The organism is Fundidesulfovibrio sp. YSD1 (genome assembly GCF_055397115.1).
In genome coordinates this window covers 2399657-2454463 of record NZ_AP043666.1, presented here as the reverse complement: position 1 = coordinate 2454463, position 54807 = coordinate 2399657, and the positions used below count along the sequence as shown (strand labels likewise).

The 54807-nt window shown below is 66.7% G+C and carries 58 protein-coding genes and 1 tRNA gene (2 of these 59 only partly in view); 16 read left to right on the top strand and 43 right to left on the bottom strand.

Annotated elements, in window-relative coordinates; genetic code table 11:
- The 4 genes in view from ACZ5V4_RS11470 to ACZ5V4_RS11455 are tightly spaced (at most 41 nt apart) and all read right to left on the bottom strand, a layout consistent with a single transcriptional unit that may run on beyond the window.
- Positions 1-1220 carry the 5' portion of a molybdopterin molybdotransferase MoeA gene (locus tag ACZ5V4_RS11470; protein ID WP_464314991.1) on the bottom strand. Its footprint begins 19 nt before the window's first position, so the window shows 1220 of its 1239 coding nt (coding positions 1-1220); the start codon lies at positions 1218-1220; the stop codon falls past the left edge of the window.
- Positions 1221-1223: 3 nt separating this feature from the next.
- Positions 1224-2246 (bottom strand): GTP 3',8-cyclase MoaA, encoded by a 1023-nt coding sequence (moaA, locus tag ACZ5V4_RS11465; RefSeq protein ID WP_464314990.1) that lies wholly within the window; start codon positions 2244-2246, stop codon positions 1224-1226.
- Positions 2247-2287: 41 nt separating this feature from the next.
- Positions 2288-2512, bottom strand: a complete 225-nt coding sequence (locus ACZ5V4_RS11460; RefSeq protein ID WP_464314989.1) for a MoaD/ThiS family protein — start codon at positions 2510-2512, stop codon at positions 2288-2290.
- A 6-nt stretch (positions 2513-2518) separates the two neighbouring features.
- Entirely contained in the window at positions 2519-2749 is a 231-nt protein-coding gene (locus tag ACZ5V4_RS11455) for a hypothetical protein (RefSeq protein ID WP_464314988.1), read from the bottom strand.
- 246 nt (positions 2750-2995) lie between these two features.
- Here ACZ5V4_RS11455 and ACZ5V4_RS11450 point away from each other — a divergent pair, with 246 nt between their 5' ends.
- Positions 2996-3793 (top strand): 2-amino-3,7-dideoxy-D-threo-hept-6-ulosonate synthase, encoded by a 798-nt coding sequence (locus ACZ5V4_RS11450; RefSeq protein ID WP_464314987.1) that lies wholly within the window; start codon positions 2996-2998, stop codon positions 3791-3793.
- Positions 3794-3870: 77 nt separating this feature from the next.
- On the opposite strand, the gene ACZ5V4_RS11445 is transcribed toward ACZ5V4_RS11450, so the two are convergent.
- Entirely contained in the window at positions 3871-4365 is a 495-nt protein-coding gene (locus ACZ5V4_RS11445) for a Spy/CpxP family protein refolding chaperone (protein WP_464314986.1), read from the bottom strand.
- 192 nt (positions 4366-4557) lie between these two features.
- On the opposite strand from ACZ5V4_RS11445, the gene ACZ5V4_RS11440 reads away from it, so the two are divergent.
- Both ACZ5V4_RS11440 and ACZ5V4_RS11435 read left to right on the top strand, forming a co-directional pair.
- On the top strand, positions 4558-4890 hold the full coding sequence (locus ACZ5V4_RS11440; protein WP_464314985.1) for a hypothetical protein: 333 nt from the start codon (positions 4558-4560) through the stop codon (positions 4888-4890).
- A gap of 45 nt (positions 4891-4935) precedes the next feature.
- Complete coding sequence (locus tag ACZ5V4_RS11435; RefSeq protein WP_464314984.1) at positions 4936-5181, top strand: hypothetical protein; 246 nt, start codon at positions 4936-4938, stop codon at positions 5179-5181.
- Between the two features lie 197 nt (positions 5182-5378).
- Here the strand turns inward: ACZ5V4_RS11435 and ACZ5V4_RS11430 are convergent, their stop codons facing one another.
- Positions 5379-7448, bottom strand: coding sequence for a methyl-accepting chemotaxis protein (locus tag ACZ5V4_RS11430; RefSeq protein WP_464314983.1), 2070 nt, complete (start codon positions 7446-7448; stop codon positions 5379-5381).
- A gap of 378 nt (positions 7449-7826) precedes the next feature.
- On the opposite strand from ACZ5V4_RS11430, the gene ACZ5V4_RS11425 reads away from it, so the two are divergent.
- Complete coding sequence (locus ACZ5V4_RS11425) at positions 7827-8705, top strand: hypothetical protein (protein ID WP_464314982.1); 879 nt, start codon at positions 7827-7829, stop codon at positions 8703-8705.
- Between the two features lie 48 nt (positions 8706-8753).
- Here ACZ5V4_RS11425 and ACZ5V4_RS11420 read toward each other — a convergent pair whose 3' ends face one another.
- The 3 genes from ACZ5V4_RS11420 to lepA all read right to left on the bottom strand — a co-directional run bounded on the left by ACZ5V4_RS11420 (position 8754) and on the right by lepA (position 12978).
- Positions 8754-10295: a YifB family Mg chelatase-like AAA ATPase gene (locus tag ACZ5V4_RS11420; protein ID WP_464314981.1), complete on the bottom strand. Its 1542-nt coding sequence runs from the start codon at positions 10293-10295 to the stop codon at positions 8754-8756.
- A 177-nt stretch (positions 10296-10472) separates the two neighbouring features.
- Positions 10473-11075, bottom strand: coding sequence for a signal peptidase I (gene lepB, locus ACZ5V4_RS11415; protein WP_464314980.1), 603 nt, complete (start codon positions 11073-11075; stop codon positions 10473-10475).
- A gap of 100 nt (positions 11076-11175) precedes the next feature.
- Positions 11176-12978, bottom strand: coding sequence for a translation elongation factor 4 (lepA, locus tag ACZ5V4_RS11410; RefSeq protein ID WP_464314979.1), 1803 nt, complete (start codon positions 12976-12978; stop codon positions 11176-11178).
- Positions 12979-13158: 180 nt separating this feature from the next.
- Here lepA and ACZ5V4_RS11405 point away from each other — a divergent pair, with 180 nt between their 5' ends.
- From ACZ5V4_RS11405 to ybgF, 5 genes are read left to right on the top strand one after another with little or no spacing between them, the layout of a single operon-like run.
- Entirely contained in the window at positions 13159-13731 is a 573-nt protein-coding gene (locus tag ACZ5V4_RS11405) for a rhodanese-like domain-containing protein (RefSeq protein ID WP_464314978.1), read from the top strand.
- Positions 13732-13734: 3 nt separating this feature from the next.
- Positions 13735-14388, top strand: a complete 654-nt coding sequence (locus ACZ5V4_RS11400; RefSeq protein ID WP_464314977.1) for a YeeE/YedE family protein — start codon at positions 13735-13737, stop codon at positions 14386-14388.
- On the top strand, positions 14385-16436 hold the full coding sequence (locus ACZ5V4_RS11395) for a rhodanese-like domain-containing protein (RefSeq protein WP_464314976.1): 2052 nt from the start codon (positions 14385-14387) through the stop codon (positions 16434-16436). The genes ACZ5V4_RS11400 and ACZ5V4_RS11395 overlap by 4 nt, the downstream gene beginning before the upstream one ends.
- Positions 16433-16738 (top strand): MTH1187 family thiamine-binding protein, encoded by a 306-nt coding sequence (locus tag ACZ5V4_RS11390; protein WP_464314975.1) that lies wholly within the window; start codon positions 16433-16435, stop codon positions 16736-16738. Before ACZ5V4_RS11395 ends, ACZ5V4_RS11390 begins: the two co-directional genes overlap by 4 nt.
- Entirely contained in the window at positions 16735-17571 is an 837-nt protein-coding gene (gene ybgF, locus ACZ5V4_RS11385) for a tol-pal system protein YbgF (protein WP_464314974.1), read from the top strand. Before ACZ5V4_RS11390 ends, ybgF begins: the two co-directional genes overlap by 4 nt.
- Before the next feature lie 397 nt (positions 17572-17968).
- Here the strand turns inward: ybgF and leuA are convergent, their stop codons facing one another.
- From leuA to flgB, 8 genes are all read right to left on the bottom strand, one after another.
- A complete protein-coding gene (leuA, locus tag ACZ5V4_RS11380) occupies positions 17969-19669 on the bottom strand; it encodes a 2-isopropylmalate synthase (RefSeq protein ID WP_464314973.1) in 1701 nt (566 codons plus the stop codon).
- Positions 19670-19888: 219 nt separating this feature from the next.
- Positions 19889-21205, bottom strand: coding sequence for a FliI/YscN family ATPase (locus tag ACZ5V4_RS11375; RefSeq protein WP_464314972.1), 1317 nt, complete (start codon positions 21203-21205; stop codon positions 19889-19891).
- 2 nt (positions 21206-21207) lie between these two features.
- Entirely contained in the window at positions 21208-21960 is a 753-nt protein-coding gene (locus ACZ5V4_RS11370) for a FliH/SctL family protein (protein WP_464314971.1), read from the bottom strand.
- Positions 21947-22942 (bottom strand): flagellar motor switch protein FliG, encoded by a 996-nt coding sequence (fliG, locus tag ACZ5V4_RS11365; protein ID WP_464314970.1) that lies wholly within the window; start codon positions 22940-22942, stop codon positions 21947-21949. Before fliG ends, ACZ5V4_RS11370 begins: the two co-directional genes overlap by 14 nt.
- Positions 22943-22945: 3 nt before the next feature.
- Positions 22946-24544: a flagellar basal-body MS-ring/collar protein FliF gene (gene fliF, locus ACZ5V4_RS11360; RefSeq protein WP_464314969.1), complete on the bottom strand. Its 1599-nt coding sequence runs from the start codon at positions 24542-24544 to the stop codon at positions 22946-22948.
- Positions 24545-24573: 29 nt separating this feature from the next.
- Positions 24574-24909 carry a flagellar hook-basal body complex protein FliE gene (fliE, locus tag ACZ5V4_RS11355; RefSeq protein WP_464314968.1) on the bottom strand — a complete coding sequence of 112 codons (336 nt, stop codon included), beginning with the start codon at positions 24907-24909 and terminating at the stop codon, positions 24574-24576.
- Positions 24910-24928: 19 nt separating this feature from the next.
- A complete protein-coding gene (gene flgC, locus ACZ5V4_RS11350; protein WP_464314967.1) occupies positions 24929-25366 on the bottom strand; it encodes a flagellar basal body rod protein FlgC in 438 nt (145 codons plus the stop codon).
- A gap of 3 nt (positions 25367-25369) precedes the next feature.
- Positions 25370-25783: a flagellar basal body rod protein FlgB gene (flgB, locus tag ACZ5V4_RS11345; RefSeq protein ID WP_464314966.1), complete on the bottom strand. Its 414-nt coding sequence runs from the start codon at positions 25781-25783 to the stop codon at positions 25370-25372.
- A 392-nt stretch (positions 25784-26175) separates the two neighbouring features.
- Here flgB and ACZ5V4_RS11340 point away from each other — a divergent pair, with 392 nt between their 5' ends.
- From ACZ5V4_RS11340 to ACZ5V4_RS11325, 4 genes are all read left to right on the top strand, one after another.
- Complete coding sequence (locus tag ACZ5V4_RS11340) at positions 26176-26748, top strand: tetratricopeptide repeat protein (protein WP_464314965.1); 573 nt, start codon at positions 26176-26178, stop codon at positions 26746-26748.
- A 173-nt stretch (positions 26749-26921) separates the two neighbouring features.
- Positions 26922-27515 carry an IMP cyclohydrolase gene (locus ACZ5V4_RS11335; protein WP_464314964.1) on the top strand — a complete coding sequence of 198 codons (594 nt, stop codon included), beginning with the start codon at positions 26922-26924 and terminating at the stop codon, positions 27513-27515.
- Positions 27516-27625: 110 nt separating this feature from the next.
- Entirely contained in the window at positions 27626-29269 is a 1644-nt protein-coding gene (gene hflX, locus ACZ5V4_RS11330) for a GTPase HflX (RefSeq protein ID WP_464314963.1), read from the top strand.
- Between the two features lie 16 nt (positions 29270-29285).
- Positions 29286-29361: transfer RNA gene (locus tag ACZ5V4_RS11325), tRNA-Phe, on the top strand.
- Positions 29362-29738: 377 nt separating this feature from the next.
- On the opposite strand, the gene ACZ5V4_RS11320 is transcribed toward ACZ5V4_RS11325, so the two are convergent.
- The 7 genes from ACZ5V4_RS11320 to ACZ5V4_RS11290 all read right to left on the bottom strand — a co-directional run bounded on the left by ACZ5V4_RS11320 (position 29739) and on the right by ACZ5V4_RS11290 (position 37572).
- Positions 29739-32888 (bottom strand): molybdopterin-dependent oxidoreductase, encoded by a 3150-nt coding sequence (locus ACZ5V4_RS11320; RefSeq protein ID WP_464314962.1) that lies wholly within the window; start codon positions 32886-32888, stop codon positions 29739-29741.
- 12 nt (positions 32889-32900) lie between these two features.
- Positions 32901-34031 carry an NrfD/PsrC family molybdoenzyme membrane anchor subunit gene (nrfD, locus tag ACZ5V4_RS11315; protein ID WP_464314961.1) on the bottom strand — a complete coding sequence of 377 codons (1131 nt, stop codon included), beginning with the start codon at positions 34029-34031 and terminating at the stop codon, positions 32901-32903.
- Between the two features lie 10 nt (positions 34032-34041).
- Positions 34042-34791: a 4Fe-4S dicluster domain-containing protein gene (locus tag ACZ5V4_RS11310; RefSeq protein WP_464314960.1), complete on the bottom strand. Its 750-nt coding sequence runs from the start codon at positions 34789-34791 to the stop codon at positions 34042-34044.
- Positions 34788-35159, bottom strand: a complete 372-nt coding sequence (locus ACZ5V4_RS11305) for an ArsR/SmtB family transcription factor (RefSeq protein WP_464314959.1) — start codon at positions 35157-35159, stop codon at positions 34788-34790. Before ACZ5V4_RS11305 ends, ACZ5V4_RS11310 begins: the two co-directional genes overlap by 4 nt.
- Positions 35160-35364: 205 nt before the next feature.
- Positions 35365-36699 carry a radical SAM/SPASM family putative metalloenzyme maturase gene (locus ACZ5V4_RS11300; RefSeq protein ID WP_464314958.1) on the bottom strand — a complete coding sequence of 445 codons (1335 nt, stop codon included), beginning with the start codon at positions 36697-36699 and terminating at the stop codon, positions 35365-35367.
- A 212-nt stretch (positions 36700-36911) separates the two neighbouring features.
- Positions 36912-37112, bottom strand: coding sequence for a hypothetical protein (locus ACZ5V4_RS11295; protein WP_464314957.1), 201 nt, complete (start codon positions 37110-37112; stop codon positions 36912-36914).
- A gap of 49 nt (positions 37113-37161) precedes the next feature.
- A complete protein-coding gene (locus ACZ5V4_RS11290) occupies positions 37162-37572 on the bottom strand; it encodes a putative zinc-binding protein (RefSeq protein ID WP_464317829.1) in 411 nt (136 codons plus the stop codon).
- 291 nt (positions 37573-37863) lie between these two features.
- On the opposite strand from ACZ5V4_RS11290, the gene ACZ5V4_RS11285 reads away from it, so the two are divergent.
- Entirely contained in the window at positions 37864-38442 is a 579-nt protein-coding gene (locus ACZ5V4_RS11285; protein ID WP_464314956.1) for an RNA polymerase sigma factor, read from the top strand.
- Between the two features lie 78 nt (positions 38443-38520).
- Positions 38521-38805: a carboxymuconolactone decarboxylase family protein gene (locus tag ACZ5V4_RS11280; protein ID WP_464314955.1), complete on the top strand. Its 285-nt coding sequence runs from the start codon at positions 38521-38523 to the stop codon at positions 38803-38805.
- Between the two features lie 57 nt (positions 38806-38862).
- Here the strand turns inward: ACZ5V4_RS11280 and ACZ5V4_RS11275 are convergent, their stop codons facing one another.
- The 19 genes from ACZ5V4_RS11275 to ACZ5V4_RS11185 form a co-directional block, all read right to left on the bottom strand.
- Positions 38863-39291 carry an arsenate reductase ArsC gene (locus ACZ5V4_RS11275; protein ID WP_464314954.1) on the bottom strand — a complete coding sequence of 143 codons (429 nt, stop codon included), beginning with the start codon at positions 39289-39291 and terminating at the stop codon, positions 38863-38865.
- Positions 39292-39303: 12 nt separating this feature from the next.
- Positions 39304-40395 carry an ACR3 family arsenite efflux transporter gene (arsB, locus tag ACZ5V4_RS11270; RefSeq protein WP_464314953.1) on the bottom strand — a complete coding sequence of 364 codons (1092 nt, stop codon included), beginning with the start codon at positions 40393-40395 and terminating at the stop codon, positions 39304-39306.
- A 68-nt stretch (positions 40396-40463) separates the two neighbouring features.
- Positions 40464-41171, bottom strand: coding sequence for a cytochrome c biogenesis CcdA family protein (locus ACZ5V4_RS11265; protein ID WP_464314952.1), 708 nt, complete (start codon positions 41169-41171; stop codon positions 40464-40466).
- Between the two features lie 11 nt (positions 41172-41182).
- Positions 41183-41536: a thioredoxin family protein gene (locus tag ACZ5V4_RS11260; RefSeq protein ID WP_464317828.1), complete on the bottom strand. Its 354-nt coding sequence runs from the start codon at positions 41534-41536 to the stop codon at positions 41183-41185.
- 31 nt (positions 41537-41567) lie between these two features.
- A complete protein-coding gene (locus tag ACZ5V4_RS11255; protein ID WP_464314951.1) occupies positions 41568-41801 on the bottom strand; it encodes a thioredoxin family protein in 234 nt (77 codons plus the stop codon).
- Between the two features lie 15 nt (positions 41802-41816).
- Positions 41817-42941, bottom strand: a complete 1125-nt coding sequence (locus ACZ5V4_RS11250) for a permease (RefSeq protein WP_464314950.1) — start codon at positions 42939-42941, stop codon at positions 41817-41819.
- A 2-nt stretch (positions 42942-42943) separates the two neighbouring features.
- Positions 42944-43402, bottom strand: coding sequence for an arsenate reductase ArsC (locus tag ACZ5V4_RS11245; protein WP_464314949.1), 459 nt, complete (start codon positions 43400-43402; stop codon positions 42944-42946).
- A gap of 20 nt (positions 43403-43422) precedes the next feature.
- Positions 43423-43776 carry an ArsR/SmtB family transcription factor gene (locus tag ACZ5V4_RS11240; protein WP_464314948.1) on the bottom strand — a complete coding sequence of 118 codons (354 nt, stop codon included), beginning with the start codon at positions 43774-43776 and terminating at the stop codon, positions 43423-43425.
- A 724-nt stretch (positions 43777-44500) separates the two neighbouring features.
- Complete coding sequence (locus tag ACZ5V4_RS11235; protein ID WP_464314947.1) at positions 44501-46192, bottom strand: FAD-dependent oxidoreductase; 1692 nt, start codon at positions 46190-46192, stop codon at positions 44501-44503.
- A 64-nt stretch (positions 46193-46256) separates the two neighbouring features.
- Positions 46257-46703 carry a PaaI family thioesterase gene (locus tag ACZ5V4_RS11230; protein WP_464314946.1) on the bottom strand — a complete coding sequence of 149 codons (447 nt, stop codon included), beginning with the start codon at positions 46701-46703 and terminating at the stop codon, positions 46257-46259.
- 118 nt (positions 46704-46821) lie between these two features.
- Complete coding sequence (locus tag ACZ5V4_RS11225; RefSeq protein ID WP_464314945.1) at positions 46822-47682, bottom strand: P-loop NTPase; 861 nt, start codon at positions 47680-47682, stop codon at positions 46822-46824.
- 65 nt (positions 47683-47747) lie between these two features.
- Complete coding sequence (locus tag ACZ5V4_RS11220; protein ID WP_464314944.1) at positions 47748-48122, bottom strand: ANTAR domain-containing protein; 375 nt, start codon at positions 48120-48122, stop codon at positions 47748-47750.
- 60 nt (positions 48123-48182) lie between these two features.
- Entirely contained in the window at positions 48183-48437 is a 255-nt protein-coding gene (locus ACZ5V4_RS11215) for an FmdB family zinc ribbon protein (RefSeq protein ID WP_464314943.1), read from the bottom strand.
- A gap of 96 nt (positions 48438-48533) precedes the next feature.
- The gene (locus ACZ5V4_RS11210) at positions 48534-48917 is read right to left on the bottom strand and encodes a NifB/NifX family molybdenum-iron cluster-binding protein (protein WP_464314942.1); all 384 of its coding nucleotides are present in this window, start codon (positions 48915-48917) and stop codon (positions 48534-48536) included.
- Between the two features lie 12 nt (positions 48918-48929).
- A complete protein-coding gene (locus ACZ5V4_RS11205) occupies positions 48930-49844 on the bottom strand; it encodes an ATP-binding protein (RefSeq protein WP_464314941.1) in 915 nt (304 codons plus the stop codon).
- On the bottom strand, positions 49837-50715 hold the full coding sequence (locus ACZ5V4_RS11200) for a nucleotide-binding protein (protein ID WP_464314940.1): 879 nt from the start codon (positions 50713-50715) through the stop codon (positions 49837-49839). Before ACZ5V4_RS11200 ends, ACZ5V4_RS11205 begins: the two co-directional genes overlap by 8 nt.
- 8 nt (positions 50716-50723) lie before the next feature.
- A complete protein-coding gene (locus ACZ5V4_RS11195) occupies positions 50724-51413 on the bottom strand; it encodes a DUF134 domain-containing protein (RefSeq protein WP_464314939.1) in 690 nt (229 codons plus the stop codon).
- Positions 51414-51988: 575 nt separating this feature from the next.
- Positions 51989-52411: a DUF134 domain-containing protein gene (locus ACZ5V4_RS11190; protein WP_464314938.1), complete on the bottom strand. Its 423-nt coding sequence runs from the start codon at positions 52409-52411 to the stop codon at positions 51989-51991.
- 294 nt (positions 52412-52705) lie between these two features.
- Positions 52706-54031 (bottom strand): sigma-54 interaction domain-containing protein, encoded by a 1326-nt coding sequence (locus ACZ5V4_RS11185; RefSeq protein WP_464314937.1) that lies wholly within the window; start codon positions 54029-54031, stop codon positions 52706-52708.
- 446 nt (positions 54032-54477) lie between these two features.
- Between ACZ5V4_RS11185 and ACZ5V4_RS11180 the strand changes: the two genes are divergently transcribed.
- On the top strand, positions 54478-54807 hold the 5' portion of the coding sequence (locus ACZ5V4_RS11180; RefSeq protein WP_464314936.1) for a beta-lactamase hydrolase domain-containing protein. The gene runs 147 nt beyond the window's last position; the window shows 330 of its 477 coding nt (coding positions 1-330); the start codon lies at positions 54478-54480; its stop codon lies beyond the right edge, outside the window.

The window sequence follows — 54807 nt, the reverse complement described above, 5'->3', positions numbered from 1 at the left end:
ACTGTTGTCCCGGCTTCCAGGCCCTCCAGGCCCGCCGCGATGGCGGCGACCCCGTCGGCCTGCACCAGGGTTTTGAGCAGTCCCGACTTGCCAAGCACCGGATGCGCATCGGGGAGGCCTTTGCCGGTTTGCGCCAGGCGCACGCGCACATAGTCCTCCCGCCCCTGGCGCGAGGCCACGTTGCGGGCGAGCCTGGCCTGGATCATGGGGCGCGGGCGCGTGAAGGCCTGGACGTCACCCGCCAGGCGGCTCACGAAAGGGCAGCCGAAAACGAACATCACCACCTGCGCCGAGGCCACCTGGCCGGGCAGGCCCCACACGGCCTTGCCGCGCGAGCGCGCCAGGATGGTCGGCTTGCCCGGGCTCACGGCCAGGCCGTGCACCAGCACCTCGGTGCCGGGCAGCATGGCCAGCGCCTCGATGGTCAAATCGCGAACGCCAACCGAGCTGCCGCCGGAGAGGAACACCGCGTCCGCCTGCTCCAGGGCATCGGCCAGGGCCTGGGCGATGGCGCCGGCGTCGTCCTTGACGATGCCCATGTACCTGGGCACGGCCCCGCAGCGCGCGCACATGGCGGCCAGGGCCGGGGCGTTGGCGTCGCGGATCTGGCCCGGGCGCACCATGGAGGACACGGGCACCAGCTCGTCGCCGGTGGAGAGGATCGCCACGCGCGGCCGCAGCCCGACGCTCACCTCGACGATCCCGAGCGCGGCCAGGAGCCCGGCCTCGGCCGGGCGCACCAGCGTGCCCGCCGCCAGGACCGGCTCGCCCGCCACGGCGTCCTCGCCCCGGAGCATCACGTTCTCGCCCGGGGCCACGGCCTTGCGGATCTCGATGGCGCCCGCGCCCAGGTCCTGGGTGTGCTCCACCATGACCACGGCGTCCGCGCCCGGGGGCAGGCTCGAACCCGTGACCACGCGCACGCAGTACCCGGGCTTCATGGGCTCGTCCGTGACGGCCGAGATGTCCAGCTCGCCCGCGAGGTCCAGGTAGGAGGGGTTGGTCTCGGTGGCCCCGAAGCAGTCGGCCGCGCGCACGGCGAAGCCGTCCATGCCCGAGCGCGAAAGAAGGGGCAGGTCCTCGGGCGAGTTCACCGTGGCGGCCAGAAAGCGGCCTTGGGCCTCGTCCAGGGCCACGGTCTCGGCCCCGAGGGGGGGAAACGACGCCAGGACCTCCCGGAACTCCCGGGAGGACTTGAGTTCAAGATAGGCTTTTTCCATCGTTCATCCGCCGATGGCGGTCATCGGTTTGGCGCAGACCGCCCGCTTGGCGCGCTCCGCCAGGAGCTTGTGGCCCATGGGCTTGCGCGCCAGGGCGCGCCTGAGCACCTCGAGGACGCGGGCGTCGCCGGTCTTGGGGCTCCTGAGCAGCGGGCGCAGGCGGTACTCCACGTCGGAATAGAGGCACGGGCGCAGCCTGCCGTCACAGGTCAGGCGCAGGCGGTTGCAACTCAGGCAATAGTGGCCGGTAAGCCCGGAGATCACGCCCAGGCGGCCCCGGCCTCCGGCGATGGCCCACATGCGCGCCGGGCCGTGGCCCTCGTCGCCGTAGGTCACGGGGGAGATGTCGGCCAACCGCGAGGCCTGCTCCAGGATGTCCGAGGCGGGCCAGAGCAGCTTCTCGTCCCAGGCGGTGTCGCCGCCGATGGGCATGAACTCGATGAAGCGCATATCCAGGGGGTGGGTGCGGGCGAGCTCCAGGAAGGCGGGCAGCTCGCGGTCGTTGACGCCCTTGAGCGCCACGGCGTTGACCTTCACCTTGAGCCCGGCCTCCAGGCACTCGTCGATGGCCGCGCGCGTCTGGCGGAAGAGGTCCGCGCCGGTTACGCGCCGGAAGGTCTCGGGGTCGAGAGAATCGAGCGAGATGTTCACGGCCTTGAGCCCCAGGCCTTTAAGCCTCGCGGCCTGCCCGGCCAGCAGCGTGCCGTTGGTGGTCAGGCGCACGTCCATGTGCGGGACGGCCGTCATCACGCGCTCCAGGAAGCTCTCGAACCCGCGCCTGGTCAGCGGCTCGCCGCCGGTCAGGCGCAGCTTGGAGAGCCCCAGCGGCGCGGCCAGGAGGATGACGCGCAGGTATTCCTCGTAGGAGAGGATGTCCGAGTGGGGGATGGCCTGGAAATCCTGAACGGGACGACAGTACATGCAACGCAGGTTGCAGCGGTCCGTGACGCTCACCCTCAGGTAGTTGACCACCCTGCCGAACGAATCCGCGAGACGACCGCGGGCATCTGGATCATCGCTGGACATGGGTCCAGGTTATGCCAAAACGCCCATGATGGTAAAGAGGATCAACCTCCCTCGACAATTGGCATTAATTCCAGGAGGGAGCCGTGTCGAAGCGGCGTGCCCGGCCCGGAAGGCCCGCCGTCGAGCAGGGTGACCATGGAGGAAGGGTCCTTCACTCCGAGAAGCGCCAGGGCGTCCGCCACCGTGGCGCCCTCCGGCAGTTCGATCTCCGGGGGGGCCTGGGCAAGCCCGCCCGGGGCTCCGATGACACCCAGGCGCACGCGCACGGGCCTCTACCTCACCTGGTAGCCCTTTTCCTTCATGCACTCGTCCAGGGCCTTCTCGTGCACGGCCTCGTAGTCCCTGGTCATGGGCGTGAACGCCGCGACCATGGACGCGTGCGTCCTGCAGGCGTCGTAGTCCGCGCGGGCCTCGGCGTCCGATTTGCCCGCGTGGCTGACCCCGGGGCGGCCGGAACACCCGCACAGCATGGCCAGCGCGAGGCAGGCGGCGAAAATCCTCATGCAACCCTCCGTCTTGACAGATGAAAGGCACCATGACTAAAGACGCTTCCATGCGCAAGACCCACGCCCCCATGTTTTTCGTCTATTATTATTCCTACGCCAGCCGCCCTCGCGGGGCGTGGCCGGGCGCGCTGCCGTAGGAACAAACACCAGGCGCTCTCACCACGGGGCCGCGAACCAGGCGTTCGCGGCCCTTTTTCGTGCCGGGAGCGCGCACGGCCCCGGCGCGAGCTAAGGAGGCAGATCATGCACATCGGCAAGACCATCCGCATGGAGCGCATCATCAACCGCGACACCGGCAGGACCGTCATCGTCCCGCTGGACCACGGCGTGACCGTGGGGCCCATCGAGGGCATCATCGACATGCGCGACACCGTGACGCGCATCGTGGAGGGCGGGGCCAGCGCCGTGCTCATGCACAAGGGCGTGGTGCCCTGCGGCCACCGGGCCAGGGGCCGGGACATCGGCCTGATCGTGCACCTCTCGGCTTCGACCAACCTCTCGCCCTACCCCGGGGCCAAGACCCTGGTCTGCGACGTGGAGGAGGCCATCCAACTGGGCGCGGACGCGGTGAGCCTGCACCTGAACCTGGGCGACGAGTCCGAGCGCGACATGCTGGCCGACGCCGGGCGCATCACGCGCGAGGCCTCGCGCTGGGGCATCCCGGCCCTGGCCATGGTCTACGGGCGCGGCCCCAAGATCTCAAACGAATTCGACCCGGCCGTGGTGGCGCACTGCGCGCGCGTGGGCATGGAGATCGGCGCGGACATCGTCAAGGTGCCCTACACGGGCGACCCGGAGAGCTTCTCGGCCGTGGTGGCCGGGGCCAGGGTGCCCGTGGTCATCGCGGGCGGGCCCAAGACTCCCACCACCAGGGATTTTCTTCGCATGGTCTTCGATTCGGTCCAGGCCGGAGGCTCCGGCCTTTCGGTCGGGCGCAACATCTTCCAGCACAGGGACCCCACCAGGCTCCTGCAGGCCCTGGGCAAGGTCGTCCACGACGGCTGGGGCGTGGAGGAAGCCATGGAGGGGCTCGGGGAGTAATTTCCCGGGAAACGCGAAGGCCCCGGCGCGAGCGTCGCTCGCGCCGGGGCCTCGTCATGCGCGGCTGGCGGCGGCCGTCAGCCCTTGAGGTTCTCCTCGATCCACTTGTCCAGGGCCTTCTCGCGTTTCTCGAAACGGTCCTTGAAACGCCCCTTGAAGTGGTCCTTCTTCTCGGCGAGCTTGGTCCGCTGCTCGGGGGTCAGCACGCCGTCCACGGCGGCCTTGACCTTCCCGGCGTTCACGGCCATTTCCTCGCCGGCCTTGGCCAGATCCCGCGCGGCGGCGCGCACCGCTGCCTCGTCGCCCGGGGACTTGGCCATCACCTCGCCCATGCGTTCGTGCGCGGCGCGCATGGCCGAGCGCAGCGATTCGGACTGGGCGCGGTTGTCCTTGAGTATCCTGGCCACCTGGCTCTTCTGCCCGGGGCTCAGGTCCAGGTCCTCGATCATTTTGACGATGCCCGCCCCGTGGTCCGGCGGAGGGGGAGGCCCGTCGTGCCTGCCGGCCTCGGCCGCCAAGGCCTGGCAGGCCAGCAGGGTCACCAGGGCGATGGCCGCTGTCATGCGTTTCATGTTCGTTCTCCTTGCGTGCTGTGAGTGAGCATGCTCACCGTGTAGGTACCTTTGGGGAGCGAAAATGTTACGCCCCTGCGCGAAGAAAACCCGCCGCGCGCCCCCGTATTGATTTCCGGCCGCTAGAGTGTATTCATCTTCTGGTCCGGCCCCGCGCCAGCCTGGCGCAGACACGGCCGGGAGGAGGCGACCATGAAGCCAGTCATCGCCCTGCTGGGCGCGGCGGCCCTGGCCCTGGCCCTGGCCGGTTGCGGCCCGGCCAGGCCCATGACCGAATCGGAGTTCAAGGGGTTCTGCTACCAGTACCCGGGCAGCCGCCACCAGGGCTGCGAGACCATCGGGCCGTGCGACGAGTACACCCCGGTGATGTCCAGGCAGCACGCCTCGCTGCAAGCCTGCGTCGAGGACTGCAATTCCGTGTACGAGGACCAGTACAAGAGGCGCGGCTTCACCGCCTGTCAGGGAGCCTCGGAGAACGCCAGGGACTGGTGCATGCGCTACTGCCGCTCGGCCTACGCGAAGTGAGGCGCCCGGCCAGCCCGGACGCCTTCAAGACAAAGGAGATCCGCCATGGAATGGGTTGAGAAAGTCAAGAGCTTCTTCGCCGGAGAGAAAAAGGACCTGAACGATCCCGAGGTGCGCAAGCAGGCCTTCTTCCTGCTCTCGGAGATCTACGGCACGGCCCGCTGGGACGAGTTCGCCATGACCGTGCGCCAGACCATCATCACCCGCCACCCCGTGCAGAAGCCCTCCTTCGCCGAGATGGAGGCCGAGATGCGCGAGGTGCACAAACTTTTCGAGCCCTGGCTGGCCTAGCGGGGAGCTGCCCCGCGAGGGCGCTGCCCTCGACCCATCACCAGGCTCCGCCCTGGACCCTGGGGGCGGATGCCTGCCCCCAGGCCCCGGCGAGAGCTTCGCGGGCTTCACCGCCCGTATGATCCCGCGCGACAATAAGCGAAGCCCCCCTGATCCGCGCCTGCGCGGACCAGGGGGGCTTCGCCTTGTTTCGATATTTACCCCCGCCCGGCGGGCAGCGCCGCCTGCCCGGCCCCGCCGGACTTCAGGTCTTCGATCAGGTTGGCGAGCACGCGGTTCTGCTCGGCCAGTTCCTCCACCGAGGCGCTGGCGTGGCGCATGCTGGCCGCCACGTCCATGGAGAGGCGGTTCACGTCCTCGACGGTGCGCGTGATCTCCTCGCTGGCCGAGGACTGCTCCTCGGCGGCCGTGGCGATGGAGCGCACCTGGTCGGCCGCCAACTCCACCAGCGACACGATGTCCTTGAGGGCCTCGCCGGACCTGGCGGCCAGGGCCGTGGCTTCCTCGATGGTCTTGGCGGAGCGCTCCACGTTGCGCACGTTCTTCTGCGTGCCGTCCTGGACGGCGCTTATGGCGTCGCCCACCTCCTTGGTGGCGGTCACGGTCTTCTCGGCGAGCTTCCTCACCTCGTCGGCCACCACGGCGAAGCCGCGCCCGGCCTCGCCCGCGCGGGCCGCCTCGATGGCCGCGTTCAAGGCCAGGAGGTTGGTCTGGTCAGCGATGTCCGAGATCACGTTCAGGATGCGCCCGATGCCCTCGGCCTGACGGCCCAGGCCGTCCATGTCGTTCTTCATCTCGGCGGACTGGGCCTGCACCTCTGCGATGCCCGTGACCACGCGGCCCACGATCTGGGCCCCCTCCTCGGCCTTCTGCCTGGCCCTCCCGGCCGTGTCGGCGGCCTCGGAAGAGTTGCGGGCCACCTCGAGGATGGTCGCGTTCATCTCCTCCATGGCCGTGGCGGTCTCGCTCACGCGCTGGGTCTGGACCTCCGAGTTGCGCGCGCAGGTCTGGATTTCCGAGGCCAGTTCGCCCGAGGCCGACGTGGCCACCTCCACCACGCCTTCGAGCTTCACGGCCGCGTCCATCATGCCCTCGACCCTCGCGGACTCGGCCCTGCTGCAGGCTTCCTGGGCCTCGCCCACGGCCCTTTGCGCGATGGCCGTCTGCTCCTCGGCCTCGGCGGTCTTGCGGTTGGCGGTGCCGATCATCTCCTTGAGCTTGTCGACCATGACATCGAGCGAATGCCCGAGTTTGCCCAGTTCGTCGGTGCGGTTGAGCGCGAGCTTCTGGCCCAGGTCGCCCTCGGCCACGGCCCCGGCGAAGCCCACGCACCTGTTAAGCGCGGAGAGCATCTGCCCCACCACGATGATCACGGCCAGACACACCAGCACGATGCCCGCCCCGCCGATGAAGAGGCTCGTGTTGCGCACCGCGCTCGTGGCCCCGGCGATGTCGGCCGCGTTCACCGTGACCACCACGATCCAGCCCGTGGTCTTGGACTTGGCGAACACGGCGGTCTTCTCGGTGTCGTTGAACGTGTACTCGAGCCGCCCGGTGCCCATGGAGAGCAGCCGCTTGCCCCAGTCGAACTCGCTCAGGTTGAGCTTCAGCAGCAGGGACTTGTCCGGATGGCAGACCACGGTCCCGCCCTTGTCCACGATGAAGGCGTAGCCGCCATGGCCCACCTTCACGGGGTCGATCATGTCCAGGGAGAACTTGCCCAGGTCCACGCGGAAGTAGATCACGCCCGCCACCTTGCCCGAGTGGCGCACCGGGGCGGCCACGAGGATCACCGGGCGGTTCGTGACGCGGCTCATGACCGGCTCGGACACGTTGGTCTCGCCCGCCATGGCCTTCTTGAAGTAGTCGCGGTCAGAAAAGTTGCCGGTGCTCTGCTGGTCCGAACTGGCGATGACGTCGCCCTTGGCGTTGAGCAGGTTCACGGACTGGATGGACGAATCGAACTTGGCGAGGTCCGTCAGGGCCTCGACGGCCTCGCGGCGCACCTTGTCGTCGGGCCCCTCCGGGGCGAGCATCCTGACGACCTTCTCGTTCTTGGCCTCCAGCACGGCCATGCCGAGCAGGCCGTCCACGAAACTCGTGAGCCCGGCCTCGGTTCCGCGCGCGATGTTCTCCGAGGCCGAAAGCAGCTCCTTCCACAACTCCTCGGACGCCTTGCTCGAGGAAAAGTAGCTCGCGAGCCCCATGCAGAGAATGACCGCCCCCACCGTCGGAACCAGCAGTTTCACCCTGAGTCCCACGTTCATGACGCCAGCCCCTTTTTAAAGTCACGTTAGGTTGAGAAATGGGAATCCTTCCCATGAAATCACATAGATCGTGTTTCAGGTCAATGGAGAGCGGCGGAGAATATACTTAGACGGCTCAGGATCGGATTTGCAGGGGAAGGGGTGGCCGGCAAGAGAATCGGCCGTGCGGTGTGTTTTTTCGAAAAGACGGCCTGCCGGAACGATCCATCAACCCCGAAGCGGCAACGATGCATGCGCCCCACATAGAGCACAAGCGACAGAGGCATCAAAACGCCTCTGTTTTTCATGCAATCCTACCTTGCAAGGGCGGCTCGCTTTTCCGATACCATCGTCAGACCGAAACGCCCCATAATGACCGCAAAAGGAGACAAGGCCCGCATGAACCCATCCACCGTGATCACCAGATCTCTCGCGACGCTCCTGTCATGCTTATTGTTCATGAGCATTACATGCCAACAACTTCATGCGGCGCAACCAGGAAGCGATGATAAATCCTCTGCCGGCGGCAATATCAAGCTCGGCAAGAAATCGATCAAATTCTTTGATGCAATGCTCTATCAGTCTGAATCTAAAGAAAATGATCGCACTCCATATATCACTCAAATAACAATGAACAAGAAAACTGTTTACACCATAAAAGACAACGCCATCGCCATGGAATCCGCGTCTGTCATCAACAACTTCCCGGCGAACGGCATGACGACCCTGGCGATGAGCCACTTCAGCGGCGGCGCGCACTGTTGCTTCACGGAGTACTGGTTGACGCGCGACACCAACGGCAGGATGACGATCACGCGGCTCTCCCAGGGAAACGCCGGAGAGCCCATGAGCATCGACGAAAAAACCACATGGCCCATCCAGATTGTTGACGACGGTTTGGCCTACTACAACGTCAAGAGCGGGAAGAAGGAGTTCTCCCTGAGCTTCGCGGAATCGCCCCAGTTCCTGCGTCACCTCGTGTACGGCGCGACCGGCTGGCGCGTGGACAAGCCCGGGGAATTCGCCGCCGAATACAAAAAGCGCATCGAACGCCTGAAAAAGGACAAAGCCGCGGGAAGGGGGCCCGGAGGACAGACGGCCTCGGCCATGACCGTCGCGTATTATGAACTCATGTCCGGCGAGAACGAAAAGGCCGTGTTCGAGAAATTCAAGAAGATGCTGCCCAGGGATACCGCCCCCCTCGCGGAGGCCATCTTCGCCGACGTCGCGAAGCAGGTGAACAAGTTCAACCCGCTCGAGACAACCGTCCTGCGCTAGGCGGATCGGACAATCAGGCAGGCAGGGACGCGGCGGGGGGAGCGAGAGCTACCCCCCGTTCTCCTGGCGGTCCAGGTTGCGATAGTTGATCGCTTCGGCCAGGTGCTCCACGCGGATGGACTCCATGCCGTCCAGGTCCGCGATGGTGCGCGAGAGCCTCAAAATCCTCGTGTGCGCCCGGGCCGAGAGCCCGAGCCTGGAATTGGCCATCTCCAGGAAGCGGTGGCAGTCGTCCCCCACGGGGCAGAACGCGCCCAGCGCCTTGCCCGAAAGCTCGCTGTTGGTGCGGATGCCCGTGCCCTTGAAGCGCTCCTCCTGAAGGCTCCGCGCCTTTTGCACCCTCCCGCGCATGGTGGCCGAATCAACGCGCCCGGCCTGGGCCTTCAGGTCCTTGTAGGGCACGGCCGGGACCTCCACCTGCAAATCTATCCTGTCCAGGAGCGGCCCCGAGAGCTTCGAAAGATACCCCCGCACCCGGGACCCTGTGCAGGTGCAGGCGTGGCGGTCGTCGCCACGAAAGCCGCAGGGGCAGGGGTTCATGGCCGCCACGAGCATGAACTCCGCCGGATACGTCAGGCTCATGCTGGCCCGGGCGATGGTCACGCGGCCGTCCTCGATGGGCTGGCGCAGCACCTCGAGCACGCTTTTCTTGAATTCGGGCAGCTCGTCCAGAAAGAGGACGCCCCGGTGGGCCATGGACACCTCGCCCGGCCTGGGCACGCTGCCCCCGCCGATGAGCCCGGCGTCGGAGATGGTGTGGTGCGGAGAGCGGAACGGGCGCACGGTGATCAGCCTGCCGCCGCGCGTGAGCTCCCCGGCCACGGAGTAGACCCGCGTGACCTCCAGGGCCTCGTCGAAGCCCAAGGGCGGGAGCACCGTGGGGATGCGCTTGGCCAGCATGGTCTTGCCCGATCCCGGAGGCCCCATGAACAGGAGGTTGTGCCCGCCGGCGGCCGCGATCTCGATGGCCCGCTTGGCGTGCTCCTGGCCCTTGACCTCGGAAAAATCCAGGGGGAACGGCCCGCCGTCCGGGTCCAGCGCGGACTGGTCGAAGGCAGTGGGGGAGAGCGCGTCCTCGCCGGACAGAAAACGCACGGCCTGGTCCAGGGTGTCCACGGCGTAGACCGCCAGGTCCTTGACCACGGCCGCCTCCTGGGCGTTGCCCGAGGGCACGAGGAGCCCCCGCGCGCCCTCCTGCCTGGCGCGGATGGCCAGGGGCAGCACCCCGGGCACGGGCAGGAGCTCGCCCGTGAGCGAGAGCTCCCCCGCGAAGTAGTACCCGCCCACCGCCTCCGGGGCCAAGACCTCGGCGGCGGCCAGAAGCCCCAGGGCCAGGGGCAGGTCGTAGCCGGAACCCTCCTTGCGCACGTCGGCCGGGGCCATGTTCACGGTGATGCGCGAGGGCGGCAGCCTGAAGCCCCGGTTCTTGAGCGCCGCGAACACGCGCTCCTTGCTCTCGCGCACCGCGCCCTCGGCCAGGCCGACCATGGTGAAGCTGGGCATGCCCTGGCGGGCCAGGTCGGTCTCCAGGACGACGGTGTGGGCCTCCACGCCCGCCAACGCGGCGCACAGAACTCGTGACAGGGCCAAGCGGACCTCCAGAACGCCTTCGCGAACAGCCTTGCGGCCCAGGCGCATCGATTCGGCGCAGCATATGCGCTTTCCCGATTTCAATCCAGCCTTGCCGGACGGCCCTCCCCGGGGCGGGGCGCAAAAAAAGCCCCGTCCGCGAGGGACGGGGCCGTTCGTTCGCGAATGGCGGGGGCGCTAGCGGATGATCTGCCCGAAGCGGCCCCAGCGGATCTCGCCGGAACCCCAGGACCAGTAGATCACCCAGGCCTTGCCCCTGATGAACTCGCGGGGCACGAAGCGCTTGTCCTCGCGCCAGTAGCGCGAGTCCATGGAGTGGTCGCGGTTGTCGCCCATGACGAAGTACTGCCCCTCGGGCACCTTCACGGGGCCGAAGTTGGGCCTGCCCCCGCCCCTGGGGTCCAGGCGCTTGTAGGGCTCGTCCACCTTCTGGCCGTTGCGGTAGAGCACGTTGTCGCGCAGCTCCACCGTGTCGCCGGGCAGGCCGATGATGCGCTTGATGTAGTCCAGGTCGCGGTCCTCGGGGTACTCGAAGACGATGACGTCGCCGAATTCGGGGTCGCTGACCTTGTAGGCGGACTTGTCCATGAAGGGCGGCTTGATGTCGTAGGCGAACTTGCTCACCAGCAGGTGGTCGCCCACCAGCAGGGTTTCGACCATGGATTCCGACGGGATCTTGAAGGCCTGCACCACGAAGGTGCGGATGATGAGCGCCAGGACCAGCGCGACGGCCAGGGCCTCGACGTATTCCTTGAGCAGTTTCTGCCAGCGCGGATTCATTGGGTTTCCTTTTGTGGTGCGGAAACGCCGGGCAAAGGCCCGCGCGCTCCCGTCAGGGGGTATCTCCGCCCCCTTCAAGCCCCACTTACCGGGGCGCGGGTTATTCGCCTGCCTTCAGCGCGGCCAGGAACGCTTCCTGGGGCAGCTCCACGTTGCCCATGCGTTTCATGCGCCGTTTGCCCTCTTTCTGCTTTTCCAGGAGCTTGCGCTTGCGGGTGATGTCGCCGCCGTAGCACTTGGCGATGACGTCCTTGCGCAGGGGGGCCACCCGCTCGCGCGCGATGACCTTGGCTCCGATGGCCGCCTGGATCACCACCTCGAACATCTGGCGGGGGATGACCCGCTTGAGCTTGAGCGCCACGTCGCGGCCCAGGTAGTAGGCCTTGTCGCGGTGCACGATGACGGCCAGGGCGTCCACCGGGTCGCCGTTGAGCAGGATGTCCAGCTTCACCAGGTCCGAGGCCCGGTAGTCGATCAGCTCGTAGTCCAGCGAGGCGTAGCCGCGCGTGCCGGACTTCAGGCGGTCGAAGAAGTCGTAGACGATCTCCGCGAAGGGCAGCTCGTAGGTGATGATCACCCGGGTGGCCGTCAGGTAGCGGATGTCCTTCTGGATGCCGCGCTTCTCCTCGCAGAGCTTGAACACGTTGCCCACGTACTCGCCCGGCACGTGGATCTCCACGCGGGCGTAAGGCTCGTACAGGGTGGCGGTGTCCTGCTGGCGCGGCAGCTTGGAGGGGTTGTCGATGGAGATGGTCGTGCCGTCGGTTCTCTCCACTTTGTAGACCACCGACGGGGCCGTGGCGATGAGCTCCACCTGGAACTCGCGCTCCAGCCTCTCCTGCACGATTTCCATGTGCAGAAGGCCCAGGAAGCCGCAGCGGTAGCCGAAGCCCAGGGCCTGGGAGGTCTCGGGCTCGAAGGTGAAGGCCGCGTCGTTCAACTGGAGCTTTTCCAGGGCGTTTTTCAGCTGCTCGTAGTCGCCCGCGTCCACGGGGTAGAGCCCGCAGAAGACCATGGGCTTCACTTCCTTGAAGCCGGGCAGCGCCTCCTGGGCGGGGTTCTCCGCCAGGGTGATGGTGTCGCCCACGCGGGCCTCGTGCAGGTCCTTGATGGAGGCGCACAGAAAGCCCACCTCCCCGGGCCCGAACTCGGCCACGTCCACGGGGCCGGGCGAAAACACGCCGAGCCTCGTGACCTCGAAGGTCGCGCCGGTGGAGAACATCCTGATCTTCTGGCCGAGCTTGAGCTCTCCGTCCATCACCCGGAAGAGCACCACCACGCCCTGGTAGGAATCGTACCAGGAGTCGAAGATCAAGGCCTTGAGCGGGGCCTTGGCGTCGCCCTTGGGCGGCGGCAGGCGGTCCACGATGGCCTCGAGCACGCCTTCCACGCCGAGCCCGGTCTTGGCCGAGACGGCCACCGCCCCGGAGGTGTCCAGCCCGATGCCCTCCTCGATCTCGGCCTTGACCCGGTCCGGGTCGGCCGATTGCAGATCGATCTTGTTGAGCACCGGGATGATCTCCAGGTCGTTGTCCAACGCAAGAAACACGTTGGCCAGGGTCTGGGCCTCCACGCCCTGGGTGGCGTCCACCACCAGAAGCGCGCCCTCGCACGCGGCCAGCGAGCGCGAGACCTCGTAGGAGAAGTCCACGTGGCCGGGCGTGTCGATGAGGTTGAGCACGTAGCGGCTCCCGTCCGGGGCCGTGTACGGGATGCGCACGGTCTGGGCCTTGATGGTGATGCCGCGCTCGCGCTCGAGGTCCATCTTGTCCAGGTACTGCTCGCGCATCTCCCGGGCCGTGATCACCTTGGTGACCTCGAGGATGCGGTCGGCCAGGGTTGACTTGCCGTGGTCGATGTGGGCGATGATGCTGAAATTGCGAATACGCGACGGTTCTACCATTTTTCACCTGCTGCCGTGTGTGCAAACGCCCTCTAAAAGATGGCGGGGGGAAGGTCAATTGCCGGTTTGGGCCTTGCCCCTCCCCTGGGGCACCCAAAAAGGCTAAGGCCCTCAAGGTATTGGATGGCCGCACTTGCAAAAAATCCCCTTGGTGCTACCAAGGCCCCGAAGGAGACTCCCATGAAACGCACCGCGCGTCACCTGATCCTCGCGGCCCTGGCCGCCGCCCTGCCCCTCTCGCAGGCCTTCGCCGGGCCGGACCTGCCCCGCGCGCTCAAGCCCGCGGAGGCCGCCGAGCTCCTGGCCAAGGCCCCGGCCGGGCTCGAAATCGTGGACCTGAGGCCCCAGGCCGAATTTTCCGACTACTCCCTGCCCGGCAGCCTGAACTTCGACGCGGCCACGGTGCTTGCCGACGAGAGCCTGCTCACGGGCACGGGGCCTCTCCTCATCGTGGACAAGGACGGCACGGCGGCCTTCGCCGTGGCCGGGGTGCTCTCGCGCAAGGCCAAGCGCCCGGTGCTGGCGCTCTCCGGCGGCCTCGCGGCCTGGTGGGCCGAGCGGGAGCTCGGCATGGCCGTGAAGGAGGTCCCCCTGGACCAGCAGGCCGCACCGGTTTCCGCGCCCGCAAGCGCGCCGGGCTCGGCTCCGGCGGCCAAGCCCGCCCCCGCCGCTCCCGCCGCACCCGCGATTCCGGGTGCGCCCCAGCCGCCCCAGGCCCCGCAACCCCCGGCCTCGAAAAACGCAGGATGCTAGACCATGAGCGATACAGAAAAGACCACCCAGCCCGGCGACGGGCCTGATTTGCCGGACTCCACGGATGCGGCCGGCACCGGGGCCGCCCAGCCCTCGCAGGAGCCCTCGCCCCGGCGGGCCTGGGCCCAGGCCGCGCGGCAGGCAACTGACGACACCCCCGCGCCCCCGCCCATGAATCCCTACATGGCGGGGGTGTTCCTCGGGCTCACGCTGCTGGCCTCCTACCTGATCCTGGGCGCCGGGCTCGGCGCATCGGGCGCCTTCGCGCGGCTCGGGGCCTGGATCGAACACCTTGTACTACCCGCGAGGGTGGAGGCCAGCGCCTATTTCGGGCCCTGGTTCCCGGCCCCGCTCTCCTACTACCTGGTGTTCATGGCCGTGGGCGTGTTCGCGGGCGGGCTCCTCTCCGCCGTGGCGGGCAAGCGCGTGCGCCTGATGGTGGAGCGCGGCCCCACGGCCACGCGCAAGATCCGCCTGATCTTCACCCTCATCGGCGGCGTGCTCGTCGGCTTCGCCTCGCGCCTGGCCATGGGCTGCACCTCGGGCCAGGCTTTAAGCGGCGGGGCGCTCCTGCTCACCGGCAGCTTCGTGTTCATGGGCTGCCTCTTCGCCACGGGCTACCTCACGGCCTGGGCCTTCAGGAGGCAGTGGAGATGATCGCGACCCTCTATTCCACCGGGCAATTGAACGCCCCCATCGGCCTGGCCTGCGCCCTGGCCCTTGGCTTCTGCTTCGGTCTGTGCCTGGAGAAGGCCGGCTTCGGCAGCTCCCGCAGGCTGGCCGGAGTGTTCTACCTCACGGACATGTCCGTGGTGAAGGTGATGTTCTCGGCCCTGGTCACGGCCGCGCTGGGCCTCGTGGCCGCCGAACGCATGGGGGCCGTGAGCCTGGACGCGCTCTACCTCATGCCCACCATCCTCGGCGCGCACGCCGTGGGCGGCGTGATCTTCGGCGTGGGCTTCGCCATGGGCGGCTGGTGCCCGGGCACGGCCGCCGTGGGCGTGGCCTCGGGCCGCGTGGACGCCCTGGTGTTCCTCATCGGCGTGGTGGCCGGAAGCATCGGCTACAACGAGGCCTTCCCCTCCATCGCGCCCCTGGCCTCCTGGGGCTCACGGGGCGTGGCCTTCCTGCACCAGAGCCTGAACGTCACCCAGGACCAGCTGGTGCTCGGGCTCACGGGCATGGCCGTGATCATGTTCTGGTTCTCCGAGGTGATCGAGCGCGGCCCGGCCATCGCCCGGCCCGGCGTGAGCAGGCTCTTCCTGGCCGGGTTCTCCGTGGTGCTCTGCGTGGGCGCGCTGGTGGCCCTGAACGTGCCCCGCATCGACCTGCCCCTCGCACCGGCCAAAGTACCGGCCACGGCGCTGTCCCCAACCCAGTCCGCCCCCGGCGCGACGCCCGGCGACGCCGTACTGTCCGAAGTGCAGACCGGGCGCGACCACATCGAGCCCCTGGAACTGGCCCGCAGGATCATGGAGCGCGACGCTACGCTCACGCTCGTGGACATCCGCACCAAACAGGAGTTCGACGCCTTCCACCTGCCCGGCGCGCAGAACGTGCCCATGTCCGAGCTGCCCACCGCGCTGGCCCCCAAACGCGGCCAGGGCGTCATCGTGATCTACTCCAACGGCATGACCCACCCGGCCCAGGCCCGCGACGCCCTGGCGCGCATGGGCTTTGGCAACGTCTACATCCTCACCGGCGGCCTCAAGGACTTCTTCGAGGCCGTGCTCAAGCCCGCGTCCCTGCGCGAAGGCCCGCAAAGCCCGGAAACCGTGGCCGCCATCAACAAGGCCCGCTCGTTCTTCCTGCCCGCCGAGCTCGCCAAACCCGCCACCCCGGCGCTCCTCACCCCGCCCGGCCGCCTGCCCGGCCTCGTGGACGCGGCCTGGCTGAAGGACAACCTGGGCAAGTCCGGGCTCAAGGTCATCGACCTCAGGCCCCAGCCGCAGTACAACTCGGGCCACATCCCGGGAAGCTTCGCGCTCAACCTGGAGAGCCTGCGCGGCAACGTGGGCGGGCTGCCCTCCATGCTCCTGCCCGCTCCGCTCCTGGCCCAGCACTTGGGCCAGATGGGGCTGACCCCGCGAGACCTGGTGGTGATCGTCGCTGGCGAAGCCCCGCACGACGCCACCCTGGCCGCCATGGCCCTGGAGCGCCTGGGGCACTCGCGCTACGCCCTGCTCTCCGGCGGCATGAAGGCCTGGAGCGCGGCCGGGCTGCCCACGGACAAGAACCTGCCCAAGGCCTCCCCCACGCGCTACCCCGCGCCCGACGGGCCGGACGGCTTCACCGTCACCGGCATCGAGGTCAACGCGGCCATGGCGGGCGGCAAGGCCGTGATCATCGACGTGCGCCCGGCGGACTACTACAACGGGACCAAGTCCGACGAGGCCAGGGCCGGGCACATCCCGGGCGCGGTCAACCGGCCCTTCACCGACGACCAGGCCGACGCGCCCGACGGCTCCAAGCGCCTCAAGCCCGAGGCGGACCTGGCCAAGGCCTACGCGGCCCTGATCCCGTCCAAGGACCACCCGGTGGTCGTGCACTGCCGCACCGGACACCAGGCCTCGCAGACGTGGTGGGTGCTCACGCGCCTGCTCGGCTACACCAACGTGAAATACTACGACGCGGGCTGGACCGAGTGGGCCGCGCGCCCCGAATGGCCCGCCGTGACCACGCAAACCCAGGAGAAAAAGCCGTGAGCGTCATCGCGGAGCTCTCCATCTTCCCCACGGGGGTCCAGGGCAGCCTGGCCCCCTACGTGGCCAGGGCCGTGAGCATCATTCGAGACTCGGGCCTGGCCCACCAGCTCGGCCCCATGGGCACCTGCATCGAGGGCGAATGGGACGAGGTGATGGCCGTGGTCACGCGCTGCTTCGAGGCGCTCAAGGCCGACCAGGACCGCGTCTACCTGACCCTCAAGGCGGACTGGCGCGCCGGGCGCGAAGGAGGGCTCGCCTCCAAGACCGCCTCGGTGGCCAAGGCCCTGGAGGGCGCGCCGTGACCCGGGCGGCGCTGGCCGCGCCGGCGCTCCTGGCCCTTCTTTTGTCAGGATGCGCGTCCTCGTCCTCGCAGCCCAGGCCCATGGAGGCGCAACAGGTCAGCCAGGCCGACCTCCAGGCGGACTTGAGCTCGCTCATGTCGCGCAACCAGGAGCTGCGCATGCGCCTGGACGACATCGAGTCCGTGCTCGGGCGCAAGGGGCGCGGCTTCACCCTGGACGACGTGAACCGTCGCCTGGCCCAGATGGAACAGGCCATCGCGCGCATGGCCGCCACCCTGGGCGTGGACTACAAGCCCGAGCCCGCCCCGGACTCGGCGGCCTACGCCCAGGCCGCACCAGCGGCGCCTGCTGTTCCCTCCGGCCCCGCGAGCCCGGGCTACGCGCCCTACCAGCCCCCGAGCGCCCCCCAGGCCACGGCCCCGGTCGCACCGGCCGCGCCAGCCGCGACCGGGGGCAACGACCCGGCCGAGGCCATCTACTCCATGGGCATGGAGGCCTACAACCGCCGCGAGTACGACAAGGCCAGCACGCTCTTCTCGGAGCTGATCAAGAGCTACCCGGCCTCGAGCCAGGCCCCGAGCGCGCTCTTCTGGCAGGCCGAGGCCAACTACCAACAGGGGGACTACGGCCGCGCGGCGCTGATCAGCCAGGACCTGATCCAGAAATATGCCAGCCACCCGCTGGTGCCCTCGGCCATGCTCAAGCAGGCCCAGAGCTTCCGCAGGCTGGGCAAAGGCCCGGCCGCCAAGATCCTCCTGCAGGACGTCGCGAAACGCTACCCCGGCACCCCCGAGGCCCGGGCAGCTGCGGCCATGCTCAAGGAGATGCGCTAAGACGAGGGCTCCGCCCTCGACCCGCAAGGGGCAGTGCCTGCCCCTTGACCCGGCGATAGCTTCGCGGGCTTCACCGCTCGGGTTGCCTGCCCAACAATCGAAGCCCCCGTGATCCGCGCAAGCGGATCACGGGGGCTTCGATTTATTTAATCAATTCAATCCCTCGCCGCTTGCGGCGACGGCGGTCCGCCGGGATAAGCGCCGCCTTGGGCGCGTTCCCGGCGGCATCCCACACGCCCCCGGCCGCGCCCCTGTACGGGTCAACCGGTGGAGCCCGCGAAGCCGACGCCGGGGTCCGGGGGGAGGCTCTCCCCCCGGCGGGTCCGGGCGGAGCCCGGCGGGTGCAGGGCAGAGCCCTGCCGAAGTTCGCCGGGGCAACGCCCCGCCGCCATCACGCCTAGTCCTCCTTGATGCTCTCCAGCATGGCGGCGCGCACTTCCCTGGGGGCCATGGTCAAAAGCCTGTTCACGGCGCTGACCACGGCCAGGATGGACGCGGTGACGATGTTCTCGTGCACGCCCACGCCGAAGGTCATGCCCTTGACGCCTTCCATGGACATCTCCACGAAGGCGGCGGCCTTGGCGTCCGCGCCCTGGCTGATGCCGCGCTCCTCGTAGGAGTGCAGGGTCACGGGCAGGCCCAGGGCGTTGACGGCCGCGTCGATGGGGCCGTTGCCCTTGCCGGAGAGCCCGTAGGTCTTCTTGTCCAGGCGCACGGTGAGGGTGATGCCCTGCTCTTTTTTCGAGCGTTCGATCAGGTGGTGCCCGGCGTAGAGCACGGGCTTTTTCAGCTTCAGGTATTCATCGCCGAAGAGGTCCCACAGTTCGGGGGCGGAGATCTCGCCGCCCTTTTCGTCGGCGCGGCGCTGCACGGCCCCGGAGAACTCCACCTGGAGCCTGCGGGGCATGACCAAGCCGTGGGCGGTCTCCATGAGGTAGGCCACGCCGCCTTTTCCGGACTGGCTGTTCACGCGCACGATGGAGTCGTAGCCGCGTCCCAGGTCTTCGGGGTCCACGGGCAGGTAGGGCACTTCCCAGGCGTCGCCGGGCTTGCGCGCGGCCATGCCTTTCTTGATGGCGTCCTGGTGCGAGCCGGAGAACGCGGTGAACACGAGGTCGCCCGCGTAGGGGTGGCGCGGGTGCACGGGCAGGCCGGTGAGCTCCTCGGCGGTGCGGGCGACCTTGTCGAGCTCGGAGAAGTCGAGGCCCGGGTCGATGCCCTGGGAGTAGAGGTTCAGCGCCACGGTGACCAGGTCGGCGTTGCCGGTGCGCTCGCCGTTGCCGAACAGGCAGCCCTCCACGCGCTCGGCCCCGGCCAGCATGGCCAGCTCGGCGGCGGCCACGGCCGTGCCCCGGTCGTTGTGGGTGTGCACGCTTACGATGATGTTTTCGCGGTGACGCAGGTTCTGGCACATCCATTCGATCTGGTCCGCGAAGACGTTGGGCGTGGCCAGCTCCACGGTGGCGGGCAGGTTCAGCACGAGCTTGTTGTCCGGCGTTGCTCCCCAGGCCTCGGCCACGGCGTCGCTCACGTCGCGCGCGAAGGAGAGCTCGGTGCCGGAGAAGGTCTCGGGGCTGAATTCCAGGGTGAAGCGGGTTTCGGGCTGGGCGGCGGCCAGCTCGCGGATGAGCTTCACGGACTCCACGGCCATGGCGACGACCTCTTCCGGGGTCTTCTGGAACACGGTCTTGCGGAACACGGGCGAGGTGGCCACGTAGATGTGCACGATGGCGCTTTTCGCCCCCTTGAGCGACTCCATGGTCCGCCGGATGAGGTGCTCGCGGCACTGGCTCAGGACGGAGATGGTCACGCCATCGGGGATGCGGTTTTCCTCGATGAGCGTGCGCACGAAGTCGAAATCCGTCTGCGAGGCGGAGGGGAAGGCCACCTCGATCTCCTTGAAGCCGACGGCGGCGAGGAGTTCGAACAGGCGCAGCTTCTGGGGCGTGGACAGGGGCTCGAAGAGCGCCTGGTTTCCGTCGCGCAGGTCGGTGGAGAGCCAGGCCGGGGCCTTGGCGATCGCCTTGTCCGGCCACTGGCGGCTGGCCGGGGACACCTGGGGGAAGGGGCGGTACTTGCCGGGGACGCTTGGCTGCATGGGAAAATTCTCCTGCTCATGAGGGTCGGACGGAACCTTCCGCCCTTTCGGGTGGAAGACGGATTGCGAACGCAAAAAAGGAAAAGGAGATTATTTGCCCGCTAGGGGCAGTAGCAGAAGAAGAGCGGAAGAGAGGATGCGGGTGACCGAAGTCATGCGGGAAGCCTAAGCGCGGCGGGAGGGGCTTGTCAACTCCCCGGCGGGGGAAAACGGGCCGGACTACCCGGCCGAGGCGGCCACGAGGGCCTGGAGGGCCCCGAAACTGCCTTCCAGGGTCTCGGACTCGCTGACCTGCTGCTGCAGGTACTGGCGGATGGGGCCGATCATGCGCAGGGCCTGGTCGATCTCGGCGCTGGCCCCGGCCTGGTAGGCGCCGATGTTCACCATGTCCTCCACGCGGCGGAAGGTGGAGAGCATGCGGATGAGCTCGCGGCCCGCCATGAGGGCGTCCTTGGGGGTCACGTCGGAGCGCAGGCGGCTGATGCTTTTCAGCACGTCGATGGCCGGGAAGTGGCCCTGGTCGGCCAGGTCGCGAGTGAGCACGATGTGCCCGTCCAGGATGGAGCGCACGGCGTCGGCGATGGGCTCGTTGAAGTCGTCGCCGTCCACGAGCACGGTGTAGATGCCGGTGATGGAGCCCACGGCACTGCGCCCGGCGCGCTCCAGGAGCTTGGGCAGGTGCGCGAACACGGAGGGGGTGTAGCCGCGCGTGGTGGGCGGCTCCCCGGCGGCCAGGCCGACCTCGCGCCCGGCCATGGCGAAGCGGGTCACGGAGTCCATCATCAGGATGACGTCCGCGCCCTGGTCGCGGAAGAACTCGGCCATGGCCGTGGCCGCGTAGGCCGCGCGCATGCGCACCAGCGGGCTCTGGTCCGAGGTGGCGATGACGAGCACGGAGCGGGCCAGGCCCTCGGGGCCGAGGTCCTTCTCGATGAACTCCACCACCTCGCGGCCGCGCTCGCCGATGAGGCCGATGACGTTCACGTCGGCCTTGGTGTTTCGCGCGATCATGCCCATGAGCGTGGACTTGCCCACGCCCGAGCCGGCCATGATGCCCACGCGCTGGCCCTTGCCCAGGGTCAGGAGGCCGTTGATGGCGCGCACGCCCACGTCCATGGGCTCGGTGATGCGCGGCCTGCGCATGGGCGGGGGCGGATCGTTGTAGAGGGGATAGAAGCGCCTGGGGTCGATGGGTCCCTTGTCGTCGATGGGGTTGCCGAAGGCGTCGATGGCCCGGCCGAGGAAGCGCCTGCCCACGGGCAAAAGCGGCGGGGTGGCCGTGTTCTGGATCAGGCAGCCCTGGCTGACCCCGCGCAGGTCGCCGTAGGGCATGAGCAGGCAGGCGTCGTCGCGGAAGCCCACCACCTCGGCGGGCACGCCGCCCTCGCCGCCACCGGGCATGAGCTGGCACACCGCGCCCAGCGGGGCCTTGATGCCCTTGCCCTCGGCGATGAGGCCCACCACCTTGCTCACCTTGCCGTAGGTGCGCACGGGGTCCAGGCCTTCGAGCAGGGAGATGCAGGCCTTGGCGTCCACGGCTACCCCTGCGCCTCGTCGAAGGAGACGCGCTCGAGGAGTTCGGAAATCTGCTGGAAGCGGCTGTCCAGGGTGTTGTCCACCATGCCCGCGCCGGATTCCAGGCGCACCCCGCCCGGGGTCATGGCCGGATCGGTCTTCACGCGCCAGCCCCCAAGGTTGGGGTGGGCGGCCTTGGCCTGCTCGAGCAGTTCGCGCGCGGGGGCCTCGTCGGCGGGGTTGACCACCACGGTGAAGCCGTGACGGGTGTCCAGGATCTCCACGGACTGGTCGATGAGCGCGGCCAGGACCTCCCTGCGCCGCTCGGAGAGCTCCACGTGGAGCGTTTTTTCCACGGCGAGCTTCAGGAGTTCGGCGAATTCGGCCCTGTGCGAGGCCCACAGCCTCGGGCGCTCGGCCTCCAGGCCGGCCATGAGCCCGGCCAGCTTGCCGCCCATGACGGCCATCTCGTCCTTGCGGGCCTGCCCGGCCTGGGCCAGGCCCTGGGCCAGGCCCTCCTGGCGGGCCTGCTCGCGGATGGCGTCGGCCTCGGCCATGGCCTGGGCCAGTATCTCGCGGGCCTTGGCCTGGGCCTTGGCGCGCACCCGGGCCCAGAACTCCAGCTCGGTTTTGGCGTCCAGGGTCTGGGTCTTGGTGCCCTCGATCTCGTGGACGGTCATCTCCGCGGGGCCGTTCTCGCCCGACCCCATGACCACCCGCGCGTTGCCGGGCAGGAAGACTTCGCCGGGGGGCAGCCCGGCCTCAGATGAAGACATCTCCGCCACCTCTGCCGATGGCGATCTTGCCTTCGGCCTCGAGCCTTCTCACTGTCTTGACCACGCTCTGCTGCGCGGCTTCCACGTCCGCCAGGCGCACGGGGCCCATGATCTCCAGGTCTTCGCGGATCATGGTGGCGGCGCGCTCGGAGAGGTTCTTGAAGAACTTCTCCTTGAGGTCGTCGCTGGCGCCCTTGAGTGCCTGGGTGAGCTCCTCGTTGGAGACCTCCTTGAGCAGTTCGCGGATGGCCCGGTCGTCCAGGGCCTTGATGTCCTCGAACACGAACATGAGGTTGCGGATGTCCTCGGCCATCTGGGCGGACTCCTCCTCGATCTCGGAGAGGACTTCCTCTTCCGTGGCGCGGTCCACGGCGTTCAGGATCTCGGCCACGGCCGTGATGCCGCCGACCTTCTTGCCTTCCTTGCCGCCCATGGCGATGAGCTGGTTCTGGAGCACCTTGTCCACTTCCATGAGCATCTCCTCGGCCACGGCCTCGAGCCTGGCCAGGCGCATGAGCACCTCGGCGCGCACGCCGGAAGGCAGGTTCTGCAGGAGCTCGGCTGCCTGGTCCGGGTGCAGGTGGCCCAGGATGAGCGCGAGGGTCTGCGGGTGCTCGTTGCGAAGGATCTGGGCCAGGATGCGCGGGGAGACGTTGCCCAGCTCCTGGAAGGGGATGGGGCCCGTGCTTATCTCCAGCGAATCCATGATGTACTTGGCCGTGTCGGTGTCGAGCGTCTTGGAGAGCATGCGCTTGACCGTGTCCGCGCCGCCGACGAGCACGTCCTGACCGAACTGGAGGGTCTCGTTGAACTCCTTGAGCACCTCCTCGACGCCTTCCTTGTCCACGGTGTCGATCTCGAGCATGGCCTTGGAGATGCGTGCGATCTCGCCACGGTCCATGCGCTTGAACACCTCGGAGCAGAACTTGTCGCCGAGCGCCAGGCAGAGCACTGCGGTCTTTTGCGGTCCGGTCAGGGCCATGTCTTACGCCGCCTCCTGCTTGAGCCAGCCGCGCAGCACCAGGACGGCCTGCTCGGTGTTGGATTCGAAGAGCTGCTGGGCCAGGATCTTGGCGTTCTCCAGCCGCTTGGAAATCTCCAGAAGCTCGGTCTCCTCCTCCTCGGGCTCGGCCAGGGCGATGCGCCGCTCGGCCTCGGGCAGCCTGCTGATCTGCTCGATCTCCTCGCGGGTGACGCGGGGGCGGATGAGCGCCATGACCACCGGGCGCACCACCAGGAGCAGGAAGAGGAACACGAGCAGGCCGTTCAGGAAGGGCTTGCCCAGGCGCTGGGCGTACTCCAGCATGTTCTGGGTCAGGCTCGGCTCGGCCATGAGCTCGCGCTCGCCGAAGGGCATGGAGGACACCTCGATGGTGTCGCCACGCTTGGCGTCGAAGCCCACGGCGTTGGCCACGGCCTGCTTGATGCGCTCCATCTCCTCGGCGGACCGGGGGATGAACTTGGCTTCCTTGCTGTTCGGGTCCTGTACGTGGTCCACGATAACCGCGACGGAGAGCCGCTGCAACTCCCCGGTGGGGGCCACGATGTGCTGGGTCTCGCTGTTGATCTCGTAGTTGGTCTGGCGCTTCTCCTGGGACTGGTCCACCTTGTTCTGGGTGCCGGAGAAGCCGTCGCCCCGGAAGTTGGTCTCGGGCACGGAGCCGTCCACGTTGGCCTTCTGGTTGGTGGAGGACTCCTCGCGCACCTCGGAGCGCACCACGGTGGCGTTGGGGTCGAAGCTCTCGCGCTTGATCTCGCGGCGCGCGAAGTCCAGCTGCGCCGTGACCTTGGCGATGGACTTGCCCGCGCCCACGATGGGGTTCAGCAACTCCTCGATCTGGCGCTCGACGGTGCGCTGGTAGGTGTTGCGGAACTCGAACTGGGTGCTGGTCATGCCGTCGATGCTGGCCTCGTCCTTGGGCTGGTGGAGGATCTTGCCCGCCGTGTCCGTGACGGTGACGCGGCTATGGTCCAGGCCCTCGACGCTCATGGCCACGAAATTGACGATGCCCTGGACCTGCTTGGGCTCGAGCTTGGCCCCGCTTTTCAAGGTCAGCACCACCGAGGCGCTGGGCTTGCGCTGCTCCTCGATGAACAGGCTCTTCTGGGGCAGCACCAGGTGCACCCTGGCCTTCTCGATCTGGGGGAACTCGCCGATGGTGCGCGCCAGCTCGCCCTGCAGGGCGCGCTGGTAGTTGATGCGCTGCACGAAGTCGGTCTGGCCGACCTTGGTGTCGTCAAAAATTTCGTAGCCCAGGCCCACGCCGTGGAGCTTGCCCTCGCCCGCCACCTTCAGGCGCTGCTCGCTGACCATGTCCGCCGGGACCAGCACGGTCTGGCCGCCGTCCTCCAGCCTGTAGGGCACCTTGGCCGCCTTGAGCGTCTCCATGACGCGCCCGGCGTCCTCGGTGCCCAGCTTGGAGAAGAGGACCTTGTAGTCGGGCTGGTTGAACCAGACGATCATCAGCACGAACGCGGCCACCACGGAAGCGGCGACGCCGGCGAAGAGGATGCGCTGGGCCATGGTGCGGCCGGACCAGAAACGGGTGGCCTGGTCCCAGAGCGATTTGAACACGGAGGGCATGGCTTAACTCCTTTGGAATGCGACCGGGCCTAGAACGGCATCTTCACGAGTTCGCGGTACATGTCCATGACCTTGTTGCGCACGGCCGAGGTCATGGACATGGCCACCCCGGCTTTCTGGAGCTGGATCATCAGTTCGTGGACGTTCTGGTTCTCGCCGGTGGCGAAGGTCTCGACCATCTGGTCCTTGCGGACCTGCTCGGCGTTGACCTTGGCCACGGAGTTCTTGAGCGCGTCCACGAAGCCGCTCTGCGGGGCCTGGACCTCGCCGAGGGCGCGGCTGACCTGCTTCTGGACCGATCCCGCGCCCTGGGTCTGGCCCATGGCGGCGCGGTAGGCGTTCAACGCGACGGGGCTTATGGCCATTGTCGTGCTCCTTCAGGGCCTAGCGGGCGATTTCCAGGGCCTTGTTGTACATGGCCTTGATGGTGGTGATGGTGGTGGTGCTGGCCTCGTAGCTGCGCGTGGCCTGGATCATGTTGGTCATCTCCTCCACCACGTTGATGTCCGGGTACTGCACGTAGCCGCTCTGGTCGGCGTCGGGGTGCCCGGGCTCGTAGACCTGGCGCGGGGGCCTGGAGTCGTTGACGATGCCGGTGACGCGCACGCCGTTCAGCTCCTGGTCCAGGGCCGCGTTCATGGCCTTGCCGAAGGGCGTGGCCTGCGTGGACTCCAGGGCCACGGACTTGCGCTGGTAGGGCCCCTGGCCGTCGGCGGTGCGCGTGGTCTTGGCGTTGGCCAGGTTCATGGCGATGACGTTCATGTACGTCCGCTGCGCGGACAGCGCGGAACCGCCGATGTCGAGTGCGGTCATGAAGTCCATGAGCTACTTGCCTCCTTCGCCGATGATCTTGGTGATGCCCTCGAAGCTCTTCTGCACCACAGTGGTCAGGGCGTTGTACATCAGCGAGTTCTTGGACATGGCGGCCATCTCCTTGTCCAGGTCCACGGCGTCGGCGCCGTAGATGGTGCGGGGCTTGAATTCCTTGCCCAGGCCGCCCTCGAAGCCGTCCACGTTGAAGCGACCGGGCACGTGGCCGGCGTTGGTCCTTGTTATGTTCGCGCGCGTCTCCGGGCTGCCGATGGCCTCCTGGAGCTCCTTCTCGAACTCCAGGGAGCGGGCCTTGTACCCGGGGATGTTTATGTTGGCGATGTTGGACACGACAAGGTTTTGACGCTCAAGGCGCAGGTCCATGACCTTGCCGAGCAGGGCTGCGTTCTTTCCGTAGATTGAAGGCATGGCGTGTCTCCTTGGGCGGCGGCTTTTTTTGCCGGGCTGGCCCGGCCGTTCGAGGGCCGCCCCGGCCCATCCAGTAGCAACTCCCGTTCCAACACCATAACCATCTGAAATTCTGAAATTACATGAAACAGGGGGCGTCGGGCACGCGTCATGCTTGTCAGGGCAGGGACGCGCGCCGGATGGAGGAAATTGCCCTCATCGAATCATGGCACGCCGATTGCTAGGGAGAATTCGCAGGTTCGCCGGTCCCCGGGAGGGACGAGGTTGGCGCGCCGGTACGGAAGGGGAGACGGGAGGCCAGGAAGGTCTCCCAGCTTTGGGAAGCGAATAAAGGACGCCGCGCCCGGGAGAAGGTTTTGGCAAGCGGGGTCCGCGCACCGGAGGGGACAGTAATGAGCGGTCATCTGGACTACGAAATCAACAAGGAATTGGGCGAGTGCTACCTGTTCATGGGTGAGCTGGACAAGGCGGAGGAATACTACCGCAAGGCCATGGGCTCCAACGGGGTCCATCCCGACCCCTACCTGGGGCTGGCCACCATCGCCGTGCACAGGGGAGACCTGGACGAGGCCTTCGTCTTCTACCGCAAGGCCGCCGACATCGAGGCCACGGACAAGGCCCTTTCGGGCATGGCGCTCATCGAGACCGAGCGCGGCGAGATCGGCTCGGCCTTCAGCCACTTCGCCCAGGCCCTGGACCACAACCCGGCCAACATGATCGCGCTCTACAGCATCATCCGCCTGGGCCACTCCATGGGCCTCCTGGAGGACGTGGTGCCGTACCTGGAGGCCTACCTGGCCATCGACCCGCTGAAGCACGAGATCCGCTACTCGCTGGCCGGCTGCCTGGCGGCCGCCGGACGCGACGGCGAGGCCAGGGCGCACCTGGACCGCATCCTGGAGCACGACCCGGCCAACACGCCCGCGGTGGAGCTCAAGGAGCACCTGGAAGCCAGGGCCGCCTAGGGCGGGAAATTTTCACGAATCTCCCCTCCCCCATTGGTTCCCGGTCCGTAACCGCTCCCGGCGGCCGGACCGGGAACCAACCCCAAAAAAGGGCGCGGGGCGGGCGGATGCGGAAAGAGGTTGCCAAGCGCGGGCGCATTTGGCACTGCCAAGCCAAAAACAGCGAGGCAGCCATGGATCTATTGCCCATCCGCAGGGCCATCCTCTCCGTCACCGACAAGTCCGGCCTGGCCGAATTCGCCGCGTTCCTTCACGCCAACGGCGTGGAGCTCGTCTCCACGGGCGGCACCAAGAAGGCCATGACCGACGCCGGGCTTCCGGTCACCGCCGTGGACCAGGTCACGGGATTCCCCGAGATGCTGGGCGGGCGCGTGAAAACCCTGCACCCCCACATCCACGCGGGCATCCTGGCCGACAAGGACGACCCCGCGCACATGGAGACGCTCGGGAAGTTCGGCCTTACGCCCTTCGACCTGATCTGCGTCAACCTCTACGATTTCGCCAAGGCCGCCGCGGCCAAGGCCTCGGCCCGCGACGCCGTGGAGCAGATCGACATCGGCGGCCCCACCATGCTTCGCGCCTCGGCCAAGAACTACCACTCCGTTCTAGTGGTTCCCTCGCCCGCGCACTACGGCCGCGTCCAGGCGGAGCTCGAAGCCAACGCCATGAAGGCCCCGCTGGCCCTGCGCCGCGACATGGCTCTCGAGACCTTCGCGGCCACCTCGGCCTACGACGCCATGATCCGCGACTACCTGTCCCAGGTCTAGGCGCGCCGCCACCTTACAGCACCCCGCCGCGCCAGGCCCATGCCCGGCGCGGCGGACCTCCACCCGGGAGACCCGCCATAGCAAGCAAAGTCCAAGGAAACACGGAAGGATTGAAGCCCAGCCAGCTCAAGGCCCTGGAGCGCCTCTACACTAGGCGCTACCCGTCCTCGGGCGGCTACACGCCCGACCAGGCCCGCGAACTGGCCGCCATCTCCCACGGGGTGGGCCGCCAGGTGGGCCTGCTCGTCGACCGCAAGGGCCGCCCGGAGATGGTCATCGTGGGCGAGCCCCACTCCGTCCTCATCCCTGAGTTGCCCAGATCGCGCGAGGGTTCGGGCCGCTTGCGCGGGCTGCGCCTTTTGCACACCCACCTGCACGACGCCGGGCTCGACCAGGAAGACCTGACGGACATGCTTTTCCTGCGCCTGGACTCGGTCTCGGCGCTCACCGTGGACGACATGGCCCAGCCCGCGCGCCTCCACACCGCGCACCTGACGCCCGACGCCTCCCCCGAGCCCGGGGCCAAGCCTTGGACCGTGCTGTCCCCCGTGCAGTGGGACCGCTCCGAGACGGATTTCGCCGCCGTGACCCAGGCCCTGGAGGACGAGTTCGCCCGCCTGGCCCAGCCCGTGGCGGGCTCCGAGGAGGGCGTGGCCGGGCGCGCCGTGGCGGTCGGGGTGGGCAGCGCGCCCCGGCTGGAGCTGGAGGCCTCCCTGGACGAGCTCGAGGCCCTGGCCAAGACCGCCGGGCTCTCCCTCACCGGCCGGGTGATCCAGCGCGTGCCCCAGGTGAACCCGCGCACCATCATCGGCAAGGGCAAGCTCTCGGAACTGGAGGTCATGGCCCTGTCCTCGGGAGCATCGGTGCTCCTCTTCGACGGCGAATTGACGCCCGCCCAGATGCGCAACCTGGCCGACCTGACCGAGCGCAAGATCCTGGACCGCACCCAGCTCATCCTGGACATCTTCGCCCAGCGGGCCACGTCGCGCTCGGGCAAGCTCCAGGTCGAGATGGCCCAGCTCAAGTACACCCTGCCTAGGCTCGTGGGCAAAAACCCGGCCATGAGCAGGCTCATGGGCGGCATCGGCGGGCGCGGGCCGGGCGAGACCAAGCTGGAGATCGACCGGCGGCGCATCCGCGAGCGCCTCACGCGCATCAAGCGCGAGCTTTCCGAGCTGCGCAAGCAGCGCGCCCAGGTGCGCGACCGCCGGGCCAAGGCCGGGCTGCCCATCGTCTCTCTGGTGGGTTACACCAACGCCGGAAAATCGACGCTTTTAAACACCCTGACCCGCTCCGAGGTGCTGGCCGAGGACAAGCTCTTCGCCACCCTGGACCCGGTCAGCCGCCGCCTGCGCTTCCCCCAGGACCACGAGCTGGTGCTCACCGACACCGTGGGGTTCATCCGCGAGCTGCCCAAGGAACTCAAGGAGGCCTTCCGCGCCACCCTGGAGGAGTTGGAGAGCGCGGACCTGCTCATCCAGGTGGCCGACGCCGGGCATCCGGAGCTCGCGGCCCAGGTGGAGGCCGTGGAGGCCATCCTCAAGGAGATGGAACTGGAGACCGTGCCCAGGCTTCTGGCGCTCAACAAGTGGGAGACCTTGGACGAGGAGCGCAAGGCCTGGGTTTTGGGGCGCTATCCCGAGGGGATACCCATAAGCGCCAAGGAGCGGGCCACGCTCGGGCCGCTGGTGGCCGAGATAATCCACGCCGTGGGCTGGGAAAAAGTTCTTGCCAACCCCGGGGAAACTGGATAGATGCACTCTTCCTCGAGCCGAGGTAGCTCAGTTGGTAGAGCAGGGGACTGAAAATCCCCGTGTCGGCGGTTCAATTCCGTCCCTCGGCACCACGAAAGAACGAAGGCCTTGCGGGTGAAACCGCGAGGCCTTTTTCGTTGCCGGCGCAGATGGTTGCGCCCTACTCCCCTCCTCCCGGGCCGCGCTTCGGATCGAGCATCCAGCCAGTGATGGCCTCCACGGCCTCTTCCTCGATGCCGAGGGAGCCGTGCGGCGGCACGGCCTGGCAGGGCTGCCGAAAGATGCATGGCGAACGTCGTGAAGGATGCCTTGCGGCCCTGGAGGCCATGCTCTCGCATCCCGGCCTGGCGTTTCCGTGCCTGGGAGGGCCTGCCCCGCAAGGACAGGGTTGTCGCTTTCGACCTTCGCCAAGCGTACGTGGCATCGCTTAATGTGCGAGGCCCCCTTTCGGGGGCCTCGCCGTTGATCTTCAGGATGCTTTCACCAGTTTGACGGGCGATTGGTAGAACACCGCGCTCGCTCCGATCTTGTCCACCAGTCCGGTATTCTTCAGCACCGGGTCCAGGCGCATGGCCGCGTTGGCGTGGATGCCCGTCGCGCGTCTGGCGTCCGGGGCGATCTTCTTGCCGTCGATCTCCCACGCGCCCGCCCCGTAGGCCCAGTGGCCGTGGCCCAGGGAGAAGCTGACGACACCCGGGCGAAGGCCTTCGAGCACCTTCACCTTGCCCGCCACCGGCTTCTTGCCCAGCGGACCCAGGTCCCAGACCCCTTCGGGGTTGGAGGCCGAGAGCACCTTGACCGTGTCGCCGTTCTTCAAACCCAGCCGGGCTGCGTCCGCCGCCGAGACCTCCACGAAGTTCTCTGGATACGGGGCCTGGAGCCAGTAGTTGCCCGAGGTGCGGGACTTGGTCTGGGTTATGGCCTTGTAGGTGATGAGCGTCAGGTCGTAGCCGTCCTTGGCGTCCGGCAGGGAATTGCCCGCCACGTCCAGAGGGCCGGGAACAAACCCTGCGAAGGGCAGGTAAGGCTTTCCGGTGATGGAGTCCTTGGCCTTGAAGAGGTTGTCGAAGTAGATGCCCACCATCTTGCCGTACTTGTTGGCCAGTTGCCCGTCCTTGTAGGCCTGGGCGTACTCCTGGAAGCGCCCGCCCTTGTTGAGGATGGTCACCACGCTGGGCCACAGTTCGGGGCCGACCAGCGCCTCCCAGCGCTTGGCGTCGAAAACCGTGGGCGGCAGATGAGCCCGGGCCTTCAGGAATATCTCTGTGTCCTCCTTGGAGGCAGCGGGCAGCTTTTCCGTGCCGTCCGCCTTGTCACCGAAGGCCAGGTTGGCGACCATGCGGATGTACATGTCGTCCTGGTGCTTCAGATGCAGCCCCTTGCCGAAAGCGTCCTCGCCAAAGCCCGACAGCTTGAGCTTCTCGGCCAGCCCCAAAAGCAATGCCTCGAAGTTGATGGGCATCTGCTGCCCGTAGACGGTGCAGGTATCGGTCATGGGCTTGGCTGCGGGCTGGCGGAACGCGCCCACCTTGGGAGCCATGGAGGGATGCGAACCCACGAACTCCCAGCGTTCCAGGTAGGTCAGGTCCGGGAACACATAGTCAGCGTAAATGCTGGTCTCGCCCACGGTGATGTCCGAGGTGATGAACAGCGGTATCTTCCTGGGGTCGGCCAGGATGGCCGCCAGCGCGTGCCCGGCTGGGAGCGAATATACGGGGGTGCCCATGTAGAGCAGCAGGCACTTGAGCTGGTAGGGGTACATGTCCCCAGCGCTGGGGATCACCTCCTGGTAGACGTCCGAGGCGAAGGGGTACCACACGCGCTTGGCCGGGTAGCCGGTGAACAGCGTGGACTTTTCGTAGCTGGTTCCGTGGCGGATGATGGAGATGCCCCAACCGGACATCTTGGCCGGGTGTTTGGTCAGGTTGAAAGGCTGGCCCTCGCGCGAGCCGTCGTGAGTGAAGGTGGTGGCTTTGGACAGGCCACCCATGTAGTCATGGTTGCCGATCAGCACGTTCACCAGCATCCAGGAGACCACGTTCTGGAACCCGGACGTGTGCTGGGACACGCCCCGGTGCAGGTCGCAAACGGCTCGCTTGCCGTGGGAGGTGAACTCCCGGGCGATTTCGGCCAGGTCGGCGGAGTCCACCCCGGCCAGTTTGCACCATTCGTCGAAGCTCTTGGAGTTGGCCTCGTCGGCGTACACCTGAAGGGCCGTCTTGACCTTGATGCCCCCCAACTCGCCTGTGAACAAGAGCTGGCCTTCCGCAGGGGTCTTGTCGTCGTTGGGGTCAAAAATGACGGGCTCGCCCTTGTCGTTGACCGCCACGAAGGGGTCGAAGGCCCATTCGCCCTTGCCGTCCTTGGTGGGTCGCTTCTGGGGCTCCACGCCCAGGTCGGAGCCGCGCAGGAACACGGTGGGCTTGCCCTCGGGCGATAACTTCACCAGCCAGCAGGCCTGGGTCCAGGTGGGCTCGTTGTCCGCCTTGGCCGCGCCCTTGTTGGCGTTGGACAGGTAACGGGCGTCGAAGCGCTTGTTCTCGATGATCCAACGGATCATCGCCTGGGCCAGAGCGCCGATGCCCTCGGGCTTCACGGGCAGCCATTTCCAGGCCCGCGCGGCGGTCTTGGAGCATCGCGGGTCGGCCACGGCGATCTTCACGCCGTCGGCTTGGCTCTGGCTCACCTTGCTGGCTCGTAGCGGCGGCCCGTAGTTGGCCTCGAAGGGGTTCGCCCCCACGAAGAAGATGAACTCCGCGTTGCCGGTGTCGGCCTGCCAGTAGAACTTGGAGCCGCCGGTGAACTTGCCCTCCTCGAACTGGTCGGACATGGCCTTGCAGGAGAAGTACAGCGAGCCCTGGCACACCGTGGTATGGCCGTGGTAATTGTAGGAGCCGCCCGAGAACTCCGTGAAACGACGAACGAACTCGCTGCGCCCGCCCTTGAGGCGTCCCCAGTTCAGGCAGAACTGGTTGTTCTTGACGCCGAAATCAGGATGTTCCGGGTTGATGAGATGCTTGAGGTTGTCCGCGTGCTTGGCTTTGAACTCATCGAGGGTCATCTTCTTGTTGGCGACCTCGCCAGCGTCCTTTTTCAGGGCGTCGGAGATCTTCGGGTCGCGGCAGGTTATGATGTCCTTGAGTCCGTCCACCTTGCCCTCGCCGAAGAGGTCGCCGCCTTCGACGATTTCGGTGACGGCCTGCTCGAAGGGGATGGTCTTCCACTTGTTCTCACCGCGCTTGCCCGCCCTCTTAAGCACCTTCACGATGCGGTAGGGATCGTAGAGGGTCTGAATGCCCGCGTATCCTTTTGGGCAGAGAGGGGCATCGACCAGGGCCGCCTCGGCCATGGAGGTCTTGTAGGGAAGTTGCGGCGTCAGCGTCCACGGCGAGAGCGGGTTGCCATCGATCTTGACCACGTTGCCATTCTCGATCTTCACCTTGATGCCGCACTGGGTGTTGCACTGCTGACAGGCCGAGAAGATCACGCCCTCAGGCTTGTACCCCTGATAGGGGGACTGCGAAGGCTCCGCAGGCGAAGCCGCCTGGGCAAGCCCTTCCCCGGCTGCCAAAGCGCAACCGAGCAGGGCGGAGGATTTCAAGAAGTCTCTGCGGTCCATGGGGTCACCTCCTCAGCGGGCCTGGCTGGGTTGGGGGGCGGTTCCGTAAAGGGCGGGAAACGCGCGCGGGCCGATGACGAAGCCGAACAGTGCCAGACCGCCGACTCCCGCCGCCATGCACCACTCGGCGAGGCTGGGCAGGTAGCTGAGCAGGAGCCTGGGATGCTGCCAGGCGGTTTCCAGCCCGGGAAGCATGGCCACACTCTGGGCCGGGACCACGAAGGCCCAACGCGCCCCGGCAAAGCCCACCAGGATGAGCAGGCAGGCCCAGGCGGCCAGGCCTGGGTTGTTCCGGCATTGAGGCAGCAGGATGAGCGGCAGCACGACACCGGCCGCCACGTGAAGCCCCCAGAAGGCCCAGGAGCCTGGTCCGGACGCCAGGTTGGCCAGGGCCACCATGGTTTCCATGCGTCCGCCCTGCCAGTTGATCCACAGCCAGACGCCTTCCAGGATCGCGAAGCCCACCAGCAGGCGCAGCACAACGCCCGAGAGCAGCACCGCGCCGTCCCAGTCCGTGCGGCTCCACCAGGCCAGGGCGCAGACCAAGGCCCCGCCGCAGAGCAGCGCGGCCGTCACGAAGAGCACCGGCACCACGGGGCCGCTCCACAGGCCGTGTCCCGTGAGCACCGAGAAGAAGAAGCCGTTGGTGAAATAGAAGCACAACCCCACCGGAATGGTCACCCAACTCCAGAAGATCGCCTGCCCCTCGTCGCCCCGGGCGAAGGCCAACGCCTTCAGCAAGGAGACCACGAGCACGGCGCTGAAGAAGACGAACATCCAGAACATCGGGGAGGTGAGGCTGGGCGAGAACACGAAGTTGAACATCCGCTCGAAGCGCCCCAAGTCCGAGGCGATGGCGATGCCCGCGCAGACCTCCGCCACCAGGGCCGTGTAGGTGGCCAGGCCGCCCAGCGGCTTCAGTTGCTTCAGCCCGAACAGCTCAGTGAGGGCCGAGACCAGCAGGCCGCCCGCCGAGAAGCCCACGAACAGAAGATACATCACCACGCCCATGCCCCAAGGCACGTAGGAACCGAGGTTCGTCCCTCCGGCGCGGTGTATGAACACGTCCGCCACGGCGTAGGCCAGGGCGGCCAGCCCGGCGAAGCTCAGATACAGGAGAGGCTTGTTGACGCTTGCTTTCATGGCGTGCCTCCTAGGCCAGGTAGAACACGGCCGGGCGGGTGCCCAGTTCCGGCTTGAGCGTGTAGGCGCGAGGCGATCCGATGAGTTCACTCACCAGGGAGCCCGGGTCGGAGCGGTCCCCGAAGTAGGTGGCCCGGCCGACGCAACTGGTCACGCATGACGGCAGTTGCCCCACGACCAGCCTATGCAGGCAGAAATGGCACTTGCGGGCGTTTCCGATGGGCGATCCCTTGCCGCGTTCACCCCAGTCCCTTCCGTATTCGGGCGCATTCTGCTTCTCGTAGGCGCGGGCGGCGTAGCGTCCCTGCACCTGTCCGGGGGATTCGGCCGTGCGCGAGGTGTAGAAGCCCCCGAAGTCGGCGCAGCGCGCCCCGTAGGGACAGGCGGCGATGCAGTAGCGGCAGCCGATGCAGCGCGTGTAGTCCATGACGGTGACGCCCTGGGCGTTCTTGAAGGTGGCCGTCACCGGGCACACGGAGACGCAGGGCGGGTTTTCGCACTGCATGCAGGGCCGTGGCAGGAAGCGGCGTCCCACGTTGGGGTAGGTTCCGGTCTCCTGCTCGATCACCGGGCGGTAGACCACACCCGGCCCCAGGCGGTTCTCGGAGGTGCAGGCCACGGCGCAGGCGTGGCAACCGATGCACTTGGCCTGGTCGATGACCATGGCCCATTTGACCTGCGCCTTGTCCTTGGCCGATGCCCGCTTGAGTTCGCGGTACATCCTGACCAAGGGGTCTTCGGTAGGCAGACTTCCACTCATGACCTCCCCCCGCGTTTAGGTGGTTGCTCACAATTCCGGTCTGGACAGCAACGGTACTCGCCGAGGGCTGCCAAGTCCTTGCGTGCCGGTTCGATGGTCCGCATGTGCCGCGTCAGGCTGTCCACGATCTCGCGGGCAAGTGGCGGCGCGTCGTCCGCGAGCCGGTAGAAGGCCCACGTCTTGTGTCGGCGGTCGCTGACCAGCCCGGCATTCTTCAAGTGCGCCAAGTGGCGGGAAACGGTGGACTGGGGCATTTCAAGGGCATGGGTCAGGTCGCAGACGCAGAGTTCGCCGTCGGCAAGGAGGTGGACGATGCGCAGGCGTGTTTCGTCACTCAAGGCCCTGAAGAGGCTGGAAAAGGATTTCATGATCCATCACTTAATCCGAATAGCCGGATGAAGGCAAGGGCTTTCGATTTCCAGGGGGGCTCGAGGAGAGAACGAGGGCGAACCGCGGGGCGGGGCGTTGGGATGGCCGGGCACTGCGGCTCCCTGCGAAAGGGCTGAAACGGGCTCTCCCCCTGGGGGGACGCGGCCCCGGCGCTTGCCGCCCGGCTGACTCCCGGCGGGAGGGTCAGGGGGCCTCGGGGTGCTCCTGTCCCATGCACTGGAGCAGGCCCATGCTCCAGAGGCAGTCGCCGCAAGGGATCGTCTCGCCGTAGCAGTCGAACTCGAAATCGGTGGTTTCGATCTCGTCGCAGGGGTAGACGTTGCAGCTGGGGCAATGGGGGTATCCGCCCCCGACCACCCTGGCCCGGAACGCCCTGTAGGCTTCGCTGTTCCAGGTTTCCAGGAGTGAGGCGCCGGGCAGTTGGCCGAAGAAGCGGGGAAACACCTGCTTCCTGTGGCCGTAGAGGTGGCACTCGGAGGAACGCCACAAAAAATGACAAGGGGCCACCTGCCCGTCCCAGGTCACGAAAACGCCTCCCTGCTCCACGCCGAGGCAGGGGCGGCCACCCAGAGGCCGAAGCGGCGGGAGCACCAGGGCGAGTCCCCTTTCCCGGGCCGCGTCCCTGGTCCTGTCGAAGACGTGTTCCGCCTCCTCCAGGTCCTCCCCCGAGAAGAGGTTTGCCACATGGAAGGGTATGTCCTCGCGCATGGCCCTGCCGGTCATTTCCGTGACGAACTCCACGATTCGGCTTTCCTCGGGGCTTTTGTGGAATTTCCACAGCACTTCGAAATACCTGGCCATGTCGATGCCTTCGCGCCGCGCCCGCCCGGCCCACTCCTCGTAGAAGCGAACCGAGTGCTCCGTGCAGGCGGAGAATACCGGCTGGTCCGCCATGGACTCGCCGTAGGGCAGGATGTGCGAGACGACCAGCCGGGAAACCCCTCTTTCGCCAAGCCAGGCCGCCACGGCCGGAAGCTCCCCGAGGGTTTCGCGCATGAGCACGAACTCCGCCCCGACCTCGATCGTGCGCCCCGGAAGCCGGGCGTTGGCCTCCGCCAGGGCGTCCAGGGCCCTGGCCACGTGACCCAGGCTCCCCCCGCCCCGGACGTTGCGGAACTGCTCCGGGGAGGCGGAGTCCACGGAGAGGAACACCTTGTCCAGCCCGGCCTCGGCCAGGGCCACGGCCCGCGCCCTGTCCAGGAGGTGGCCGTTGGTCTGAAAGCCCACCCAGCCCCCGGCGGGCATGAGGTCCTTGGCGCGGTGGACGAACGCCTCCAGGCGCGGGTGCAGGAGCGGTTCACCCACGCCGTTGAGGACAAGGGCCTGAAGGTGGGGAAAGGCCGGGGTGAGGGCCTCGAAGGTCTCCGGGGACATGTCACCCTCGCGCGTGCTCCCCGCGCCGGAATGCTTGACGCACATGGCGCAGCGCAGGTTGCAGCGGGAGGTGACCTCCGCGAAGAGGCGGGAGGGGGCGGGGGCGAGCGCGAGCCCGGTGGGAGGCGTCGAGTATTTGATCACAGCGGGTTCCTCGTGGGTTCTTCTTCTGGGCCGGCTGGACCGGATAACGCTGCGCCGCGCGTCAGGCATGCGCCTCTCTCCTCGTGGGGCCGCCGCACTCTTGCGGGCTGCGGCCGGTCAGATCGTCCGGGAGGAGACCCCTGGGAAGCCGGCTGCGGAAATGACCCGCAACGGCTGTGCGCGCGGTGGCGTACAACGCCTTTTCGACCATCTCAGGCGTCATGTCCACGCCGATCACGCGTCCCGTTTCCCCCACCTGGCGCGGCCAGGAAGCAGTCGAACCCGCCGCCGCTGCCCAGGTCCACCACGACCTCGCCGGGCTTGAGCGCCGCGATGGCCCGGGGATTGCCGCAGCCCCGGCCCATGTTCGCCCCCTCGGGCATGCCCCGGCGTTCCTTCAGAAGGATGCGCATGGAGCGCCCCGCCGGGGGCATCGTCCCGGCGGGGCGTCAGGGGAGGAGTTCAGGAGCGGGCGCAACAAGCCTCGGGAGCGGCTTTGGCTGGCGCGTGGTCACCGAGCCTCGCGGCCATCTGTTCGGCCACGTCGAGGGCAAGCCTCATGATCTCCACTTCGGGCATCTCATCGACGCTGAAGAGGTCGCGATCGAATTCGATGAGGCTGTCGGTGATGACCACATCGGGTTCGAGCCCTTCCAGCACGCCCTGCATCATGCGCGTGGCGCATTTCAGGAAGCATCCCTCCATGGCGACGACCAGGGGGGCGTTGCGGACCAGGCCGCGCTGGCCGGTATCCTTGGTGAAGGCCCCCCCGAGGCAGACGCGTACGGTCTTCCCGGGAAGGAGGGAGTGACAGAGGATGTTGGACGCCTGGCGCGCGATTTCGCCTCGCAAGCAGGACCCCTCGCAGCACATGACCGCCACGGGTTTCGTTGACTGTCGCGCGGAGAAATCCTCGCACAACTGACAGACTCCCGATGGTTTGCGGATGTAGACGGTTTCGTATTCCTTTTTGCAGGCGGCCGTGGCTTCAGGGGCGGACGTTTTTCCGGAACAACTCATGTGAGTCCTCCAAATGGGTTTTGCTCCGATAGACGGGCCAGGATTCCAAAAGGTACACCCCTCGCCCATTTTCTTCGGATTCAGAGGCTCTTGCCCGCAAAGCCCCGCGCTGATAGGGAGCACATCCACACCCGGAGCGCCGACATGCCAGAAGAACTCGACTTCCAGTCTGTCTATGAACGACACGGGGCGGCCATCCTTCGCTTCCTTCGCCGCATGGTGGGAGAGGCGGACGCCGAAGACTTGGCGCAAGTGGTGTTCGAACGTGCCAACCGGTCTCTCAAGGACTTCAGGGGCGATTCGACCGTGGCCACCTGGCTCTACCGCATCGCCACCAACGTGGCGGTGGACCTGTTGCGAAGCCCGGCCTTCAAGCGCAGGGCGGCGTCCCTGGACGAGATCGGCGAGCCGGACGCCTCGGCCTTGGGCGAGCGGCCATCCAACAGCGAGCACCAGGCCATCCGCAACGAAATGAACGCCTGCATCCGGGAAGTGGTGGACGGGCTGCCCGCAAACTACCGGGCCGTATTGATTCTTTCCGACCTTGAAGGATTCACACCTGCCGAACTGGCCTCACGCCTGGGACTCAGCCTGGAAGCGGCGAAAATTCGTCTCCACCGCGCCAGGGCGAGGCTGCGCAAGGCGCTCGAACACGAATGCCGGTTCTACCGGGACGACCTCGGGCAGCTCAACTGCGACCGCAAGCAGGCTGGCGGCCTCTGAATCAGTTTTTTCCCCTCAAGCGTACCTCTTTTCTCCTTCCACTCGTCAATGCATCCAAACAACACTTGGAGGCATACGATGTCAGCTCTCAACTCTCAGGAAACGCTCATTCTCGTTGGCGCGGCCATGGCCGCGGGATGCAGGCCCTGCCTTGACGTGGCGCTCGGACGCGCCCTGGAACTCGGCATTGAACCCCAGGAGCTGGTCCGGGCGCGGGAAATAGGCAGCATGGCCGCCAACCGCGCCAAGGCGGACATGGAGGAACATTCACGGGCCGCGATGGGAGAGTTCCTTCCCCCGGTCGGCGCTTCGGAAAGCCAGCCGACGTGCTCGTGTTCGTCGGGTCCGGCCTGTCAGGGGTAGGTGGAAAAGGAGTGAAATGATGACGCCCCGGATGGTTTGGCCATTCGGGGCGTCTCTTCACCTTGCCGGAGAGAATTCCAGCACGAAACGTTTGATCTCGTCACGCACGCGCCGGTAATGGCCGAACGCCTCCTCTTCGGTGGCCGCATCCTTGGCCAGGGCCGGGGGATCGTCGAACCCGGCGTGGATGCGCTCGGCCTTGCCCGGGAAATACGGGCAGTTCTCTCTCGCGTGTCCGCACAGGGTGACGATGTAATCGAATTCCTGCGTGGGCAGTTCCTCCACGGTCTTGGAGGCATGGCCGGAGATGTCCACCCCGGCTTCGGCCATGGCCTTCACGGCCAAGGGGTTGAGGCCGTGCTTCACCACCCCGGCGGAGTATGCCTCGATGTCGTGAGCCCGCAGGGCGCGGGCGAAACCCTCAGCCATCTGGCTGCGACAGGAGTTGCCCGTGCACAGGAAGAGGACTTTCTTCTTGGGAGTCATGGGAGGAATCCTTCAGGGTTTGCAGGAAACGTGGCAAACGCCGAGCGGCGTCTGCACCGCGTGCGCGAAGAACCTGCGCCTGACCCACAGGGCCACGTTCACCAGGGCGATGAGCACCGGCACTTCCACCAGCGGTCCGATCACGGCCGCGAAGGCCTGTCCCGAATCGATGCCGAACACGGCCACGGCCACGGCGATGGCCAGCTCGAAGTTGTTGGAGGCCGCCGTGAAGGAGAGCGTGGCCGACTGCTCGTAGGTGGCCCCGGCCTTGAAGGAAAGCCAGAAGGACGCCGCGAACATCACCAGGAAGTACACGCACAGGGGGATGGCCACCAGCACCACGTCCAAGGGCAGGCGCACGATGTACTCGCCCTTGAGCGAGAACATCACCAGGATGGTGAACAGGAGCGCCGTGAGCGTGATGGGGCTTATGCGCGGGATGAACTCCTCCTCGTACCACTTCTGGCCCTTGAGCCTGAGCCCGAGGAAGCGCGAGGCCATGCCCGCCAGGAAGGGGATGCCCAGGTAGATGAACACGCTCTCGGCTATCTGGCCCATGGAGATGTCCACGGCGATGCCCTTGAGGCCGAGCAGGCCCGGCAGGAAAGTGATGAACAGCCACGCGTAGACCGAGAAGAACAGCACCTGGAAGATGGAGTTGAAGGCCACGAGGCCCGCGCAATACTCTCGGTCGCCCGAGGCCAGGTCGTTCCAGACGATGACCATGGCGATGCAGCGGGCCAGGCCGATCAGGATGAGCCCCACCATGTACTCGTGATGGCCGGACAGGAAGGAGATGGCCAGGAGGAACATGAGCACCGGCCCGATCAGCCAGTTCTGCGCCAGCGAAAGCCCCAGCACGCGCGTGTCGCGGAAGACCTGGCCGAGCTTTTCGTACTTCACCTTGGCCAGGGGCGGGTACATCATGAGGATGAGCCCGATGGCGATGGGGATGTTGGTGGTCCCCACCTGAAAGAACTCCACCACGCCGCGCACCCCGGGCATGGCCCAGCCGATGAGCACGCCGATGAACATGGCCGCGAAGATCCACAGGGTCAGGTAACGGTCGAGGAACGAGAGTTGTTTCGTGATGCTTTCGGACATGGCTGCCTCCGGCCTGTTCGAGCGTATTCTATTCCGGGTCACACAATGTTAAATCCGTATATCCGGATTTATGCACCAAGAAAAGGCCTGGAGATGAAGTAAACGCCCAGCAGAGCGATCAAACAACCCGCGCCCTTGCGGAACCAGGCCCCCCCGTGGCGCATGGCCCCGTTCTCAAGCCAACGCTGGACCAGGGCGGTTGAGCTTCCGGCGGCAACGATGGGCAGGCAATGCCCCACGGCGAACAGAATGATCAACGCTACGCCCGTCATGACCTTCTGCTGGATGGTGATGATGGCCAGGATCGGAGCGATGAAGCCGAACGTGCAGGAGCCCGACAGCACCCCGTAGGCAAGGCCGAGCAGAAACGCCCCGCCCACGCCTTTGACCTTCATGCGGCCCATCAGCCCCCCCGAAATGGTGCACTTGGCCACGCCGAGCATGTCCAGGGCCACCCAGACCAGGACCGCTCCCACTGCGATCGTCCAGTAAGGGCCTATGTCCCCGAGCATCCGCCCGAGCAGTGAGCAGATCAGGCCGACCGCCGCGATGGTCAGGAAGAGCCCGGACGTGAACGCCAGGGAGTACCTGGCTGCCTCACGCCCCTGGATGAGCCTCCCCTGACCGGCGACGTAACCGACGATGAGCGGGATGGAAGCCAGGTGGCACGGGCTGAAGAGCACGCTCACCACGCCCCAAAGGAAACAGCCCACGGCGGCGATGGCGAAGCTGTCCACCATCCAGGCGTTGATCATGAGAAACAACTGATCGAGCATACGGGGCCGCCTTATTGGGCCAGGAGCTTATCAAGGATTTCGGCGATGGAATTCTTGTCGAAGAAACCCTCGTGACGGAACACTTCCTTGCCCTGACGGTCGTAGAATATCTGCGTGGGAATGGCCCGCAGCCCGTACTTCCTGCTCTGGTCCGGGTTCTCCCAGACGTCGATGAAGATGATGGCCGCCTTGCCCGCGTATTCCTTCTCCACCGCGTCCATGACGGGCATCATCATCTTGCACGGGATGCATGACTTGGCCCCCAGGTCCACCATGGTCACCATGTCCTTTGCCGGTACGTCAGGGAGTTGCGCGCCGAAGGCCATCGAGGCGAGCGCCAGGGCCGCCATGGCTTGAAGCAACATGAAACGCATCGCATTCTCCAGGATTGTGCTGTCAGCCCTGAACCCAGGCGACGATTTCCGCCTTGGAGGGCACCTTGCCCACGCATTTCACTTCCCCGTCAACGGCGACGGCGGGTGTGGAGAACACCCCCATCCGCGCGATCTCCTGGAAATCTGAAACCTTGACCACCGTGGCGTCCACGCCTTTTTCGGCCACCACTTCCCGGACGAGCTTCTCGGCCTCGTGGCATTTCGGGCAACCAGGCCCCAGCACCTTGATCTCCATGACGCTCCTCCAGACCTAAAGGATGATGTTGAACAAATAGCCCACCAACAGGATGCCCAGCCCCACCACGCCCACGAACGCCCCCAGCAGGCGCGGCTTGAGCACCTTGCGCAGGATGATCATCTCCGGCAGCGAGAGCGCGATGACGGCCATCATGAAGGCCAGCACCGTGCCCAGGGCCGCGCCCTTTTCCAGCAGGGCGTGCACCACGGGGATGATCCCGGCCGCGTTGGAATACATGGGGATGCCCAGTGCCACCGCCGCTGGCACGGACCACCACGCTCCGCGTCCCATGATGGAAGCCATGAACCCTTCGGGGACATAGCCGTGAATCCCCGCGCCCACTGCGATGCCAGCGAGCACCCAGGGCCAGGTCTTGCCCACGATGTCCTTGACGGCGGCGAGGCCCGCGCGAATCCTGCCCGCCCAGGTCAGTTCCTCTTCCGGCAGGTCCTGCCCGGCGTGGATGAGGCGCACCCACTCCTCCAGCTGGCCCTCCATCTTCAGCCTGCCGATGACCCAGCCGCTGGCCATGGCCACCAGCAGGCCCGTGACCAGATACAGCCCGGCCACCTTCCAGCCCATGAGACCGTAGAGCAGCACCAGGGCCACCTCGTTGACCATGGGAGCGCTGACCAAAAACGAGAAGGTGACGCCAAGCGGCACCCCTGCGGTGACGAAGCCCACGAAGAGCGGCACGGCGGAACAGGAGCAGAAGGGCGTGACGATGCCCAGCAGTGCGGCGAGCACGTTGCCAAAGAGTTCCCTGCGTCCGGCCAGCAGTTTGCGCGCTGTGGCGGCGGTGAAGAACGAACGGATGATCCCCACGCCGAATACCACCAGCGCGAGCAGCAGGATCACCTTGGGGCCGTCGTAAAGAAAGAAGGCCAGGGCCTTGGCAAAGCTGGCGTCCTTATCGAGCCCCAGAAGATCGTAGGTGACGGCGTTGGCCCAAGGTTCAAGCTGCCGGTAGACCATCACCCAGAGGACAAGGGCCGGGATGCCCAGGGCAATGTGCCTTTTCACGGATTCCCGGTCTGAATTCCGCAGGGGCGCAGCCGATGCCCCGGGTTTCTCTTCGCAACAGCAGCCCTTTCCAACGCCTGCCTCGCCAACGCGCAAATCCCTCAGGTCGTCCATTGTCAGTCCTTGTTTCGTGCGCCCTGACCGTCGTCCCATTCCGCGAGCAGTTTCGCCACCTTGTCCCTGATGGCGTCGCGGATGGTCCGCAACTGGGCCATCATTTCTTCATGGCTGCCGGTCAGCGCAGCCGGATCGGTGAAGGGAATGTGCAGGCGTTTGGTCACACCCGGGAAGATCGGACACTGCCCTTCGCGGGCGTCGTCGCACACGGTGACCACGTAGTCGAATATGCGCCCGGCCTTGAAGAGGTCGAACACGCCCTTCGGTTTCTGATTCGAGATATCCAGGCCTGCTTCGGCCATGGCCTCGACGACCAGCGGGTTGATGGCCTTGGGCTCGAAGCCGGCGCTCTCGGCATGGTACGCGCCGCCGCCCAGGTCGTTCAGAAACGCCTCCGCCATCTGGCTGCGCGCCGAGTTGTGCACGCAGATGAAAAGAACCTTCTTCGCCTTGATCATGAGAGCCCTCGTGCCGTTGATCACCTGCCGGGCTTCGTTGAAAACAGGTTCTCCCGGCGAATGTCGTCCAGGCCGCCAAGCAGTTTGGCGACTTCCGGATCGTCCTCCAGCCACGTCTTCAGGTGATCAAGGAGCGCCCCGGCGTAAACGGACTCTCCATCCGACAGCGAGTAGTTCACCCATGGTCCCGCCTTGGCGCTCTGCACGAGGCCCGCGCCCTCCAACGTCCGGAGATGGTTGGAGACCGTGGGCTGGGCGATGCCCAGGGCCGCCTGAAGTTCGCATACGCACATAGCGCGCCTGTGTAACATTTTGACGATCTTCACCCGATTCGGGTCGGACAGGGCCTTCATGACTCGGACGAAAGGCTTCATGGCTTAATCTCCATATTTGCATGCAGCTATATGACTTGCCCCGCCCTGGGTCAACCCCTGTATGCCCCGGCCACAAAGGTGAAGAAGTCCAGCCCGTCGTGATCCATTCCTATCAAGGGCCTCTCAACTGAACCCCTCTTGCCAGGGGAGGGCCAGCGTGACAAATGGCAGGAAATTCTTTCCCTGGCCGTCCCGTGGACCGGGTCTGAAAAAGGAAGAATAGACGACCATGACGACATCCCCCGAATTGTTGGAGCGTTCCTTTGTCGCGCTCGTTGACCGGCGGGCAGATGCCCGCGGGTGGGGCAAGGGCGAGTTCGCCCAGAAGGTTTGGCCAGAGGACAGCCCCAAATCCGCAGCCGATCTTCCAACACAGGGAAACCCCAGGGCGTGCTTCTCTCGGATGCCCGGCGCATGGCCGAAGCCTTGAGCGAGGATTTGGCCTATCTGCTTGCCGTTGCGAAGGAAAAGGCAAGAGACGCCAACACCCTCAATCCAGAAATGATGCAAGCTTAGGTTGCATTCCTCCGTCTTCTCTCCCCCGGCGCCATCCACGGTAGCCCCCCAGGCCTGCCAGAGGCACGGGGGGGGGAGCCGCCAGCGGATTCACCGTGTTTCGTCCGGGCATGGCCAGCCTTCGAATCGTTCCTTGCCGCACGAGGCGCCGTAAAGTCAGACGGCATGCGTCGCCCGCGATCACCGCAGCGGTGATCGCGGGCGTGAATTATTTCTCCCTGGCGAAGGGCCAGGCCACGAGCCCCCCCTCCATCACCACCACGTTGTCGTATCCGGCGGCCTGAAGCACGCGCTGGGCCTCGTAGCCGCGCATGGACACCTTGCAGAAAGCCACGATGCGGGCATGCTTGTCCCCCGGCAACTCGTCCAGGCGGCTTCTCAACTGTCCGAGGGGGATGAGCGTTTCGCCCCGGCCCAGGCGCATCTCCTCGAACTCCTTGGGGCCGCGCACGTCCAGGAGGTATTGCGTGGCGCCGCTGTCCATGGCCGAACGCACCTCGATGCAGGACTGCCCCTCGAACAGGCCCCGCATCTTGTTGCCCAGGATGTGCGCCGTCGCGATGAAATGGTCGATGGCCAGCGAATACGGCGGGGCGTAAGGCAGGTCGGCCATGCTGGCCTCCTCCACGGTCATCCCGGCCATGACGGCCACGGCCGCCTCGGCCACCTGGCGGTTCACCTCGCCCGGGCCCACGCACTGGAAGCCCAGGATCCTGCCCGTGTTCGCGTCCGCCACCATCTTGGACACCAGGAGCCTGGCCCCCATGAAGCCGGGCTTGTCCGGGCTCGCGTTCACCGCCGTGACCACGTCGTATCCCGCCTCCCGGGCCTTTTTCTCGGACAGTCCCGTGGCCCCGGCCGCGAAGTCGAAGACCTTGCAGATGCCGCTGTGGATGGTGCCCGGAAATACTGCCTTGTCGCCGAGCGCGGCGTTCTCGCCAGCCACCCGGCCTTCCAGGTTGGCAAGGTCCCCGTAGGGAGCCAGGGTTTTCTCGCCGGTCAGGCGGCTGACCACCTCCACGCAGTCGCCCGCCGCGTAGATGTCCGGGTCGGAGGTGCGCATGTGACTGTCCACGGCGATGCCTCCAGTGGACCCGATAGTCAGGCCCGCCTCGCGCGCCAGCTGCACGTTGGGCGACACGCCAAGGGCCACCACGGCCAGATGGCAGGGCAAGGTGCGCCCGTCTTCCAGGCGCACGCCGCTCACCCGCCCGTCGGTTCCCTCGAAGCCCGCCACGCCCATGCCCGTGATCACCTGAACGCCCTTGGAGCGGGCATGGCTCTCCACCAGGAGTGAAAGGTCGGGATCGAGGAAGGCCAGGATGTGCGGCAGCTTCTCCACCACCGTCACCTTCATGCCGCACGCGGCCAGGGCCTCGCAGGTCTCCATGCCGATGAGCCCGCCGCCCGCCACAACCGCGTGTTTCCCGGCTGCCGCCGCGCCCACCGAGCGCAGGATGTCCGCGTCGGACATGGAATGCAGCGTGAACACGCCCTCCAGGCCCACGCCGGGGAAGGGCGGGATGCGGGGCGTGGAGCCCGTGCACAGGATGAGCTTGTCGTACTCCAGGGTTTCCGGGTTTCCCCCGGCCTTGCGGAACGTCACTGTCCTGGCCTTGGGGTCCACGGCGGTGGCCTCGGTGTTCACCAGGGCCTTCACGCCCTTGGCCCCGGCAAAGAAGAGCGGATCGCGCACCACGCCCGCCGGGGTGGCGAGCAGATGGTCGCGGCTGGATACGCCGCCGGACACGTAATAGGGGTACCCGCAGGAGGCCATGGAGAGCTCCGGGGCTTTCTGCATCAGGATGACCTCGGCGCCCTGGTTGAGCCTTTTGGCGCGCGCTGCGGCCTTGGGTCCCGCGGCGGTTCCTCCGATGACGATGATCCTCATGGTGGGCATGGCGTCTCCTTGTGGCTGGTGTGTCGGTTGTCGCTGCAAGCGGGCTGCGCCTGTTGGCGCGGCGTCAGGCTCCCGGACAGGGTGCGGCCTCGCTTCGGAGCAGGAATTTTGCCTCCGCCCAGGCCATGAGGCGGCCCTCCTGGGAGACCTCGGCGCGCAGCTGATACAGGGGCGGCCTGCTGGAGGTGATGGCGGCCCAGAGGTCCAGACGCGCGTCGCAGGCGATGGCGTGGGTGTAGCGCACGTGCAGGTCGGCGGTGAGGGCCTTGATGCCGTGATGGAACAGGCAGTGGGTCATGGCTGCGTCCAGGAGGGAAGCGGTCACTCCGCCGTGGAGGATGCCGTCGTAACCCTGGAGACCCGGCTGGCATTCGAACCGAGCCGTGACCGAGCCGTCCTGCGCCAGTGTGAAGGCCAGTTTCAGCGACGCCGGGTTGGACTCCCCGCACAAAAGACACCGGGAATGGCCGAAGGCGTTGCCGATGGAGGCGGTTGGCGGCGTATCGGCCATGAGGACCTCATCATGCTTGCAGGATCGTGGTGTGAGCGCAGTCCTTGCGCCCGGCCAGCCCGAAGGCGTCCCCCGTTTGGACGCCCCCGGACGGGCCGGGCTGTTGGAGGAACCCAATTTACGCTCCGGCCCGCAGTTTTGCGCTGGCGGCCTCCGTGTGGGCCACAGCGGCCATGACCACCTGCCGGAAGGCCTGGGCTGCCGGGGACGTGCCCTTCACGGCCAGGTAGGCCTCGCCCTGGTCGGCGGCTTTGCCCACTTCCGTGTCGATGGGGATGCGGCCAAGGAAAGGAACGCCGGATGCTTCGGCCAGCTTTTCGCCGCCGCCGGACTTGAAGATGTCATGCACCGTGCCGCACTGGTGGCAGTGGAACCCGCTCAGGTTCTCCACGATGCCCAGCACCGGATTGCCGAGCTCCCGGCAGAAGGCCACGGAGCGGCGCACGTCGTCGATGGCCACGTCCTGGGGCGAGGTGACCACCAGGGCCACGGCGTCGGGGCCGAGAAGCTGCATCACGGAGAGGGGCTCGTCGCCGGTTCCGGGAGGGCAGTCCACCACCAGGCAGTCCAGATCGCCCCAGGCCACCTGGTGCAAAAACTGCTTGATGACCCCGCCCTTCACCGGGCCGCGCCAGATCACCGGCTCGTCGGGATTGGGCAGGAAGAATCCCATGGACACGACCTTGAGGTTCCAGTTCCACTCCACGGGAAGAATAGTGTCTCCGGCCATGTCGGGTTTCACTCCCGAAAGTCCCATGATGCGCGGGATGCTGGGGCCGTGGACGTCCACGTCCAGGAGCCCGGCCTTGAGGCCTTCCAAGGCCAGCCCGGCGGCCAGGTTGGCGGCCACGGTGCTCTTGCCCACGCCGCCCTTGCCGGACAGGACCACGATCTTGCTCTTGATGCGGGCGATGGCGCTGGGGACTTCCAGGGGTTGCAGGGGCTTCTCCGCCCCGCTGTCGCATGACGTGTGATTCATAATCCTGTGCTTGTGCGCGCACGCGGTACGCGGTTTATGGTGTTTGCGGTGTTGCCTCGCGCTGGTCAGGTGCGCGCGACGCCAAGAATATGCCTGAGCCTGTCCATGACTGCTTTCGCGTCCTGGGCCGAGGGGTGGACCGCAACCTGGGCCAGCACGCCGAGGCCTTCGGCTTGGTCGTGAAACTGTTCCGGGCTGGATGCGCTCATGACCGCTGTGTTGACCATGGCGTTGGTGCGGGCCACTGCCGTCACCAGTTCGAGGGGCTTGAAGTCCGAGAGGTGTCCGTCCACGATCACCAACGCGGGAGAGCGTTGCTTGGTCATTTCCAGTGCGGCCATGCCGCTGCGGGCGTGGGCCACGTCGGCCCCGGCGTCCATCAGTCCCCTGGTGAAGTCCTCGAGCCCGGCCAGAGTCGGCGTGGCGAGTATCACGAGCATGGTGTCCTCCTGGCGGGTGCGTCCTGAAACGGCCCGCGTTCACATGAAAGACGCATGCGGTCAGGCCGGAGCGCGCCCGCAGCAAGAGCCCGGCCCGGCGCAGCCCGACGTGGCGGGCGACGATCCGCAGCAGCCGGTGTCCTTCGCGCCGGGGACCGCCATGGGGGTCTTTCCGGTCAGGCTGCTGGTGCTGGACATGAGGCGCTCGACTCCCGCACCGCCGCAGGACGGGCACGCCAGCGCCGCCTCCTGACCAAGGGTGATGACCTCTCCGGTGAAGCCGCAGTCGCGGCAGGTGATCTCGAAAATAGGCATGGCGTTAGCTCCTGAAGGGCCCGGCGTCCGCGCGGACAGATGTGGGAACCCGCGCAAACGCCGGACCGGGCCGGGTTGGCTGGCGTATCGAGTCCCCTAATGTTGGGAGCAGCCGCCGCAGGTGAAGTCGGTGGAGAAACGCTGCAGCTTCCCGGCCACGAGCTCATTCACGGCGTGGCCGACGGTGTGGGAATCGCCGCCGTAGTAGACGTCGATGCCCATCTGCTTGAAGCCCATGAGCGGGCGCATGCCCATGCCGCCCGCGATCAGCGCCTTCACGCCGTTTCCGGCCAGGAACTGCACCGGGGCCATGCAGCCGCCGTGCTCGTGGGGGACGTTGGGCAGCGTGGTGACCGACACCACGGCGGAGCCGTCGATCTGCACCAGCGTGTAGATTTCACAGTGCCCGAAATGCTCGCCGACCTCGGCTTCCAGGCCTCCGGGCATGACCGAGGGCACAGCGATGAGCGTCGTTTCCATGAAATAGTCTCCTTATTGGTTCATTGCCGGAACGTGGGCCTCGCGGCCCATCTCCGACAACATGATGATGCGCTTCCAGGCGCGGCGCAGCGTGCCGGTGAGCGGCGAATCCGCCATCTCCGTCACCGCGCGGCCCCTGAGCATGGCCTCGAAAACGATTTCGTCGTGGGGCAGGCTGGCCACCACTTCGTGCCCCCCGGCCTGGCAGCGCGAGACGATCTCCTGCGCCGTGCGGGGGTTCAGGTCGCACTTGTTGACGATGACGCAGGCCCGCGTGCGGAAATGTTTGCACAGCTCCAGCACGCGCTCCAGGTCGTGCTGGCCCGACGGGGTCGGCTCGGTGACGATGACCGCCAGATCCGCCCCGGAGAGCGAGCTGATGACCGGGCAGCCGATGCCCGGCGCGCCGTCGCACAGGATTAAGCTGAGGCCGTCGCGCGCGGCGATGGCCCTGGCTTCCTTCTTGAGGAGAGACACCAGCCGCCCGGAGTTCTCCCCGCCTGGGTTCAGGCGGGCGTGGACCAGCGTTCCGAAGCGGGTGTCGCCCACGTACCATTCGCCGCAGTGCTTGTCGGGAAAACCGACGGCCGAGGCCGGGCAGAAGGCGACGCACACCTTGCAGCCCTCGCAGCGCCTGGGGTCAATGGCCAGCCCCGCGCCGTCCTGGTGAATGGGGCGGATGGCGTCGAAACGGCACATCTCGATGCACACGCCGCAGCCCGTGCAGGCGTCGGGATCGATCACCGCCTCGTGGCCTGAAATGAACTGCTGCGTGCGGTCGTTGCGGGGAGAGAGCAGCAGGTGCAGGTCTGCCGCGTCCACGTCCAGGTCGCAGACCACGGCGCTTTCGCCCAGGGCCGCGAAGGCAGCCGTGAGCGATGTCTTGCCGGTGCCGCCCTTGCCGCTGATGACCACGATTTCACGCATGGGCTGCCTGCGCGCTTGCGGCCCTGGCCATTGAGACGACATTGTCGCGCAACTCGGCGAACAGGCCCTCCAGCCAGGGGTTCATGGCGGCCAGCACGTTGCCTGCCGCGTACTCCTCCGCGATGGAGCGGTTGTAGGGGATCTCGCAGAGCACCGGGATGACTTTGTCCGCGCAGTAGCGGTGCAGAGTGGAATCGCCAAGCCCGGCGCGGTTGATGACCACGCCCATGGGCTTTCCCAGAGGGGCGAAAGCCTCTACTGCCAGAACGAAATCGTTGAAGCCGAAGGGCGTTGGCTCCGTGACCAGCACGATCACGTCGCTGTCCATGACCGCGTTCACCGCCGGGCAGCTGACTCCGGGGGGGCAGTCCAGGATGGCGTCTGTGCCGGACGCCTCCAGCATGGAGTCCAGAAGAATCTTCACCTCGCGCATGAGCGGCGGGCTCATGGCCTCACCCACGCGCAGCCTGCCGGACAGGAACTGGCCATTCCTTGTGCGCCCGCCCTCCACCACGCCAAGCTCACGCCTGCCTGGGGACAGCGCGCCCTCCGGGCAGATGGCCAGGCATCCGCCGCAGCCGTGGCACATCTCGGGGAATACCAGCAGCTTTTTGCCCATGACGGAGACGGCCTTGAACTGGCACAACTCGGAGCATTTGCGGCACAGGGTGCACTTGGCGGGGTCGGCAACAGGAATCTCCATGGACGCGCCCCTGCGCCAGGAAATCTCGGGGCGCAGGAACAGGTGCAGGTTCGGCTCTTCCACGTCCAGGTCCACGGCCACCGCCGGGCGCTCCCAGACCCAGGCCAGGGAGGCCGACACCGTTGTCTTGCCTGTGCCGCCCTTGCCGCTCGCAACGGATACGATCATGCCCGTGCCTACTTGTTTGGACCGTCCGCGAAGGGGACCTGCCCGGACTTGTAGCGCTCAAGGGCTTCACCCACGGTGACGCCCTCCAGATTTTGCCCCACCTTGATGCCTGCCGCGTCCAAGGCCTGGAACGCTTTCGGGCCGACGATGCCGGTGAGCAGCACGCCCGCGCCCGCATCGGCGATGCGCTCGGCGGTCTGGATGCCCGCGCCGTGGGCCATGGCTTGGGACTGCCCGTTGTCCAGGTAGCTTGTGGCCATGGTGTCCAGGTCCACCACCACGAAACCCGCGGCGCGCCCGAAGCGCGAATCCACCATGTCCGTGAGGGCCGGACCTTCGGAGCTTATTGCGATAATGTTCATGCGCACTGTCCTCTTCTTTGGCGGTGCGGGACGCTTGTCCTCGTCCGTCACCGAGTATTCCCCGCCCTCGATGCGAAGCGCCAGGGCGTTCACCAGGGCGTCGGCCACGGCGCGTCGGGCTTCGGCCAGGATGCGCCCGAAGGTGTGGCGCGACACCTCCATGCGGGCCGCCGCCTCGGTGGTGGTCAGGCTTTCCAGGTCGGCGAGCTTCAGAGCCTCCAAGCCCTCCACGGTGAGGTAGGCCTCGCCGAGGTCGCTCAAGGGGACGCCCCTGGGCTTGAAGTAGGTGGCTTTGGGTGTTCCCGAGACTTTGCGGCAGATACGCGGGCGCGGCATCAATGATCCTTGTTCGTTATTTTGCTCAAATGAGCATTATGACCGGAGAAGGGCCTTGTCAACGGGGTTCCAAAAAAACAAGGGGAAGTCGACCGACCTCCCCTTCACAGCTTCAATTCGCACGCGCCCCGCCTGGCTTCATGCTGTTGCCCGGCGCATCGCATCGTGCGTCACACGGGTTCATACCCGCCCCCGCGCCCAGTGCGACAGCTCCCCGGCAGGGACCGCGTCGACAGAGAACCCGACGCTGGGCCGGGATCAGCCCTGCTGGCCGCAGGATCCGTCGCGTTTGCGCTGGCGGCGGCAGGCTTCCTGCCTGGCCGGGTCGCCGAATCCGGCCCCTTCGGCCTGCCCGGCGCGGGCGACCATGCCTCGACGCGCCCCGAACCGGCCTGCGGGGCCGCCCTGGACGGGTTCGCTTTCATCGCCTGGCCGTGCGATCACGAGGACGCTTTCCTCGCTTTGCGCCGTGGGAGCGCCCAGGCGCTGGCAGTCCCCACGGCCCAAGCCGCTTCCGCGCCCCATGCCGCCCCGCCCTCTTCCTTGCCCCGCGTTTTGTCCAAATCCTTGTCCGTTCATGATTCCTCCAATGTTTCAGGTTCGTTCGTCATTACGGCCTTCTGGCCGCCGCCACAGCCCGGCCCGCGCCCACCGCATCCGGGGCGGCCCTCCTTGCGGCCATGCCCCCGCCCGTGCCGGGTTTCGTCAGGTTCGTTTTCGGCCACGTCCTCGATGCGGATGGCCCAGCCGTTGGCCAGGGCGCGGGCGACCACGGCCCGCGCCTCCCCAAGCATCCGGCAGAGCGTGGGCCGTGAAACCTCCATGCGCCGGGCGGCCTCCTCCTGGCTCAGTCCTTCGGCGTCCACCAGCCGCATGGCCTCGAAGCCTTCCACGGGCAGAATGGCCCCCCGAAGCTGGCTCAGGGGGATTCCCTGAGGCTTGTAGAAGGTGGCGGGCGGGGTCGAACCGATGCAGCGGCGCTTTCTGGGACGTGGCATGAAAACTCCTAGTTATGAAATCATGTTCATAACTAAGTGCGATGCAGGGGGACGTCAAGGAGAGGAAATCGAAAAAACAAGTGTGACTCACTGCGAGACGACCGGAGGAGCCCGCAAATGATCTGGATTAACCGCGTGCGCATGAAGAGGCGAGGCGCATGCGTGGATCGGACAAGATGCGCAGCAATCGGTCGAACGCACAGCCGAGGCGCTCCCAGCGCCACGGCGGCGCTGTTCAGCGAACCCATGACTGCGGGCAGATCGACGTAGGAGGCTCTCGGAAGAAAGAAGCGCCTACAGCCCGTGCTTCTTCATCTTGCGCCACAGTGTGGTGCGGTTGACCCCCAGCGCGCTGGCAGTCTCGGAGATGGAGAAGCCGTGCTCCTGGAGCGCTTCCAGCAGCATGGCCCGCTCCCTGGCCTGGATGGTGCCGCCGCCTTCCTCGCCGGCGCCGTCCAGGCGGGGAGGCGTGTTGCCGCCGCCCAGGATGTACTCCGGCAGGTGGTCCGGCTCGATGGTGTCGGCCTGGGACAGGATGACAGCGTGCTCCATGGCGTGCTTCAGTTCGCGCACGTTCCCCTGGAAGGCGCAGGACGCCAGGGCCCGCCGGGTGCTGGCCGAGATGATGGGCGTGCGGCGGCCATAGCGCGCGGCGGCAATATGCACGAAATGGTCGGCCAGCAGGTCCACGTCGCCGGGGCGCTCGCGCAGCGGCGGCAGTTCCATCTCCAGCACCCGCAGCCGGTAATAGAGGTCCGAGCGGAACTGGCCGGAGGCCACCCGTGCGCGCAGGTCCCGGTTGGTGGCCGAGATCACCCGCACGTCCACGCTCACGGGCTTGACCGAACCCAGCGGATGGAAGCGCCCCCCCTCCAGGGCTTGCAGCAGCTTGGCCTGCAAGCCGGGCGGGAGGTCGCCTATCTCGTCCAGGAAGATGGTGCCGCCCGACGCCGCCTCGAACAGGCCCGGCTTGTCCCGGTTGGCCCCGGTGAAGGCTCCCTTGCGGTAGCCGAACAGCTCCGATTCCAGAAGGTTTTCGGGCAGGGCGGCGCAGTTCACGTCCACGAAGGGACCGGAGCGCCTGGAGCTGCTGGCGTGGATGGCGCGGGCGAACACACCTTTGCCGGTGCCGGTCTCGCCGGTCAGCAGCACTGCGGCATCCGTGCGGGAGATGGCTCCCAGCGTGGCGTAGAGGCGCTGCATGGGCTTGGAGCGCCCGATGATGTCCGAGGAGCTGCCCTGGGGCGGTGGCGGCGCGGCCACCAGCTTGTCCGAGAAGCACTCCACCCCGCCGATCACCTTGCCCCTGGCGTCGCGCAGCACGGATGCGGTTATCTCCAGAGGAATGCGCCTGCCTTCGCGGCTGAGGAAATGCACCCGGCGCTTCACCTCGCTTTTGCCCTGGCTGATGGCCTTCTGCAGGTAGCAGCGCGAGTTGCAGAACTCGGTGCAGAACACCTCCCAGCACTTGCTGCCGATGGCCTCGCGCGCGGAAAAACCCGTGACCCTCTCAGCCTCGCGGCTGAAGTAGACCACGTTCCAGTCCTGATCCACGGCAAACACGCCAAGACCAATGGAGTCCAGGATCAGGCCCTTGTCCAGCCATTCCTTGAGGCTCATGCGGGGTTCTCCGTTCGCGCCTGGCGAACTTGTTCCGTGGTTGGCGCTGGTTCCTGGGCGTTTGAACATGTCAGGCCCGGTTGCACCGCTCATGCCATTCGCGCGCTCCCGCCGGGATACGGGGCAAAGCGCGCCGGGCTTCGCACCCTGGACCGCGCCCTGTTTCCGGCGCGTTATCCTGGCAGCCCTTATCGCATACCGCATTGACTAAACGCAACGCTGACGTTGCAGAACCGCAACGCCAGTTGCCCTTCGACTCCTCTTTCACGCCACACCACACCCCCAAAACATGAAAATAACTGGATCTATTTTCAGTGCAACATTCAGGAACGGGCCTTGCTCAACCGGAGCCGCCCGGACGGCCCCAGGCCGTCCTCCAAACGCATCAGCCGTATCCCGGAACTGACCGGGTGCCGTGTCGCAACACCTCACAAGCGAGGGAAAACATGGACGAATGCACCACATGCGAAGGCATCGGCGTCGGCGGCGTCCCCAGTGACGAGGGCTTGAAGAAACTGGCCAAGAGCGGGGTCAAGACCCTGCTGGACGCCCGTGAGGAGGGGGAAGGCGACGAGGACGTAAGCAGCAAGGCACGGGAACTGGGGCTCACCTACATCCGGGTGCCCATCTCCAGGCGCAAGGTGGATGTGGATCAGATTGACCGTTTCAGGGCGGCGATAGCCAATTCCACCGGAGGCAAGATCCACGCGTTCTCCTCCGGCGGCAAGCGCCCCGCCGGGGTGCTGTGCTTCCTGGCCTGCGCCCGCATGGGGGAC

Coding starts and splice junctions, on each gene's coding strand:
- moaA (WP_464314990.1), bottom strand. CDS start 2,246: ATGTCCAGCGATGATCCAGATGCCCGCGGTCGTCTCGCGGATTCGTTC.
- ACZ5V4_RS11455 (WP_464314988.1), bottom strand. CDS start 2,749: ATGAGGATTTTCGCCGCCTGCCTCGCGCTGGCCATGCTGTGCGGGTGT.
- ACZ5V4_RS11450 (WP_464314987.1), top strand. CDS start 2,996: ATGCACATCGGCAAGACCATCCGCATGGAGCGCATCATCAACCGCGAC.
- ACZ5V4_RS11445 (WP_464314986.1), bottom strand. CDS start 4,365: ATGAAACGCATGACAGCGGCCATCGCCCTGGTGACCCTGCTGGCCTGC.
- ACZ5V4_RS11440 (WP_464314985.1), top strand. CDS start 4,558: ATGAAGCCAGTCATCGCCCTGCTGGGCGCGGCGGCCCTGGCCCTGGCC.
- ACZ5V4_RS11435 (WP_464314984.1), top strand. CDS start 4,936: ATGGAATGGGTTGAGAAAGTCAAGAGCTTCTTCGCCGGAGAGAAAAAG.
- ACZ5V4_RS11430 (WP_464314983.1), bottom strand. CDS start 7,448: ATGAACGTGGGACTCAGGGTGAAACTGCTGGTTCCGACGGTGGGGGCG.
- ACZ5V4_RS11425 (WP_464314982.1), top strand. CDS start 7,827: ATGAACCCATCCACCGTGATCACCAGATCTCTCGCGACGCTCCTGTCA.
- lepB (WP_464314980.1), bottom strand. CDS start 11,075: ATGAATCCGCGCTGGCAGAAACTGCTCAAGGAATACGTCGAGGCCCTG.
- lepA (WP_464314979.1), bottom strand. CDS start 12,978: ATGGTAGAACCGTCGCGTATTCGCAATTTCAGCATCATCGCCCACATC.
- ACZ5V4_RS11405 (WP_464314978.1), top strand. CDS start 13,159: ATGAAACGCACCGCGCGTCACCTGATCCTCGCGGCCCTGGCCGCCGCC.
- ACZ5V4_RS11400 (WP_464314977.1), top strand. CDS start 13,735: ATGAGCGATACAGAAAAGACCACCCAGCCCGGCGACGGGCCTGATTTG.
- ACZ5V4_RS11395 (WP_464314976.1), top strand. CDS start 14,385: ATGATCGCGACCCTCTATTCCACCGGGCAATTGAACGCCCCCATCGGC.
- leuA (WP_464314973.1), bottom strand. CDS start 19,669: ATGCAGCCAAGCGTCCCCGGCAAGTACCGCCCCTTCCCCCAGGTGTCC.
- ACZ5V4_RS11370 (WP_464314971.1), bottom strand. CDS start 21,960: ATGTCTTCATCTGAGGCCGGGCTGCCCCCCGGCGAAGTCTTCCTGCCC.
- fliG (WP_464314970.1), bottom strand. CDS start 22,942: ATGGCCCTGACCGGACCGCAAAAGACCGCAGTGCTCTGCCTGGCGCTC.
- fliF (WP_464314969.1), bottom strand. CDS start 24,544: ATGCCCTCCGTGTTCAAATCGCTCTGGGACCAGGCCACCCGTTTCTGG.
- fliE (WP_464314968.1), bottom strand. CDS start 24,909: ATGGCCATAAGCCCCGTCGCGTTGAACGCCTACCGCGCCGCCATGGGC.
- flgC (WP_464314967.1), bottom strand. CDS start 25,366: ATGGACTTCATGACCGCACTCGACATCGGCGGTTCCGCGCTGTCCGCG.
- flgB (WP_464314966.1), bottom strand. CDS start 25,783: ATGCCTTCAATCTACGGAAAGAACGCAGCCCTGCTCGGCAAGGTCATG.
- ACZ5V4_RS11340 (WP_464314965.1), top strand. CDS start 26,176: ATGAGCGGTCATCTGGACTACGAAATCAACAAGGAATTGGGCGAGTGC.
- ACZ5V4_RS11335 (WP_464314964.1), top strand. CDS start 26,922: ATGGATCTATTGCCCATCCGCAGGGCCATCCTCTCCGTCACCGACAAG.
- ACZ5V4_RS11320 (WP_464314962.1), bottom strand. CDS start 32,888: ATGGACCGCAGAGACTTCTTGAAATCCTCCGCCCTGCTCGGTTGCGCT.
- nrfD (WP_464314961.1), bottom strand. CDS start 34,031: ATGAAAGCAAGCGTCAACAAGCCTCTCCTGTATCTGAGCTTCGCCGGG.
- ACZ5V4_RS11310 (WP_464314960.1), bottom strand. CDS start 34,791: ATGAGTGGAAGTCTGCCTACCGAAGACCCCTTGGTCAGGATGTACCGC.
- ACZ5V4_RS11305 (WP_464314959.1), bottom strand. CDS start 35,159: ATGAAATCCTTTTCCAGCCTCTTCAGGGCCTTGAGTGACGAAACACGC.
- ACZ5V4_RS11295 (WP_464314957.1), bottom strand. CDS start 37,112: ATGCGCATCCTTCTGAAGGAACGCCGGGGCATGCCCGAGGGGGCGAAC.
- ACZ5V4_RS11290 (WP_464317829.1), bottom strand. CDS start 37,572: ATGTGCTGCGAGGGGTCCTGCTTGCGAGGCGAAATCGCGCGCCAGGCG.
- ACZ5V4_RS11285 (WP_464314956.1), top strand. CDS start 37,864: ATGCCAGAAGAACTCGACTTCCAGTCTGTCTATGAACGACACGGGGCG.
- ACZ5V4_RS11280 (WP_464314955.1), top strand. CDS start 38,521: ATGTCAGCTCTCAACTCTCAGGAAACGCTCATTCTCGTTGGCGCGGCC.
- ACZ5V4_RS11275 (WP_464314954.1), bottom strand. CDS start 39,291: ATGACTCCCAAGAAGAAAGTCCTCTTCCTGTGCACGGGCAACTCCTGT.
- arsB (WP_464314953.1), bottom strand. CDS start 40,395: ATGTCCGAAAGCATCACGAAACAACTCTCGTTCCTCGACCGTTACCTG.
- ACZ5V4_RS11265 (WP_464314952.1), bottom strand. CDS start 41,171: ATGCTCGATCAGTTGTTTCTCATGATCAACGCCTGGATGGTGGACAGC.
- ACZ5V4_RS11260 (WP_464317828.1), bottom strand. CDS start 41,536: ATGTTGCTTCAAGCCATGGCGGCCCTGGCGCTCGCCTCGATGGCCTTC.
- ACZ5V4_RS11255 (WP_464314951.1), bottom strand. CDS start 41,801: ATGGAGATCAAGGTGCTGGGGCCTGGTTGCCCGAAATGCCACGAGGCC.
- ACZ5V4_RS11250 (WP_464314950.1), bottom strand. CDS start 42,941: ATGGACGACCTGAGGGATTTGCGCGTTGGCGAGGCAGGCGTTGGAAAG.
- ACZ5V4_RS11245 (WP_464314949.1), bottom strand. CDS start 43,402: ATGATCAAGGCGAAGAAGGTTCTTTTCATCTGCGTGCACAACTCGGCG.
- ACZ5V4_RS11240 (WP_464314948.1), bottom strand. CDS start 43,776: ATGAAGCCTTTCGTCCGAGTCATGAAGGCCCTGTCCGACCCGAATCGG.
- ACZ5V4_RS11235 (WP_464314947.1), bottom strand. CDS start 46,192: ATGCCCACCATGAGGATCATCGTCATCGGAGGAACCGCCGCGGGACCC.
- ACZ5V4_RS11230 (WP_464314946.1), bottom strand. CDS start 46,703: ATGGCCGATACGCCGCCAACCGCCTCCATCGGCAACGCCTTCGGCCAT.
- ACZ5V4_RS11225 (WP_464314945.1), bottom strand. CDS start 47,682: ATGAATCACACGTCATGCGACAGCGGGGCGGAGAAGCCCCTGCAACCC.
- ACZ5V4_RS11220 (WP_464314944.1), bottom strand. CDS start 48,122: ATGCTCGTGATACTCGCCACGCCGACTCTGGCCGGGCTCGAGGACTTC.
- ACZ5V4_RS11215 (WP_464314943.1), bottom strand. CDS start 48,437: ATGCCTATTTTCGAGATCACCTGCCGCGACTGCGGCTTCACCGGAGAG.
- ACZ5V4_RS11210 (WP_464314942.1), bottom strand. CDS start 48,917: ATGGAAACGACGCTCATCGCTGTGCCCTCGGTCATGCCCGGAGGCCTG.
- ACZ5V4_RS11205 (WP_464314941.1), bottom strand. CDS start 49,844: ATGCGTGAAATCGTGGTCATCAGCGGCAAGGGCGGCACCGGCAAGACA.
- ACZ5V4_RS11200 (WP_464314940.1), bottom strand. CDS start 50,715: ATGATCGTATCCGTTGCGAGCGGCAAGGGCGGCACAGGCAAGACAACG.
- ACZ5V4_RS11195 (WP_464314939.1), bottom strand. CDS start 51,413: ATGCCGCGCCCGCGTATCTGCCGCAAAGTCTCGGGAACACCCAAAGCC.
- ACZ5V4_RS11190 (WP_464314938.1), bottom strand. CDS start 52,411: ATGCCACGTCCCAGAAAGCGCCGCTGCATCGGTTCGACCCCGCCCGCC.
- ACZ5V4_RS11185 (WP_464314937.1), bottom strand. CDS start 54,031: ATGAGCCTCAAGGAATGGCTGGACAAGGGCCTGATCCTGGACTCCATT.